Annotated in this window: 65 protein-coding genes, 1 tRNA gene and 1 riboswitch (2 of these 67 running past the window's edge); of the genes, 39 read left to right on the top strand and 27 right to left on the bottom strand. The window is 63.0% G+C overall.

Going from position 1 to position 52,307, the window contains the following annotated elements; translation table 11 throughout:
• The 4 genes from M2281_RS06490 to sppA form a co-directional block, all read right to left on the bottom strand.
• A protein-coding gene (locus M2281_RS06490; protein ID WP_280820259.1) for an ornithine cyclodeaminase family protein crosses the window boundary here: on the bottom strand, nucleotides 1-479 show its beginning. The gene continues 487 nt to the left of window position 1, outside the view; only the first 479 of its 966 coding nucleotides appear in the window; its start codon is at nucleotides 477-479; its stop codon lies off the left edge, out of view.
• 33 nt (nucleotides 480-512) lie between these two features.
• Nucleotides 513-839: a LapA family protein gene (locus tag M2281_RS06485; RefSeq protein ID WP_280820258.1), complete on the bottom strand. Its 327-nt coding sequence runs from the start codon at nucleotides 837-839 to the stop codon at nucleotides 513-515.
• A gap of 55 nt (nucleotides 840-894) precedes the next feature.
• On the bottom strand, nucleotides 895-1,179 hold the full coding sequence (locus M2281_RS06480) for an integration host factor subunit beta (protein ID WP_280820257.1): 285 nt from the start codon (nucleotides 1,177-1,179) through the stop codon (nucleotides 895-897).
• Between the two features lie 79 nt (nucleotides 1,180-1,258).
• Complete coding sequence (sppA, locus tag M2281_RS06475; protein WP_280820256.1) at nucleotides 1,259-2,212, bottom strand: signal peptide peptidase SppA; 954 nt, start codon at nucleotides 2,210-2,212, stop codon at nucleotides 1,259-1,261.
• A 426-nt stretch (nucleotides 2,213-2,638) separates the two neighbouring features.
• Here sppA and lptC point away from each other — a divergent pair, with 426 nt between their 5' ends.
• From lptC to ptsN, 6 genes are all read left to right on the top strand, one after another.
• Nucleotides 2,639-3,361 (top strand): LPS export ABC transporter periplasmic protein LptC, encoded by a 723-nt coding sequence (gene lptC, locus M2281_RS06470; protein WP_280820255.1) that lies wholly within the window; start codon nucleotides 2,639-2,641, stop codon nucleotides 3,359-3,361.
• Entirely contained in the window at nucleotides 3,348-3,959 is a 612-nt protein-coding gene (locus tag M2281_RS06465) for an LptA/OstA family protein (protein WP_280820254.1), read from the top strand. The genes lptC and M2281_RS06465 overlap by 14 nt, the downstream gene beginning before the upstream one ends.
• A gap of 4 nt (nucleotides 3,960-3,963) precedes the next feature.
• Nucleotides 3,964-4,779 carry an LPS export ABC transporter ATP-binding protein gene (gene lptB, locus M2281_RS06460; RefSeq protein ID WP_280820253.1) on the top strand — a complete coding sequence of 272 codons (816 nt, stop codon included), beginning with the start codon at nucleotides 3,964-3,966 and terminating at the stop codon, nucleotides 4,777-4,779.
• A 172-nt stretch (nucleotides 4,780-4,951) separates the two neighbouring features.
• A complete protein-coding gene (gene rpoN, locus M2281_RS06455; protein ID WP_280820252.1) occupies nucleotides 4,952-6,475 on the top strand; it encodes an RNA polymerase factor sigma-54 in 1,524 nt (507 codons plus the stop codon).
• A gap of 246 nt (nucleotides 6,476-6,721) precedes the next feature.
• Complete coding sequence (hpf, locus tag M2281_RS06450; protein WP_280820251.1) at nucleotides 6,722-7,309, top strand: ribosome hibernation-promoting factor, HPF/YfiA family; 588 nt, start codon at nucleotides 6,722-6,724, stop codon at nucleotides 7,307-7,309.
• Nucleotides 7,310-7,375: 66 nt separating this feature from the next.
• Nucleotides 7,376-7,840: a PTS IIA-like nitrogen regulatory protein PtsN gene (gene ptsN, locus M2281_RS06445; protein ID WP_280820250.1), complete on the top strand. Its 465-nt coding sequence runs from the start codon at nucleotides 7,376-7,378 to the stop codon at nucleotides 7,838-7,840.
• A gap of 100 nt (nucleotides 7,841-7,940) precedes the next feature.
• Here ptsN and M2281_RS06440 read toward each other — a convergent pair whose 3' ends face one another.
• Nucleotides 7,941-8,210, bottom strand: coding sequence for a DUF1150 family protein (locus tag M2281_RS06440; protein WP_280820249.1), 270 nt, complete (start codon nucleotides 8,208-8,210; stop codon nucleotides 7,941-7,943).
• 70 nt (nucleotides 8,211-8,280) lie between these two features.
• Nucleotides 8,281-8,706: an Hsp20 family protein gene (locus M2281_RS06435; RefSeq protein WP_280820248.1), complete on the bottom strand. Its 426-nt coding sequence runs from the start codon at nucleotides 8,704-8,706 to the stop codon at nucleotides 8,281-8,283.
• A 134-nt stretch (nucleotides 8,707-8,840) separates the two neighbouring features.
• Here M2281_RS06435 and M2281_RS06430 point away from each other — a divergent pair, with 134 nt between their 5' ends.
• Complete coding sequence (locus M2281_RS06430) at nucleotides 8,841-9,782, top strand: nucleoside hydrolase (RefSeq protein ID WP_280820247.1); 942 nt, start codon at nucleotides 8,841-8,843, stop codon at nucleotides 9,780-9,782.
• 294 nt (nucleotides 9,783-10,076) lie between these two features.
• Here the strand turns inward: M2281_RS06430 and M2281_RS06425 are convergent, their stop codons facing one another.
• The 6 genes from M2281_RS06425 to M2281_RS06400 all read right to left on the bottom strand — a co-directional run bounded on the left by M2281_RS06425 (nucleotide 10,077) and on the right by M2281_RS06400 (nucleotide 15,000).
• A complete protein-coding gene (locus M2281_RS06425) occupies nucleotides 10,077-10,688 on the bottom strand; it encodes a LysE family translocator (RefSeq protein ID WP_280820246.1) in 612 nt (203 codons plus the stop codon).
• Nucleotides 10,689-10,763: 75 nt separating this feature from the next.
• Nucleotides 10,764-11,186 (bottom strand): hypothetical protein, encoded by a 423-nt coding sequence (locus tag M2281_RS06420; RefSeq protein WP_280820245.1) that lies wholly within the window; start codon nucleotides 11,184-11,186, stop codon nucleotides 10,764-10,766.
• A gap of 22 nt (nucleotides 11,187-11,208) precedes the next feature.
• Complete coding sequence (locus M2281_RS06415) at nucleotides 11,209-11,595, bottom strand: hypothetical protein (RefSeq protein ID WP_280820244.1); 387 nt, start codon at nucleotides 11,593-11,595, stop codon at nucleotides 11,209-11,211.
• Nucleotides 11,596-11,645: 50 nt separating this feature from the next.
• Nucleotides 11,646-13,100 carry an amidase gene (locus M2281_RS06410; protein WP_280820243.1) on the bottom strand — a complete coding sequence of 485 codons (1,455 nt, stop codon included), beginning with the start codon at nucleotides 13,098-13,100 and terminating at the stop codon, nucleotides 11,646-11,648.
• A gap of 5 nt (nucleotides 13,101-13,105) precedes the next feature.
• Nucleotides 13,106-14,017 carry a ribokinase gene (locus tag M2281_RS06405; protein ID WP_280820242.1) on the bottom strand — a complete coding sequence of 304 codons (912 nt, stop codon included), beginning with the start codon at nucleotides 14,015-14,017 and terminating at the stop codon, nucleotides 13,106-13,108.
• 104 nt (nucleotides 14,018-14,121) lie between these two features.
• Nucleotides 14,122-15,000, bottom strand: a complete 879-nt coding sequence (locus M2281_RS06400) for a methylated-DNA--[protein]-cysteine S-methyltransferase (protein ID WP_280820241.1) — start codon at nucleotides 14,998-15,000, stop codon at nucleotides 14,122-14,124.
• A 113-nt stretch (nucleotides 15,001-15,113) separates the two neighbouring features.
• Here M2281_RS06400 and M2281_RS06395 point away from each other — a divergent pair, with 113 nt between their 5' ends.
• Nucleotides 15,114-15,932 (top strand): class I SAM-dependent methyltransferase, encoded by an 819-nt coding sequence (locus tag M2281_RS06395; RefSeq protein WP_280820240.1) that lies wholly within the window; start codon nucleotides 15,114-15,116, stop codon nucleotides 15,930-15,932.
• On the opposite strand, the gene M2281_RS06390 is transcribed toward M2281_RS06395, so the two are convergent.
• Nucleotides 15,933-16,427, bottom strand: a complete 495-nt coding sequence (locus tag M2281_RS06390) for a DUF2244 domain-containing protein (RefSeq protein WP_280820239.1) — start codon at nucleotides 16,425-16,427, stop codon at nucleotides 15,933-15,935.
• A gap of 22 nt (nucleotides 16,428-16,449) precedes the next feature.
• Between M2281_RS06390 and nth the strand changes: the two genes are divergently transcribed.
• Nucleotides 16,450-17,235 carry an endonuclease III gene (gene nth / locus M2281_RS06385; protein ID WP_280820238.1) on the top strand — a complete coding sequence of 262 codons (786 nt, stop codon included), beginning with the start codon at nucleotides 16,450-16,452 and terminating at the stop codon, nucleotides 17,233-17,235.
• A 6-nt stretch (nucleotides 17,236-17,241) separates the two neighbouring features.
• Here nth and M2281_RS06380 read toward each other — a convergent pair whose 3' ends face one another.
• Entirely contained in the window at nucleotides 17,242-17,700 is a 459-nt protein-coding gene (locus tag M2281_RS06380) for a DUF2214 family protein (protein WP_280820237.1), read from the bottom strand.
• A gap of 332 nt (nucleotides 17,701-18,032) precedes the next feature.
• On the opposite strand from M2281_RS06380, the gene M2281_RS06375 reads away from it, so the two are divergent.
• Nucleotides 18,033-18,566, top strand: a complete 534-nt coding sequence (locus tag M2281_RS06375; RefSeq protein ID WP_280820236.1) for a GNAT family N-acetyltransferase — start codon at nucleotides 18,033-18,035, stop codon at nucleotides 18,564-18,566.
• Here the strand turns inward: M2281_RS06375 and M2281_RS06370 are convergent.
• On the bottom strand, nucleotides 18,547-19,950 hold the full coding sequence (locus tag M2281_RS06370) for a UDP-glucose dehydrogenase family protein (protein ID WP_280820235.1): 1,404 nt from the start codon (nucleotides 19,948-19,950) through the stop codon (nucleotides 18,547-18,549). The two genes, M2281_RS06375 and M2281_RS06370, sit on opposite strands and share 20 nt — an antisense overlap.
• A gap of 536 nt (nucleotides 19,951-20,486) precedes the next feature.
• Between M2281_RS06370 and rnk the strand changes: the two genes are divergently transcribed.
• Nucleotides 20,487-20,903 carry a nucleoside diphosphate kinase regulator gene (gene rnk / locus M2281_RS06365; RefSeq protein WP_280820234.1) on the top strand — a complete coding sequence of 139 codons (417 nt, stop codon included), beginning with the start codon at nucleotides 20,487-20,489 and terminating at the stop codon, nucleotides 20,901-20,903.
• A gap of 173 nt (nucleotides 20,904-21,076) precedes the next feature.
• Nucleotides 21,077-21,634 (top strand): GreA/GreB family elongation factor, encoded by a 558-nt coding sequence (locus M2281_RS06360; protein WP_280820233.1) that lies wholly within the window; start codon nucleotides 21,077-21,079, stop codon nucleotides 21,632-21,634.
• A gap of 43 nt (nucleotides 21,635-21,677) precedes the next feature.
• Here the strand turns inward: M2281_RS06360 and M2281_RS06355 are convergent, their stop codons facing one another.
• The 3 genes from M2281_RS06355 to M2281_RS06345 form a co-directional block, all read right to left on the bottom strand.
• On the bottom strand, nucleotides 21,678-22,073 hold the full coding sequence (locus M2281_RS06355; protein WP_280820232.1) for a hypothetical protein: 396 nt from the start codon (nucleotides 22,071-22,073) through the stop codon (nucleotides 21,678-21,680).
• A gap of 116 nt (nucleotides 22,074-22,189) precedes the next feature.
• The gene (locus M2281_RS06350; RefSeq protein WP_280820231.1) at nucleotides 22,190-22,501 is read right to left on the bottom strand and encodes a hypothetical protein; all 312 of its coding nucleotides are present in this window, start codon (nucleotides 22,499-22,501) and stop codon (nucleotides 22,190-22,192) included.
• 99 nt (nucleotides 22,502-22,600) lie between these two features.
• Nucleotides 22,601-22,765, bottom strand: a complete 165-nt coding sequence (locus tag M2281_RS06345; protein ID WP_280820230.1) for a hypothetical protein — start codon at nucleotides 22,763-22,765, stop codon at nucleotides 22,601-22,603.
• A 207-nt stretch (nucleotides 22,766-22,972) separates the two neighbouring features.
• Here M2281_RS06345 and M2281_RS06340 point away from each other — a divergent pair, with 207 nt between their 5' ends.
• The 4 genes from M2281_RS06340 (at nucleotide 22,973) to M2281_RS06325 (ending at nucleotide 26,215) form a co-directional block, all read left to right on the top strand.
• Complete coding sequence (locus tag M2281_RS06340) at nucleotides 22,973-23,926, top strand: ring-cleaving dioxygenase (RefSeq protein ID WP_280820229.1); 954 nt, start codon at nucleotides 22,973-22,975, stop codon at nucleotides 23,924-23,926.
• Nucleotides 23,927-23,983: 57 nt separating this feature from the next.
• Nucleotides 23,984-24,547 carry an NADPH-dependent FMN reductase gene (locus tag M2281_RS06335; RefSeq protein ID WP_280820228.1) on the top strand — a complete coding sequence of 188 codons (564 nt, stop codon included), beginning with the start codon at nucleotides 23,984-23,986 and terminating at the stop codon, nucleotides 24,545-24,547.
• Nucleotides 24,548-24,785: 238 nt separating this feature from the next.
• On the top strand, nucleotides 24,786-25,133 hold the full coding sequence (locus M2281_RS06330) for an MAPEG family protein (RefSeq protein WP_280820227.1): 348 nt from the start codon (nucleotides 24,786-24,788) through the stop codon (nucleotides 25,131-25,133).
• 173 nt (nucleotides 25,134-25,306) lie between these two features.
• On the top strand, nucleotides 25,307-26,215 hold the full coding sequence (locus M2281_RS06325) for an alpha/beta fold hydrolase (protein WP_280820226.1): 909 nt from the start codon (nucleotides 25,307-25,309) through the stop codon (nucleotides 26,213-26,215).
• A 154-nt stretch (nucleotides 26,216-26,369) separates the two neighbouring features.
• On the opposite strand, the gene M2281_RS06320 is transcribed toward M2281_RS06325, so the two are convergent.
• From M2281_RS06320 to M2281_RS06310, 3 genes are all read right to left on the bottom strand, one after another.
• A complete protein-coding gene (locus M2281_RS06320) occupies nucleotides 26,370-26,669 on the bottom strand; it encodes a hypothetical protein (protein ID WP_280820225.1) in 300 nt (99 codons plus the stop codon).
• A gap of 292 nt (nucleotides 26,670-26,961) precedes the next feature.
• Complete coding sequence (locus M2281_RS06315; RefSeq protein WP_280820224.1) at nucleotides 26,962-28,188, bottom strand: aromatic ring-hydroxylating oxygenase subunit alpha; 1,227 nt, start codon at nucleotides 28,186-28,188, stop codon at nucleotides 26,962-26,964.
• 138 nt (nucleotides 28,189-28,326) lie between these two features.
• Nucleotides 28,327-28,599, bottom strand: a complete 273-nt coding sequence (locus tag M2281_RS06310) for a hypothetical protein (protein WP_280820223.1) — start codon at nucleotides 28,597-28,599, stop codon at nucleotides 28,327-28,329.
• A gap of 151 nt (nucleotides 28,600-28,750) precedes the next feature.
• Nucleotides 28,751-28,949: riboswitch (cobalamin riboswitch) on the bottom strand.
• 451 nt (nucleotides 28,950-29,400) lie between these two features.
• Here M2281_RS06310 and M2281_RS06305 point away from each other — a divergent pair.
• The 5 genes from M2281_RS06305 to M2281_RS06285 all read left to right on the top strand — a co-directional run bounded on the left by M2281_RS06305 (nucleotide 29,401) and on the right by M2281_RS06285 (nucleotide 33,651).
• Nucleotides 29,401-29,700, top strand: coding sequence for a hypothetical protein (locus tag M2281_RS06305; RefSeq protein ID WP_280820222.1), 300 nt, complete (start codon nucleotides 29,401-29,403; stop codon nucleotides 29,698-29,700).
• Between the two features lie 77 nt (nucleotides 29,701-29,777).
• Nucleotides 29,778-29,957, top strand: coding sequence for a hypothetical protein (locus M2281_RS06300; RefSeq protein WP_280820221.1), 180 nt, complete (start codon nucleotides 29,778-29,780; stop codon nucleotides 29,955-29,957).
• A 687-nt stretch (nucleotides 29,958-30,644) separates the two neighbouring features.
• Nucleotides 30,645-31,928, top strand: coding sequence for a porin (locus M2281_RS06295; protein WP_280820220.1), 1,284 nt, complete (start codon nucleotides 30,645-30,647; stop codon nucleotides 31,926-31,928).
• A gap of 203 nt (nucleotides 31,929-32,131) precedes the next feature.
• Nucleotides 32,132-32,719: a TetR/AcrR family transcriptional regulator gene (locus M2281_RS06290; protein WP_280820219.1), complete on the top strand. Its 588-nt coding sequence runs from the start codon at nucleotides 32,132-32,134 to the stop codon at nucleotides 32,717-32,719.
• Nucleotides 32,716-33,651: a DMT family transporter gene (locus M2281_RS06285; protein ID WP_280820218.1), complete on the top strand. Its 936-nt coding sequence runs from the start codon at nucleotides 32,716-32,718 to the stop codon at nucleotides 33,649-33,651. Before M2281_RS06290 ends, M2281_RS06285 begins: the two co-directional genes overlap by 4 nt.
• Nucleotides 33,652-33,799: 148 nt before the next feature.
• On the opposite strand, the gene M2281_RS06280 is transcribed toward M2281_RS06285, so the two are convergent.
• Nucleotides 33,800-33,979, bottom strand: coding sequence for a hypothetical protein (locus M2281_RS06280; RefSeq protein WP_280820217.1), 180 nt, complete (start codon nucleotides 33,977-33,979; stop codon nucleotides 33,800-33,802).
• Here M2281_RS06280 and M2281_RS06275 point away from each other — a divergent pair.
• The 3 genes from M2281_RS06275 (at nucleotide 33,965) to M2281_RS06265 (ending at nucleotide 35,934) form a co-directional block, all read left to right on the top strand.
• Nucleotides 33,965-34,414: a hypothetical protein gene (locus M2281_RS06275; RefSeq protein WP_280820216.1), complete on the top strand. Its 450-nt coding sequence runs from the start codon at nucleotides 33,965-33,967 to the stop codon at nucleotides 34,412-34,414. The genes M2281_RS06280 and M2281_RS06275 overlap by 15 nt on opposite strands.
• 422 nt (nucleotides 34,415-34,836) lie before the next feature.
• Nucleotides 34,837-35,037 carry a hypothetical protein gene (locus tag M2281_RS06270; protein WP_280820215.1) on the top strand — a complete coding sequence of 67 codons (201 nt, stop codon included), beginning with the start codon at nucleotides 34,837-34,839 and terminating at the stop codon, nucleotides 35,035-35,037.
• 363 nt (nucleotides 35,038-35,400) lie between these two features.
• On the top strand, nucleotides 35,401-35,934 hold the full coding sequence (locus M2281_RS06265; protein WP_425537707.1) for a hypothetical protein: 534 nt from the start codon (nucleotides 35,401-35,403) through the stop codon (nucleotides 35,932-35,934).
• A 196-nt stretch (nucleotides 35,935-36,130) separates the two neighbouring features.
• On the opposite strand, the gene M2281_RS06260 is transcribed toward M2281_RS06265, so the two are convergent.
• The 3 genes from M2281_RS06260 to M2281_RS06250 all read right to left on the bottom strand — a co-directional run bounded on the left by M2281_RS06260 (nucleotide 36,131) and on the right by M2281_RS06250 (nucleotide 37,116).
• A complete protein-coding gene (locus M2281_RS06260; protein ID WP_280820213.1) occupies nucleotides 36,131-36,400 on the bottom strand; it encodes a hypothetical protein in 270 nt (89 codons plus the stop codon).
• A gap of 392 nt (nucleotides 36,401-36,792) precedes the next feature.
• Nucleotides 36,793-36,945, bottom strand: coding sequence for a carbonic anhydrase (locus M2281_RS06255; RefSeq protein ID WP_280820212.1), 153 nt, complete (start codon nucleotides 36,943-36,945; stop codon nucleotides 36,793-36,795).
• A gap of 81 nt (nucleotides 36,946-37,026) precedes the next feature.
• Nucleotides 37,027-37,116, bottom strand: a tRNA-Ser gene (locus tag M2281_RS06250).
• A gap of 273 nt (nucleotides 37,117-37,389) precedes the next feature.
• On the opposite strand from M2281_RS06250, the gene M2281_RS06245 reads away from it, so the two are divergent.
• The 5 genes from M2281_RS06245 to M2281_RS06225 all read left to right on the top strand — a co-directional run bounded on the left by M2281_RS06245 (nucleotide 37,390) and on the right by M2281_RS06225 (nucleotide 41,385).
• A complete protein-coding gene (locus M2281_RS06245) occupies nucleotides 37,390-37,659 on the top strand; it encodes a hypothetical protein (protein ID WP_280821137.1) in 270 nt (89 codons plus the stop codon).
• Nucleotides 37,660-37,730: 71 nt separating this feature from the next.
• Nucleotides 37,731-38,402: a peptide-methionine (S)-S-oxide reductase MsrA gene (gene msrA, locus M2281_RS06240; protein ID WP_280820211.1), complete on the top strand. Its 672-nt coding sequence runs from the start codon at nucleotides 37,731-37,733 to the stop codon at nucleotides 38,400-38,402.
• A gap of 228 nt (nucleotides 38,403-38,630) precedes the next feature.
• Complete coding sequence (locus M2281_RS06235) at nucleotides 38,631-39,620, top strand: BMP family lipoprotein (protein ID WP_280820210.1); 990 nt, start codon at nucleotides 38,631-38,633, stop codon at nucleotides 39,618-39,620.
• Between the two features lie 114 nt (nucleotides 39,621-39,734).
• Complete coding sequence (locus M2281_RS06230) at nucleotides 39,735-40,949, top strand: MFS transporter (RefSeq protein ID WP_280820209.1); 1,215 nt, start codon at nucleotides 39,735-39,737, stop codon at nucleotides 40,947-40,949.
• Nucleotides 40,924-41,385: a GNAT family N-acetyltransferase gene (locus M2281_RS06225; protein ID WP_280820208.1), complete on the top strand. Its 462-nt coding sequence runs from the start codon at nucleotides 40,924-40,926 to the stop codon at nucleotides 41,383-41,385. Before M2281_RS06230 ends, M2281_RS06225 begins: the two co-directional genes overlap by 26 nt.
• A 10-nt stretch (nucleotides 41,386-41,395) precedes the next feature.
• Here the strand turns inward: M2281_RS06225 and gcvA are convergent, their stop codons facing one another.
• Nucleotides 41,396-42,355, bottom strand: a complete 960-nt coding sequence (gcvA, locus tag M2281_RS06220; protein WP_280820207.1) for a transcriptional regulator GcvA — start codon at nucleotides 42,353-42,355, stop codon at nucleotides 41,396-41,398.
• Nucleotides 42,356-42,562: 207 nt separating this feature from the next.
• Here gcvA and speB point away from each other — a divergent pair, with 207 nt between their 5' ends.
• The 7 genes from speB (at nucleotide 42,563) to M2281_RS06185 (ending at nucleotide 49,003) form a co-directional block, all read left to right on the top strand.
• On the top strand, nucleotides 42,563-43,615 hold the full coding sequence (speB, locus tag M2281_RS06215) for an agmatinase (protein WP_280820206.1): 1,053 nt from the start codon (nucleotides 42,563-42,565) through the stop codon (nucleotides 43,613-43,615).
• A 124-nt stretch (nucleotides 43,616-43,739) separates the two neighbouring features.
• Complete coding sequence (locus tag M2281_RS06210) at nucleotides 43,740-44,828, top strand: ABC transporter substrate-binding protein (protein WP_280820205.1); 1,089 nt, start codon at nucleotides 43,740-43,742, stop codon at nucleotides 44,826-44,828.
• Nucleotides 44,829-45,091: 263 nt separating this feature from the next.
• Nucleotides 45,092-46,129 (top strand): ABC transporter ATP-binding protein, encoded by a 1,038-nt coding sequence (locus M2281_RS06205; protein WP_280820204.1) that lies wholly within the window; start codon nucleotides 45,092-45,094, stop codon nucleotides 46,127-46,129.
• Complete coding sequence (locus tag M2281_RS06200) at nucleotides 46,126-46,980, top strand: ABC transporter permease (RefSeq protein WP_280820203.1); 855 nt, start codon at nucleotides 46,126-46,128, stop codon at nucleotides 46,978-46,980. Before M2281_RS06205 ends, M2281_RS06200 begins: the two co-directional genes overlap by 4 nt.
• Nucleotides 46,977-47,780 carry an ABC transporter permease gene (locus M2281_RS06195; RefSeq protein WP_425537676.1) on the top strand — a complete coding sequence of 268 codons (804 nt, stop codon included), beginning with the start codon at nucleotides 46,977-46,979 and terminating at the stop codon, nucleotides 47,778-47,780. The genes M2281_RS06200 and M2281_RS06195 overlap by 4 nt, the downstream gene beginning before the upstream one ends.
• Nucleotides 47,777-48,553, top strand: a complete 777-nt coding sequence (locus M2281_RS06190; protein WP_280820202.1) for a carbon-nitrogen hydrolase family protein — start codon at nucleotides 47,777-47,779, stop codon at nucleotides 48,551-48,553. The genes M2281_RS06195 and M2281_RS06190 overlap by 4 nt, the downstream gene beginning before the upstream one ends.
• 246 nt (nucleotides 48,554-48,799) lie before the next feature.
• A complete protein-coding gene (locus M2281_RS06185; protein ID WP_280820201.1) occupies nucleotides 48,800-49,003 on the top strand; it encodes a hypothetical protein in 204 nt (67 codons plus the stop codon).
• Nucleotides 49,004-49,161: 158 nt separating this feature from the next.
• On the opposite strand, the gene M2281_RS06180 is transcribed toward M2281_RS06185, so the two are convergent.
• Nucleotides 49,162-49,371: a SlyX family protein gene (locus M2281_RS06180; protein WP_280820200.1), complete on the bottom strand. Its 210-nt coding sequence runs from the start codon at nucleotides 49,369-49,371 to the stop codon at nucleotides 49,162-49,164.
• A gap of 219 nt (nucleotides 49,372-49,590) precedes the next feature.
• Between M2281_RS06180 and M2281_RS06175 the strand changes: the two genes are divergently transcribed.
• The 3 genes in view from M2281_RS06175 to M2281_RS06165 are tightly spaced (each overlapping or abutting the next) and all read left to right on the top strand, a layout consistent with a single transcriptional unit that may run on beyond the window.
• Entirely contained in the window at nucleotides 49,591-51,123 is a 1,533-nt protein-coding gene (locus tag M2281_RS06175; protein WP_280820199.1) for an ABC transporter ATP-binding protein, read from the top strand.
• Complete coding sequence (locus tag M2281_RS06170; RefSeq protein WP_280820198.1) at nucleotides 51,120-52,259, top strand: ABC transporter permease; 1,140 nt, start codon at nucleotides 51,120-51,122, stop codon at nucleotides 52,257-52,259. Before M2281_RS06175 ends, M2281_RS06170 begins: the two co-directional genes overlap by 4 nt.
• A protein-coding gene (locus M2281_RS06165; RefSeq protein WP_280820197.1) for an ABC transporter permease crosses the window boundary here: on the top strand, nucleotides 52,259-52,307 show its start. 923 nt of this gene lie beyond the right edge of the window; 49 of the gene's 972 nt are visible here — the first part of the coding sequence; its start codon is at nucleotides 52,259-52,261; its stop codon lies beyond the right edge, outside the window. Before M2281_RS06170 ends, M2281_RS06165 begins: the two co-directional genes overlap by 1 nt.

Genomic DNA, 52,307 nt, shown 5'->3' with positions numbered 1-52,307 from the left:
TTTTTGATCGGCCGCACCGCGGCGTGTGCCCGCGCCAGGAACGGCGCCAGCGCGCCCGCACCAACGACCAGGAGCTGCGAAGCATCCTCGCGGGCCAAATAGCTGGCGGCGAGCGCCGAAGCACAGGCCGTACGCCACTGGGTCAGGCGCTGGCCGTCGATCAGCGCCTGCGGCTCGCCTGTCGTGCCGTCGAGCAACAGATAGAGGCCCATCACCGCCGGCTTGCCGATGGCGTTGTTGTCGGGCGAAACCGTCACGATCTTCACGCCGATATGGCCCCTGCCACTTGCTCCGCCGGCGTTGAAATCGGTCCAGGCCGGCATCAGGAGCAGGGTGGACGCGGCACCCGTCGGTCGCTCGACCGTGTGATGGTGGCGCACCGGCTGGATGGCGCCGTCGTGAAATGCCTTGCGCAGCGTCTCGACAAGGCCGGGAAAGCTCAGGGCCTGATCAACCTCGGCCGCCGAAATCATCTGCATGCTGCACCTTGTCGGGGAAAGTGGGATGTCCGCTCAGGGCTTGCCGGCGGGAAGGTTGCTCTTGCTGCCGGCCGGGCGGGACGAGCCTTCGCTCAGGATCTGCAGTTCCTGTCCGCGCACCCGCGCCAGCTTGCGGTAGTAGCCCTGCCTGAACCAGGTGACGATGCCGCCGACAATCACGCCCAGCGCCAGCGCCACGAACAGCAGGACGAACAGCGGCAGCTCGATCGTCAGCGCCGGATTGCCGGGATTGAACGGATCGAGCGTGAAGGCCGCCGGCGCGCGGTTCGCGACCGCGAGCGCAATCAGGATGACGGCGAGCGGCACGAGGACCACGATGAGCAGGATGCGGTTGAGCATGTTCATTTCCAATGCGGATCGGCGCGGCAGCAAGCCACGCCGGTCTGGCAATATTTTACTCGGCGGAGTTCAGCCTCTCGCGAAGTTCCTTGCCGGTCTTGAAGAAGGGCACCCACTTTTCCTCGACCTCGACCGAATCGCCGGTGCGCGGGTTGCGACCTGTCCGTGCGGGGCGGTTCTTCACCGAGAAGGCGCCGAAGCCGCGAAGCTCCACGCGATTGCCTTCGGCCAGCGCATCGGTGATTTCGTCGAAGATCGCGTTGACGATGTTTTCCACGTCCCTGAGGAAAAGGTGCGGATTGCGAGAGGCAATGATCTGAACGAGTTCGGATTTGATCATGGGCGCGGTCCCCGCCAAATGGTTTGTTGAAAGAGTATGCGGATGATTTTATTCGGTTTTAAGTCGATATGCCGGGCTTTCAAGGGTGCCAGAGCGACACGAGACCGTCAAGGAACAAGCGCTCGGCGCCGAACTTGCGGATGATGTCGTCGCTGTAGTCGGGCAAACCCAGCGCCTTGCCGATAATGCTGCCCGCCGAGCTGTCGAAGTACGAGCTGACGCCTCTGCCGCGCGGTTTCCACTCGATGACCCTGAGCTTTTCGTCGACGCCCTTCGAGCCAAGCCAGGCAATGGCTTCCTTCTCGCCGCCCACTTCGTCGATCAGCTTCTTTTCCAGCGCCTGGCGCCCGGTGAAGATGGAGCCGTCGGCCAGCGCCACAACTTCCGTATGGGTCAACGGTCGCCGGCTTTCGACCAGGCCGATGAACCAGTCGTAGCTGTCGAGGATCATCGAACGGATCATGGCGCGCGCCGCGTCCGAGGTCGGCTTGAACGGCGAAGGTTCCGCCTTGAGCGGCGAGGACTTGATCTCCTCAAGCTTGATGCCGAGCTTGTCCATCAGGCCGCTGACGTCAGGATACTGCACCAAAACGCCGATCGAGCCGACGATCGAGGTTTTGCGCGCGACGACGTGGTCGGACGCTATGGCGATCATGTAGCCGGCAGAGGCGGCCAGGGTGCCGACTTCGGCAACCACAGGCTTTTCCGCCGCGACCTGCCGCACGGCGTCGAATATGGCTTCGCCGCCCACGGTGGTGCCGCCGGGCGAGTCGATCGACAGGATCACGCCCTTGACCGCCGGGGATTTGCGGATCCGTTCCAGGCGCTGGAGCAGATCCTCGTCTTCGGTGATCATGCCTGTGATCGAAACCTTGGCGATATGGTTGGAGCCGATGCCCACTTCGTCGCCGAAGAACCAGTTGGCCGCGGCGGCGATGCCGATGGCGGCAATCAGTATGGCCAGGACGCGCCAGAAGGTTAGTTTGCGCCGCAGACGGCGGCGGTCGATCATGTCGTCTGCTCTCGTTACCATTCTGGCCTCACGGTCCTGGAATTGCCGGTTCTAGAGACTGTCACGGGTTTTCTCTAGTCCAACGCATGGGCAAGGGCTACCGCTTTCATGCCGCCGTGTTGCCATGGGAGACAGGCCGGTTGGCCGAAAGGGCTGACTTTTACTGAAAAGTAACCATATTGGCGTGTAAGTCGAGGGTACCGGGTACATTCCCGTACGGGACAGATCGTCGCCGTCTGCGCGACGAATTGCATTGCGGGACTTGTATTCGTCTTGGTTTGACCAACATCTCGGGTGGCAGCAAGCCCGGTCTTCGGGTGCTGCCAACGGCAAATTTAAGACTGACGCCACAATTTCGTGGCTTTCAATAGTTTGATGCTTCCCGCGCGGAGGTGGGATCTATTCGCAAGATCCGGCACTTGAGGCCGGCAGATAGAAGGCAACAAGTTGGCGCGACCGACCGAAACGACCAGCGACGACACTGCGTTTGCGTCTGCAAGCGCGGCGATTGCAACGAGTGCGCGCGAGCGTTCGGCGTTCGAGCGCGCGCAGCGGCACTCGACCCGCGTCCGTCTGCTCAAGGGTGCGCTGCCAGTGCTCGCCGTGCTGATGGCGGTGGCCTTCGTCGTCTATTCCTATGTCGTCACGCCGGCCGCTGTGGCGCTGACCACGGACGGCTCGGCCTATTCCGACGGCAAGCTGGTCATGGCCAATCCCAAGCTCGAAGGGTTCACCAAGGACAGCCGCCCCTACCAGATGAAGGCGTCGCGTGCCATCCAGGATCCGAAGAACGAAGCCATCGTTCAGCTCGAGGGCATTGCCGCCAAGCTGCCGATCAGTGCCGACAATTGGGCGGTGATCGACACGTCGCAGGGCGTCTACAACCGCGAGAGCAACACGCTGGACATCCCCGCCGAAATCGTCATCACTACGGCCGACGGCTCGGTGGCCAAGCTGAAGTCCGCCTTCCTGGATATTGCCAAAGGCGGCATGAAGACCGACGATCCGATCGATATTCAGGCAAAAGGGACCAAGATTACCTCGGATTCGATGTCGATCCTTGAAAATGGTAAGGTTTTGGTATTCGAGAAGCGAGTACGGATGAACATTGATCCTACTCGGCTGAAGGCCGAACAGAATGCGAGCGGAGGGCAGAATGTGGTTCAGTAAGACGCGGCTGCCGCTTGGTGCGGCCTTGGGCGTGGCGCTCGTCGCCGCTGCGTCCGTGCAGGCGAATGCGCAGGACAAGGCGTCGGCGGACAAGAGCCTGCAGGGCCGCCTGCAGGGGCTGAGCCTGTCGGGCAAGGACCCGATCCAGATCGAGAGCGACAAGCTTGAGGTTCGTGAGTCGGACAATGTCGCTATCTTCAGCGGCAACGTCACCGTCGTGCAGGGCCCGACCATGCTCAAGGCGGGCAAGATGACGGTCTACTACGTCAAGGGCGGCGGCGGATCGGCTGCAACCGGTTCGGCCAACATCGACCGCCTCGAGGTGGACGACAAGGTCTACGTCAAGTCGAACACGCAGGTCGCCACGGGCGATCGCGGCACCTTCGACATGAAGACGGAAATGCTGGTCCTGACCGGCAAGGAAGTTGTCCTTTCGGAAGGCAACAATGTGCTGGTCGGCTGCAAGCTGACCGTTGAGATGAAGTCCGGCCAGGCCCAGGTCGATGGCTGCAAGAAGGGTGAATCCGGAAATGGCCGCGTGATGATGTCGATCACGCCTGGCTCGGCTCCGGGAGCGGCTGGCCAGAAACAGCAGTAATTTAATGCAACAGCGTGCCTCGTTAATTTCGCGCCTGTCCGGGCGCCTGCGACCGACTACGGCGGCTCCTGCCGTGCGCAAGGACGGCGCAAGCCTCAAGGGCACGCTGATCGCAAAAGGACTGACCAAGGCCTACAAGGGCCGCACCGTGGTCAACGGCGTGTCGCTCGGCGTGCGCGCCGGCGAGGCCGTCGGGCTTCTGGGCCCGAACGGCGCCGGCAAGACCACCTGCTTCTACATGGTCACCGGGCTGGTGCCGGTGGACAAGGGCACGATCGAGATCGACGGCTTCGACGTCTCCTCCATGCCGATGTACAGGCGTGCCCGCCTGGGCGTCGGCTACCTGCCGCAGGAAGCGTCGATCTTCCGTGGGCTGAGCGTGGAAAACAACATTCGCGCCGTGCTGGAGGTGGTCGAAAAAAGCCGCAAGGAGCGCGAGCGCACGCTCGATTCCCTGCTTGACGAGTTCCATATCGCGCATCTGCGCAAGTCGCCGGCAATCGCGCTGTCCGGCGGTGAGCGGCGGCGACTGGAAATCGCCCGCGCGCTGGCCAGCCGTCCCAACTACATGCTGCTCGACGAGCCCTTTGCCGGCGTCGATCCGATCGCCGTGTCGGACATCCAGCAGCTCGTCCGCCACCTCACCAAGCGTGGCATCGGCGTCCTCATCACCGACCACAATGTGCGCGAGACGCTGGGGCTGATCGACCGCGCCTATATCATCCATGCGGGCGAGATCCTGAAGCACGGCTCGGCCGCCGATATCGTCGCCGACCAGGACGTGCGCCGTCTCTATCTTGGCGAAGGCTTTACGCTTTAGTTCCGCTAACCGCGGATTTCCCCGGATATCTCTCTTTCGATCTCCGCCATGGGGCAGATTCTGCTGGCCTTTTCCTTGACAAGCAAAAGCCGGGCCAGTTTGAATGTGCCTATGATTTCGGTCCTCGGAGAGCTTCTCCGCGGCCCACGAGTGGGATGTAGAGTTCATCGTCATGGCGCTTGCGGCCAAGTTGCAGCTTCGGCAGTCGCAGTCCCTCGTGATGACGCCGCAGCTCATGCAGTCGATCAAGCTGCTGCAGATGACGCATGTCGAACTGGAGCGCTTCGTTGACGAGGAGATCGAGCGCAATCCGCTTCTCGACCGGACCGAGCAGCATGACGAGGTCGCCTCAGAGGCGCCGGCAAAGGCCGACGGGCAGTCCGAGATGGCCGACGACTGGGGCGGCTCGGACACGATCCTGAGCGCCGAATCCATCTCCGAAAAGCTCGACACTTCGCTGGAAAACGTGTTTCCCGACGATCCGGGTACCATGGAGCAGCTGGGGCCGGACCTGGCTGCCCAGTGGAAGTCGTCGTCCGGCTCGGGGGCGGGGCCGTCCGGCAGTGGTGACTTCGACATGGAGGACGTCTTCGCAGCAGCCGTGACGCTGCGCGACCATGCAGGCGAGCAGATTGCGTTTGCCTTCGCCGATGCCGGCGACCGCCTGATCGCCCATGACCTGACCGATGCGCTCGACGAGATCGGTTATATGCGCGGCGACATAGCCGAAATCGCCGAACGGCTCGGCGTTGGCGAGGCTGCCGTTCTCGATGTGCTGAAAATCTGCCAAACCTTTGAGCCAGCTGGCATTTTCGCGCGCGACCTTGCCGAATGCCTGGCGCTCCAGCTCATACATCGCGATCGCTACGACCCGGCCATGCAGGCCCTTGTCAGCAATCTCGAATTGCTGGCGCGCCGCGATTTTCAAACGCTCAAGAAGCTCTGCGGCGTCGACGAAGAGGACCTGGTGGACATGCTGGCCGAGATTCGCCGGCTCGACCCGCGTCCCGGGCTGGCTTTTTCGAGCGGCAGTGCCGACACCATCGTCCCCGACGTGGAAGTGCGGCCGGCCAGCGACGGCAGCTGGACGGTCGAGCTCAATCCGGAGGCGTTGCCGCGGGTTTTGGTCGACAACATCTATTTCGCGCAGGTCTCCGCGCTGACGAAAGACCAGGCGGAGAAGGATTTCCTGGCCGAATGCCTGCAGAATGCCAACTGGCTGACCCGCAGCCTCGACCAGCGCGCCAAGACCATCCTCAAGGTCGCCTCCGAGATCGTGCGCCAGCAGGACGCGTTCCTGATGCACGGCGTGCGGCATCTGCGGCCGCTCAATTTGCGCACGGTGGCGGAAGCCATCGGTATGCATGAGTCGACTGTCAGCCGCGTCACGGCCAACAAATACATGCTCACGCCACGCGGTGTGTTCGAGCTGCGCTATTTCTTCACGACCGCGATCGCCTCGGCCGGCGAGGGCGATGCCCATTCGTCGGAAGCGGTGCGCGACCGCATCCGTGGGCTCATCGAAGAGGAGCAGCCGGCGGACGTCCTGTCCGACGATGCGATTGTGGATATCCTGCAGCGCGAAGGTATCGACATCGCGAGGCGTACGGTCGCCAAGTATCGGGAAAGCATGAACATTCCCTCGTCGGTGCAGAGGCGGCGCGAGAAGCGTGCTCTGGCCGCCGCCGGGCGGTAACGCACAGCACCAAATCGGGGCAATTTAGGCCTTGATTGACAACCGCCTGGGAAGTGACTAGAAGCCCGCCCGCAAGGGAAAGGGCGTGGCCCGGAAATAGATGACCCCGTCTGGAGACGGCTTGTGACTAAGCGGAAAGTTCAGGCTTAAATTCGGCGCGAGACCCGCCGTGAACCTTGTTTGCGCCGTCCATGGGTATAAACTCGGAAGCGATTTGAAGTCTGAACAAGGAAGGTCAGTTTTCAGATGACTCTACGCATATCGGGAAAGCACATGGACGTCGGCGATGCGTTCCGTATACGCATCGAGGAGCGGATCGGTGAAGCGATCGATAAGTATTTCGATGGCGGGTTTTCCGGACATGTAACGGTCGTGAAATCGACGTCGCGCTTCGCGGCCGACTGTATGATCCGCCTCGACACAGGCATGGCCCTTCAGGCCGCAGGCGAGGCGCAGGAGCCGGTCGCCGCCTTCGAGGCGGCGGCAGAACGTCTCGAAAAGCGCCTGCGCCGCTACAAGCGCCGCCTGAAGTCGCACAATCCAGGCTTCAACGGCGCGGCTGTCAGCATCGCCTATACGGTGATGGCGCCGCTGACCGACGAGGACGAAGAGGATGAACTGCCGGTAGACTACGCGCCGGCGATCGTCGCCGAAACCAGCATGGCGCTCAAGACCATGACGGTTGCCTCGGCGGTGATCGAACTCGATACCAAGGACACCCCGGTGTTCGTCTTTAGAAACGCCGGGAATGACCAGGTCAATATCGTCTACAGGAGGCCGGACGGAAATATCGGGTGGATCGACCCTTCGACGACAAAAATCGCGCAGGGATAAGAAACGTCTCCTGACCGAGGTACCGAATTGGGGTTCGGGCGATCGGGCAGAGAAAGGATATTGGGCATGGATCTGAGCGATCTGATCGAGGTGCAGGCAATCATGCCGGCCTTGAAGGCGAATTCCAAGAAGCAACTGCTGCAACTGCTCGCCGAAAGGGCCGCCTCGATCACAGGGCTGCCCGAGCGAGAAGTTTTCGACACCATCCTCCAGCGCGAGCGCCTGGGATCGACCGGCGTCGGCAACGGCATTGCCATTCCGCACGGCAAGCTGCCCGGCGTGAAAAGCATCACGGGCGTTTTCGCGCGGCTGGAAACGCCGGTGGAATTCGAGTCGCTGGACGACCAGCCCGTGGATCTGGTGTTCCTGCTTTTGGCCCCTGAGGGCGCCGGCGCGGATCACCTGAAGGCGCTGTCGCGCATTGCCCGCGTGCTGCGCGATCCCGACACCGTCGCCAAGATCCGCGGCACCCGCGATGCAGCGGCAATCCACGCGCTGCTTTCGGACACGCAGACCTCGCACGCGGCCTAAGCTTCAGATTTTAGGAAATTTCGGCGCCGGGCGGTCCTTGGACCGCCCTTCGTCTTTTACAGCGCCGTTCGCCCAATTGGACGAGGTTAGGAACCGCCGGTCAGTGGATGGCGACCGGGGTCAGGTGATTCTCAAAGGCGCCCGCAAGGGCAGTGTCGCGCGCATCGGAGAGCAGGATCGGCTGGCCATTGGCGGCAAACAGCGCCCAGACTTCCATGCCCGAAGCGATCTCGGTCAAGCTTGGGAACTTGCCCTTCAGTTCATCGCTGTCGATCTTGCGGAGATAGGCCACGGTGCCTTCGCCCAGATGGGCGAGTTCGGACTCGGTAAGAACCGGTTTCGGTTCGTGGTAAGTGGATGTCGTTGTCATAATGAGCCTCCTTCTTGCGGGGCGTCGTTAGGACCAAACCCGCGCTAGAGCTGCTTGATTCCGGTGACCTTCAGTCTTTCACCGAAATGTTGATTTTCCGTACGAAGCGTTCCGGCTCCGGTCGGTCGAGGTCGACGGACAGAAGTCCGTTCTTCAATTCGGCCCCGATGACCCGCATGCCGTCTGCCAGGACGAAGGTGCGCTGAAACTGCCGCGCGGCGATGCCGCGGTGCAGAAACTCGCGTTCGGTGTCTTCTGTCTGCTTGCCACGCACCACCAACTGGTTTTCCTCGGTGGTGACTTCCAGATTGTCCTCGCAGAAGCCGGCCACAGCCAGCGTAATGCGCAACGTCTCACCGTTTCCTTCGGACCGACGCAGCCGCTCGATGTTGTACGGCGGGTAACTGTCTCCCGACTTCGCCAAGCGCTCCAGCGTCTTTTCCATTGCATCGAACCCGAGCAGTAGCGGGCTCGAAAAGGGCGTCATGCGACTCATTTACGTGTCCTCGAAGAGCGACCTAAAAGGAAAAACCCTGTTGGCATTTTTCCCGTTGTTGCTGATATGGTCCGCGCCACGAACAAGTTCAAGCCTGCTTCGATCACGGGCGGATCACATAAGGGAAAGCGTAAATGGCAGCCACGCAGAAGATAATCATCGATACCGATCCGGGCCAGGACGATGCCGTCGCCATCCTTCTGGCGCTGGCGAGCCCTGAGCTGGAAGTGCTTGGCCTCACTGCGGTTGCCGGCAACGTTCCCCTGCATCTGACCGAGAAGAACGCGCGCAAGATCTGCGAGTTGGCCGGCAAGCCGGACACCAAGGTCTTCGCCGGCGCCATCCGCCCGATGGTGCGCCCGCTGGTCACCGCCGAGCATGTGCACGGCAAGACCGGCCTCGACGGTCCGGACCTGCCGGAGCCGACCATGAAGCTGCAGGAGCAGTATGCGGTCGACTTCATCGTCGAGACGCTGATGAAGGAGGAGCCCGGCACCGTCACGCTCTGCCCGCTCGGGCCGCTCACCAATATTGCGCTGGCGCTGGTGCGCGAGCCGCAGATCGCCAAGCGCATCAAGCAGATCGTGCTGATGGGCGGCGGCTTCTTCGAGGGCGGCAACATCACCCCCACCTCCGAATTCAACATCTATGTCGATCCGCACGCGGCCGATGTGGTGTTCCGCTCGGGCGTGCCGATCGTCATGATGCCGCTCGACGTCACCCACAAGGCGCTGACCACTGCCAAGCGCATCGAGGCCTTCCGCAAGATGGGCACCAAGGTGGGCGACGCCACCGCCGAACTGCTCGACTTCTTCGAGCGCTTCGACGAGGAAAAATACGGCACCGACGGCGGCCCGCTGCACGACCCGTGCGTCATCGCCTATCTGATCAAGCCCGAGCTGTTCAAGGGCCACCACTGCAATGTCGAGATCGAGCTCGGCTCGGAGCTCACTTTGGGCATGACCGTGATCGACTGGTGGGGCGTCACCTCGCGTGCGAAGAACGCCACCGTCATGCGCGACATCGACCATGACGGCTTCTTCGCCCTGTTGGCTGAAAGGCTGGCGCGGCTGTAGCGGCAGCTTGGCGCGGCGCTCTCTTCTCCCTTGAGGGAGGGCGATCGCACTTAGAATTCGACCCCCACTCCGGTTTGCTTCGCAAACCACCTCTCCCCCGTTCGACGGAGGAGAGGAATCGCCGTCCGCACGGCTGGCACCCTTCCTCTCCCCTTTTGAGGGGGAGAGGTGCCGAGCGAAGCGAGGCGGAGTGGGGGTAGGTCGCAGCAAAGGCGATTGCCCTGCCACCGGGAGCGCAAAGCGCCCGCGCGCTTCATCCCGCGCTCGAAGCGCCGTCTCGAAGGACGCACCTATTCATCGCCGCGAGAAGGCCAGCCACAGTCCGCCGCCGATGAGAAAGCCGCCGCTGAGGCGCGAGAGCAGGCGAATGCGGCGGGCCGAAAGCAGGCGCCCGGCGCGGCCGGCCAGCATGGCATAGGTCGAATCCGACATCGCCGCGAAAACCAGCGCGGTGGCGCCCATGATGACGATCTGCAGCGGGTAGTTGCTCTTCGGATCGAGGAACTGGGGGATGAAGGCGCCGAAGAAGATCAGCGTCTTGGGATTGCTGATGGCGACCAGAAAACCCTGCAGGAAAAAGCCGCCGCGCGGCGGCACCGGCGCGGCGCCCTCGGCCAGTCGGCCGCCGGCGCGCAGCATCTGCCAGCCCATCCAGATGAGATATGCAGCCCCCAGCAGCCGCAGCCATTCGAACCAGTGGCCGGCCGATTCGATCATGGAAGTGAGGCCGATGCCGACGATGCCGATCATGACGGCAATGCCTACTTGCGTGCCCGCGACATTGAGCAGCCCGGCGCGGGTGCCGTGGCGCATGCTGGAGGCGATGATCAGTGTGACGGTCGGCCCGGGCACCAGGATGATGATGATGCAGGCAAGGACATAGGCGGCATAGATTTCCAGCGACATGGTCGTGATCCCTTTCAGCACAAGATCAATGCATTCCGTAAGGGAACTGTCCAGAGGCCGGTTTTGGCTACTCGCCTAGAACTGTTGGTTGAAAGGCACGACGCAATTGGGCGCTACGCAATCGGGTGGAACCACATGGTAGGTAATCGTGCCGTTGGCGCGCGTCCGCTTTTCGACCTCGACTGCCGATCCGACCGGATGCGGACGCGATATCTGATCTGAGACGACCACGGTGTCGTTGCCGCCCAGGGAGACGATATACTGATAGCTGGTCGCCGCAGTCGGCTCGCCGTAGGATTTTTGCGGGATTCTGGCGATGGAGACTACGCTCCCCTGCAAGCGTTCGGATTGCACGACAGGGCTATCGAAGCGAAGCACCAGGAACAGCACCATGCAGACACTGACAGCCAGCACGGCAGCACCGATGGTCCATTCCCTGGCATGAGCACGCAAGAGCGCAATCCGAAACTGGAGGCGATTTCGCAGGCTGGTCGTCACGACTTGCCCTCCGAGCGTTCGGTCAAGGCGCTGCGCAGTCGGGTGTCTCGCAGCCGGGCGGGACGAGATGGTAGGTCACGACGCCATTCTTACGCGTCCGGCGCTCGACTTTGATGACTGACCCGACTTCGCGAAGCTGACGGTCTTCGATCGTGACAAGCTGACCGCTATCACTGAGCTTCACCATGTAGTGAGAGGGGGAAAACCCTTTCAGCGGAACCTCGTAGATCGATACTACGACTGCTTGCAGCCTTTCATACTTTACGACTGTGCTGTCGTAGCGAAAGCCTGCCACAAGCATTGCGCTTACAATGCCGACAGCTAAGGCAACGCCGACGGCATATTCGTCGACGAGCCTGCGCCAGAGCTCAAGCCGAAACGCAAGGCGGTTCCGAAAACTGATAGGCACGGCCTGTCCCCCGCCGCTTCATCGAAGCCGGCCGCGGGGGCGTTATGCCGTCATGCCCCCGCTGGCCATGGCAGGACAGTTTCATAAGCCGCAGCCGCCTGCAATACGGCGAGGTCGCCGCGCGGGCGGCCGATGAGCTGCATGCCCATGGGCCGGCCTTGCGGGTCGAACCCCACCGGCACATTGACGGCCGGGCAGCCGGCCAGCGAGGCATAGGCCGAGACTTCCATCCAGCGGTGGTAGCTGTCCATTGCGCGGCCGGCGACTTCCTTCGGCCAGTGTGTGCTGACCGCGAAGGGGAACACTTGCGCGGTGGGCAGCGCCACCAGGTCGAAGCGCTCGAACAGGTTCAGCAGCGTCCGGTACCATTTCGAGCGGACGGTCGAGGCGGCGTGCACCTGCACGGCCGTGAGACGCATGGCGCCTTCGACTTCCCACACCGCTTCCGGCTTCAGCAGGCCGCGCCGGGCCGGGTCGTCGAAATGCGCCTTGAGTTCGCAGCCGCTGGTGGCCTGGCGCAGCGTGATGAAGGCGCGCCATAGTGCATCGAAGTCGAAATCGGGCACGACAGGTTCGGCGGCAAAGCCGACTTCGCCAAAGCGCCGCAAGCCTGCCTCGCAGAGCTCCAAAATGCCGGCTTCGACCGGCAGATGGCCGCCGAGATTGCCAAACCAGGCGACGCGGCCGCCCTTGGGCGAGGCGGCGAGCGCGTCGAGATAGGAGGCTTCGCCACTATGCGAGAGCGGCGCGCGCGCATCATGGCCGGCCTGCACGTCGAGCAGCAGCGCCATGTCGCGCACGTTGCGGGCCATCGGGCCCTCGAGGCCGATCTGCGAGTGGAAAACTTCGTTCATCGGCCCGCCCGGCACCAGTCCCTGCGAAGGGCGCAGGCCGAAGACATTGTTGAAGGCGGCGGGGTTGCGCAGCGAGCCGCCAAAATCGCTGCCGTCGGCCACCGGCACCATGTCGAGCGCCAGCGCAACGGCCGCGCCGCCGCTCGATCCGCCGGCTGTGAGGGCGGGGTCGAAGGCATTCAGCGTCGCGCCAAAAACGTTGTTGTAGGTGTTCGAGCCGAGGCCGAATTCTGGCGTGTTGGTCTTACCGACGAAGATGGCGCCGGCCGCGCGCATGCGCTCGACGAAGAAATCGTCCTCGTCGGGCACGAAATCGGCGTAGATCGGCGAGCCGAAGGTGGTCTTCAGGCCCTTGGTCAGCGCGAGGTCTTTTATCGCGATGGGCAGGCCGTAGAGCGGGCCGGGCGTGGCGCCCTTCGCCAGCGCGCTGTCCGCGGCATCGGCGTCAGCGAGGATGTCGCCGCGGTCGCGTAGCGACACGATCGCGTTCACCTTGGGGTTCACGGCCTCGATGCGGTCGAGGAAGGCGCTCGCCACCTCCCGCACCGAAAGCTGCCGCGCCTTGATCTTTTCCGCCAACTCCACCGCCGACATGCGGCAGATGTCGCCTGCCGGCGGCAGGTCATGCTTCCAAACAGGACGGATGGTCATGCTGGTCAGCCCACCAGCTGGCCATCAAGTGCTGCATCCACCTCGCTGGCAAGCGGGATCGCCGGCTGCGCTCCGGGCTTGAGGCAGGCGAGCGAGCCGGCAACGGCTGCGCGCCGCAGCGCGTCGCCCAGCGGCAGGCGCTGAGCCAGGCCGGCGGCCAGATAGCCGCAGAATGTGTCGCCGGCGCCGACCGTGTCGACGGGCGTGATCTTGAGCGCGGGCACGCTAAGAAAAGCCTCGGGCGTCGCCGCAAGCACGCCGTCGCCGCCGAGCGTGACGATGACGGTGCGGCCGGTCTTTTCGGCAAAAGCCTTCATGCGGGCGGGGCGGTCAGCACCCGAAAGCGCCAGTGCCTCGCAATAGAGGTCGAATTCGGTCTCGTTGGCGACGACGTAGTTCGCCTTGCCGAGGAAGGTGGCGGCTTCCTTGCGGAAGGGCGCGGTGTTGAGGATGGCGATGGCGCCGGCGGCTGCGGTGGCATCGAGTGCTGCTTCGACGGTCTCAAGCGGGATCTCGTGCTGCAGGAGCACGATGTCGCCCTTTTCGAGCGCGGCTTTTTCAAGATCGGCCGACAGCACGGTGGCATTGGCGCCGGGCACCACGGCGATCATGTTCTCGCCGTCGTCGCCCACCAGGATCAGCGCGGTGCCGGTGGGTGCCTCGGCCTCGGCCGCGCCGGAAAGATCGACCTTGCCGTCCTTGAGAAGCGCCAGCGCCTCGCCGGCAAAAGCATCCTTGCCCACCGCCCCGATCATGCGCACCGAAGCGCCGGCGCGCGCGGCGGCCAGCGCCTGATTGGCGCCCTTGCCGCCCGGCGCCGTCTTGAAGCCGCTGCCCGGCACGGTCTCGCCCGGAGCGGGGAGCCGGTCGACGCTGGCAATCAGGTCGAGATTGATGGAGCCGATGACGGTGATCAAGGATAGCCTCCTGGAGAATTGCGCCGGGAAGCTATCCTGCTGAAGCAGACAAGGAAATACCGAATCGGACGCAATCGACAGCCCGATCCGGCATCGCAGCGACACTAGGACGTAAGCTGCCCGACCTCCCAGCCGAGGATGGCGCGCTTGCGCGTCAGGCCCCAGTGGTAGCCGGTCAGCGCGCCGGACTTGCCGACGACCCGGTGGCAGGGCACCACGAAGGAAATCGGATTGGCGCCGACCGCCGCGCCCACTGCGCGGCTGGCCGAGGGCGAACCGATCTTGGCGGCGACGTCCGCATAAGTGCAGGCCCGGCCCATGGGAATCCGGAGCAGCGCGTCCCAGACGCGGATCTGGAAGTCGGTGCCGATCATGACGATGCGCAGCGGATCGTCCGGGCGCCAGCGGGCCGGGTCGAAGATGCGCGCCGCATAGGGCGCGGTGGCCGCCATGTCCTCGACATAGGCCGCGTTCGGCCAGCGGCCGGACATGTCCTCGAAGGCCTCGCGCTCATGGCCGGCGTCGTTGAAGGACAGGCCGGCAAGGCCCCGGTCGGTGACCATGATCAGCGCCACGCCAAAGGGCGAGATGTGATAGCCGTAACGGATGGTCAGGCCTTCGCCACGGCTCTTGTAGGCGCCCGGCGACATCGCCTCGTGGGTGACGAACAGGTCGTGCAGCCGCCCGGGGCCGGACATGCCGACCTCATAGGCCGTGTCGAGCAGCGGCATGCCCTGGTCGAGCAGATGGCGCGCGTGGTTGAGCGTGACGGCCTGCAGGAATCCCTTGGGGGACAGGCCCGCCCAGCGGGTGAACAGCTTCTGCAGCCCGGTCGGGGTCTCGCCCACTTGCGCGGCAAGCGTCTCCAGCGAGGGCTGGTCGCGATAGTTGAGGCTGATCTTTTCGATGACGTGGCGAACGATCTCGTAATCGCCGCCCTGGGGCGTGATTTCCTCACGCAATATCGCGGTTCGTGCGTTCATGGCTTCGACTCCTTGAACGCGATTATCCATCTGTGATCCCGGCATGACCACCCGAAACTTGCCTTATGGGGTTTCGACCCCAGATAGCATAGCCCATGCCACCGGGAAGCAACATGGTACGTGAAAAGGTATCCCTGACCAGGGAGCGGGAAACCCTGCTCATCACCCTTTATGGCAAAGCCCTCGAAAGCAGGCGTCCGAACTCCATCCTGGCGGATCACTTCGCCGAGGAGGCGGCCGCCAGGATCGACTACGATTTTTCGAAGCTGAAGGTCGATGGCGTCATGGGGGTGGGCTTTGCCGCCCGCGCCAGGACGCTGGACGACTGGGTGCGGGCGTTCCTGGCAGACCATCCGGACGCGATCGTTCTGGATCTGGGCTGCGGCCTCGACACGCGGGTGTTCCGCATCGACCCGTCTCCCAGGGTCGAGTGGCTCGACGTCGATTTTCCCGAAGTGGTCGAGCTGCGCCGCCGGATTTATCCGCTGCGTGAAAACTATCGGCTGATCGCCACATCGGTCACCGAGCCGGACTGGCTGGCGCGCGTGCCGCGGGGCAGGCCCGCAATCGTGGTGGCTGAAGGGCTGACGCCCTATCTGGCGGCCAAGGACGGCCCGCTTCTGCTTTCGCGCCTGGTGTCGCACCTTAGCTGCGGCGGCGAGGTGATCTGCGACCTCTACAGCGATCTCGGCCTCAAGCTCGTGCGCCAGAACCCGGCCATTCGCGTCACCGGGGCGGAGGTCCATTGGGCCGTCAACGACCCACACGACCTCGAACGGGCCGTGCCGGGGCTGAAACTCGTCGAGGAGGCTTCGGCCTACCGCCCGGAGCACTTTTCCCACATGGACTGGTCCAACCGGTGGATCGCGCTCGCGTGGAATATCGTTCCGCCGCTGCGCAAGATCGGCAGGCTGGTCAGGTTCCGATTCTGATTAGCGCTTCTTGGCGGTCGCCAGCGCGAGCGTAAACGCCTTGGCAAAGCTTTCGCGGTCGTCCGGATTGAGGAAGCTGCCGATCGGCACGCTCTTTTCACGCGAGACCACGGCCATATCGGTGATGCCGATCTCGGCGTGGCGCTTGACCGAAAACCGCGCCCAGAACGGGTTGAAGTGGTGTTGCTCCGATCGGCCGGATGCCGCCACCTTGAGGATGTCGAGGCTGGTGCGCGAGACGATCACCTCCTCGCTGACGCGGGCGGCGCGATAGTTCAGCCGGAAGGCGATGTAGAGCCCGAGCACATCGAGGCCGAAGAAACCGAACACCGGCCAGGCGCCATGGGCGATGAAGAAGATGCCGGTGACGATCCAGCCGAAGGTCATGGCTCCCATCAGGACGAGGAAACCGGTGCGGCCGAGCGATCGGTAAGGCTTCAGGAGCGCGTGGAAAAACGGCTCGTCGGCAGCATAGGCGGCGTTTGTATCGCTCATGGCGGCAGTTTATAGGAAAGCGATGAGCATCCCCAAAGCAAAAGATCGAGAGAGTTCGAAAAAGCCGCCGGCAAAGGGCAGCGGCGCCACGCGGGCAAAGCCCCGCGCGCGCCGGCCAAAGACGCTCTACACGCCGGCGGAGATTCACGAGATTTTCCGGCGCTTTTCAGTGCAGCGCCCCGAGCCGAAGGGCGAGCTGGAGCACGTCAACGCCTTCACACTTTTGGTTGCAGTGGTGCTGTCGGCCCAGGCCACCGACGCCGGCGTCAACAAGGCGACGCGGCCGCTTTTCGCGGTCGCCGACACGCCCGAAAAGATGCTCGCGCTCGGCGAGGAGAAGCTCGGCCAATATATCCGCACCATCGGCCTGTGGCGGGCCAAGGCCAAGAATGTGATTGCGCTTTGCGAGGCCCTGATCCGCGATCACGGCGGCCAGGTGCCGGACAATCGCGACGAACTGGTGAAGCTGCCAGGCGTCGGCCGCAAGACCGCCAATGTGGTGCTGAACATGGCCTTCGGCCAGCACACCATGGCGGTGGACACCCACATCTTGCGCATCGGCAACCGCATCGGCCTCGCGCCCGGCAAGACGCCGGAGCAGGTGGAAGCCGAGCTCGTCCGCATCATTCCCGAAGAATATATGCGCCATGCCCATCACTGGCTGATCCTGCACGGGCGATATGTGTGCAAGGCGCGCAAGCCCGAATGCTCGCGCTGTGTGATCGCCGATCTTTGCAAATACAAGGAAAAGACCACCAGCATTCCGGCGCCGCTGGTGCCGATCGAGCCGCTGGAAGCGGCCCAGTAGGGTACTTCAGAACTGACCGTAGCCGCGCGCCATCGCCGCTGCGAAGATCGGGATCAGCATGAAGAACATCATCTCGGCGCGCAGATAGCCGCGCACCGAGGCAAGCTCAGTCGCGGGCACGGCAAAGGCGGTGTCGGCGCCGGCCTGCCGCTTCCACGACAGGAAGCGCAGGGTGGGCGGGACCGACAAGAGACCCACGGCGGCAAAGGCCGCCATCTTGGCCCAGAAGGTCCAGCTGTGGACGTAGAAATCCCAGCCCTTGAGGCCATAAAACACCCTCACGATGCCGACGACGATGACGAACAGCGCGACAAGGCCGTAGGCGCGGTCGATGCCGGCAAGCCTGCCGATCGTCCGATGCGTCATCTCGTTGCGGATCAGCACGACCTCGGCAGCAAGGACCGCCGCGAGCGAAAAGACCAGTATGTGGTGGAAGATGGCGAGCAGCAGGTCGACGGTATCCATGGGTTTTCCTCTGGAGTCGGGCTGGGCAACTGTCCATGCATAGAAGTGCCGTGATTTCGGCTGTGGTCAAGCGCCCGGAAGGCGCTCCACTTGTGCTTTGGTGCGTCCTTCGAGGCTCGCCCTGCGGGCTCGCACCTCAGGATGAGGGAGATTTGCGCCGACGGTCCTCATCCTGAGGTGCGAGCGAAGCGAGCCTCGAAGGACGCACCGTGATAGCTCGAGGCGCAAAGCCTGCGGTTGTCGCTTCAACGATGGGTGGCTAGGATGAGCCTTGCGTAAACGTCGCAAGCATCCCTCCGACCAGCGTATTTTCCCGTAACATCAAGCAAATCATGATGAATTCCAAAAACTCCGACATTCCCGTCATCGAGACGGCGCGCACCATCCTCCGGCCGCATCGCCTCTCGGATTACGAAGCCTCCCTGGCCCTGTGGGCCGACATGGCCGTCACTCGCTTTATCGGCGGCCGGCCGTCGACGGGCGAGGAGGTCTGGGCGCGGCTGCTGCGCTATGCCGGGCTCTGGAAGATGCTGGGTTACGGCTACTGGGTCGTGGACGAGCGGGACACAGGCCGTTTCCTCGGCGAGGTCGGGTTCCAGGATGTGAAGCGCGATATCGAGCCCGACTTCGGCGGCGCACCGGAGGCCGGCTGGGTGATCGCGCCTGCGGCGCATGGCAAGGGCTTTGCCAGCGAGGTGGTGACGGCGATCCATGAGTGGGCCGACCGGAATTTCGGCGGAAAGCGCACCGTCTGCATCATCGACCCGGACAATCTGCCCTCGATCCGCCTTGCGGAAAAAAGCGGCTACCGGGAAGTGACGCGCACCACCTACAAGGGCTCGGCCGTCATCCTGTTCGAGCGCTGAGACGTAGGGCGCTTGCGTCGGGCGCCTTGGTTTCCGGGGCGGACGAGGTCTCAGTGCGCTCCGTCCGGCGCGGCTTTTCCGACGGGCGACCGATTGCTGTCAGCGTGAAGCCGTGATGCTCGGCCGCCGCGGGGTCGAAGGCATGGCGGAAATCGACCAGCACGCGACGGCGCATGCCGCGCCCGAGCCGGCCGAGATCGAGCGCCTTCAGGCTTTTCCAGTCGGTCATCAGCACGGCGGCATCGGCGCCGGCAGCGCACTCGTAGGGGTCGTCGAAGAAATCGACGTCGTCGAGCACGGCGCGGGCATTTTCAATGCCTTCCGGGTCGTGCGCGCGGATGCGGGCGCCGGCACGCTGCAGCGCCTCGATAAGCGGGATGGACGGCGCCTCGCGCATGTCGTCCGTCTCGGGCTTGAAGGTCAGGCCAAGGATCGCGACTGAGGCACCTTCGGCCAGGCCGTCGAGCGCGTCGATTACCTTCAGCGCCATGCGTCGCTTGCGCGCGTCGTTGACCGCGAGCGATTCCTGGACGATGCGCATCGGCACACCGTGATCCTGCGAGGTGCGCAATAGCGCCAGCGTGTCCTTGGGAAAGCACGAGCCGCCATAGCCCGGCCCGGCATTGAGGAAGCCCGCGCCGATGCGATGGTCGAGCCCCATGCCGAGCGCCACCTCGCGCACATCGGCGCCGACGCTTTCGCACAGGTCGGCCATCTCGTTGATGTACGAGATCTTCACGGCGAGGAAGGCGTTGGAGGCGTATTTGATCAGCTCGGCGGTGCGCCGGTCGGTCGCCAGAATGGGCACGTTCTGCTCGCGCAGCGGCGCGTAGAGCGCCTGCAAAACTTCCTTCGCGCGGCTGTCATTGGCGCCGATGACGACGCGGTCCGGCCGCTGGAAATCGCCGATCGCGCTGCCCTCGCGCAGGAACTCGGGATTGGAAGCGACGGCGAAGCTGGCGTCCGGCCGCGCGCGGGCCATCAGGCGCTCGATCTCGTCGCCGGTGCCGACCGGAACGGTCGATTTGGTGACTACGACGGTGAAGCGGTCGATCAGGCCCGCCACCTCGCGCGCTGCGGCATAGACGAAGGCAAGGTCGGCCTCGCCGTCGCGCAGGCGGGGTGGTGTGCCCACGGCGAGCAGCACGATATCGGCGCCGGCAACGGCGACCGAAAGATCGGTGGTGAAGGATAGGCGCTTCTGCGCCACCGCTTCGTCGACCAGCCGGTCGAGGCCGGGCTCGTAGATCGGAAGTTCGCCGCGGTGCAGGGCCGCGATCTTTCTGGCGTCCTTGTCCGCGCCGACGACTTCGTGTCCCCAGCCGGCGAAGCAGGCTGCCGAAACCAGACCGACATAACCAGTGCCGATAACTGCAACTTTCACGGGCCTGATCCTCTTTGGGCGAAGCGCGACGCCTTTGGATGCAGGGCGCCGATTCGCTGATGATCCTGCGGCCTTCCTAAACCCTCACCTTGACACTCGTATTACAGGCTTTTTGCTGGCTCAGGACGGCGCGCCGGGCGAAACGGGAGCCGGCAAGCGTGCTTCGACATGGGCGGGAATCTCACGCAGCGGCATGGCGTCGCGATCTTGCCGAAAAGCGCGGAGTTCCGGGCTTTCCAACTGACCTCGGCAGGCTTCGCTTGACTTTGTCGTCAAGTTTCGGAACACTCGCATCATGACTACCGCCGCAGAAATTCGAACCGTTTTTTACCTTCGGGTGTGCCCCATCGCGGGATTGTAACCCCCGGCTCGGCTGCCATGCGCCCCCGAGCCGTGGGGCGGATACGGCATTTTTCGCAAGCATTCAGTCTGCGAATTCGGCGCTTTCAACAACAGCAATGACTACTGCCAGCTAGGCAGCCGCACGCCGCAGCCCATGACCGGGTTCCGTCGCGGTCACAACATTTGGGTGCATTATGCAGGAAAAGATCAAGCACAAGCGCAAGCCGGTCATCAAGATCGGCGCGACGGACCACGCAAAGCTGCTTTCCTTCGCCGAGGCGATGGAAAGCCGCAATCCGGAAATGGCCGAGGAACTGATGCTCGAGCTCGAACGCGCCAAGGTGGTGGCGGATGGCTCGCTGCCGGCCGACGTGGTCCAGATGGGTTCGATCGTCACCTACAAGCCGGACACCGGCGAGACCAGAACCGTGACGCTGGTGTTCCCGGGCGATGCGGATATCGCACAGGGCAAGATCTCCATCCTGACCCCGATCGGCACCGCGCTGATCGGCCTCGGCACCGGACAGGCGATCGCCTGGACCGCGCGCGACGGCCGCACCCATGAGCTCGAGATCGTCGAAGTGCGCCAGCCGGCTCCCGCCGGGGCCTGACGGCATGATCGTCCGTCCCGTTCGGCATTACCCGATCTTCCGCGCAGGCAATCTCGTCGCAGGAGCGTGACCCCTGCGCCGGACACGCGTCCGGCTCAGGGGAACTCTTCCGCGATCAAGAGAAACGCTTGTGGCCGTCAACCGCCAGGATGCGGTGCGGCCGGAGATTTGCCATGTCGAACACGGATGTCTGTCAGCTGACGACGAAGGACTACACCATTCTCGAAGTGATGCAGGAGCGCTGCCTGGGCCGGGACGATCCGATCCGGGAGCTCCTGCGTCGCAAGCTCGACGGCGCGACCGTCGTCTTCCGCGACGACATTCCGCCCACCGTGGTCACGCTCAGCAGCCGCGTGTCGTACCGCATCGACGACGGACCGGCCGAGACCCGCATCGTCGCCCATGACGAGATGCGCGGAATGGTCGGCTCGGTGCTGTCGATCACCAATCCGCGCGGACTGGCGCTGCTCGGCCTTGCGGAGGGCCAGTCGATCACCATTCGCCGCATCGACGGCGAGGAGGAGACGCTGACCGTGCAGGAGGTGGTCTATCAGCCGGAGGCGTCGCGGCGCGAAGCCGACACGCTGCAGCGCGGCGGCGTGCCGCCCAAGCCGCGCGGGCCGATCCTGCGCCTGGTCCACCGGTCCGACGATGTTCCGCTGCGCCCGAAGCGGGAGCTTCTGTCGCCATTCGACGGCGGGCCGGACGATCCGGGGCCGTCGGCGGCGTGAAAGGGTGACGGCCCGGCGCTAGCGGCTTGGCTGCAGCACTTATTCACTGCTTGTCGCAGGTGGTGGCGGAAAAGTTTCCGCTCGCCTCGCGCATGATGATGTCGAAGGACGCCGCCGCGTCGCTGTTGGCGGTGACCTGGGTGAGGTCGATCGAGTTGCCGCCCGAGGTGAAGCCGCCGAGCGGGCCGAGCCAGGTGAGGTCGCCCTCGGGACTGAGTTCGTATTTCTGGGGCGGCGGCGGCGGTCCGAATCGATACGGGCCGCGATAGCTGTCGCCCTCGATGATGATGTCGCCGAGATGGATGAACTGACCGAGGGTGTAGACCTCGCAGTGGTAGACGCCGTCGACCAGGCGGCCCTGGGGCGGGTCGGCCAGCGCGGCGCCGGTGGCGGCTGAAAGCAGGAGGCCGGAAAGACAGGCGGCTTTGAAAGTCGTCATCGTCATGCCTCTGCCAATGTCTGGGCCTGCCATGCAATCGGGCGCGCGGAACCCCGCGCGACTCTCGCGAGCAAAGCACTCCCGAAGACGCTCGGCAAGGGCTGCCGTCCGTGCGCCTACATCTGGTCGTTGTAGGGTTCCTTGGTCTGCGCCACCATTCTGGCAAGCTCCGAAAAGCTCGGAAGATCGCCGGTCGAGAGGCTGCCGCCATTGGCAAGCTGCAGGAGGCGGATTGGGAAACAGACGGCGTCGCGGTTGGCAGGCGACATGTCGTCGATGATGTGGTCGTCGGCGGTGGCGTTGGCCTCGGCGCGGCGCAATGCCTTGTCGATCTCCTCGACGCTGAGGATGCCCTTCTTGACCAGCACGTCGTTGATCGAGGCGATGGCGAGGTAAAGGCCCTCGAGCTGCAGGTTGGCGGTGTTCATCGGTCCCTCCGGAAGGCGGTTGCGATCCGGTTTAACGCGTAGCGCGGCGGTATGATCCCGCCGGGATAGCTGGTCGAATTGCCGGAAATATCGCTGACTTTATTGCGGGGAGGTGGGGAGCCCCGCCGTGCGGCAGTTCAGCGTCGACCATTTCGCGCAAGGAGCCGCAGTGGATTCGATCTGCGCGGACAGCCTCGCGAGCTCCGCAAAGCCGATCGCGAAGCCCGAAATCAGCACGGACAGTACAACCAGGCGCAAGGTCATCGTCCCCTCCTTGCAGGCCACCCCCATGGCACGAGCGAGAAGATAGAGTGCTTCGCGCCGGCTGGAAAGGTGTCCGTTTGGTGGACAATCGACCTTTGCGTGTCCACACTTCGAGCACGGACTGTCTCTCGCCGTCCATCTGGCCGGCCAGGGCGATAAGCGCCATCTTGTGCCCAACACCCCGCAAAAAACGGGCAGGAGACGCACATGACACTTGAACTGACCGGCATCCACCATTTGACGGCGATCACCGCCAATGCCGCACAGAACCTGAAATTCTACACCAAGACGCTCGGCCTTCGCCTGGTGAAGAAGACCGTGAACCAGGACGACACCAGCGCCTACCACCTCTTCTATGCCGACGGGCAGGCAACGCCCGGAACCGACATCACCTTCTTCGACTGGCCGGTTGGCCAGGAGCGGCGCGGCACCCACAGCATTGCTCGCACCGGGCTGCGTGTTTCGGGCGAGGGCAGCCTTGCCTGGTGGCGCGAGCATCTCAAGGCCGAAGGCGTTGCGGCCGGCGAGATCGCCGAGATCGGCGGCTACCGTTCGCTCGACTTCGAGGATTTCGAAGGCCAGCGGCTGCGGCTCGTCGATGATGGCGGCAGGGGCGAGGTGCATCCCTGGGCCGGCAGCACCATTCCGGCCGAGCACCAGGTCCGCGGCCTTGGGCCGATCACACTCAGCGTTCCGGACCTCAGGCCGACCGAACTCGTGCTGACCAAGGTGATGAACATGCGCCAGGTGCGCGATCATGCTTCGCCCGACGGCAACGGCCATGTCCATGTCTTCGCAATGGGCGAGGGCGGGCCGGCGGCCGAACTGCACGTTGCCGTGCAGCCGGGGCTTCCGATTGCCATGCAAGGCGCGGGCGCGGTGCATCACGTCGCCTTCCGCACTCCGGACATCGAGCATATGCACGAATGGACGGAGAGGCTGGAGAGCTTCCGCTTGCCGTCCAGCGGCGAGGTGGAGCGCTACTATTTCCGCTCGCTCTATTTCCGCGAGCCCAACGGCATCCTGTTCGAGATCGCGACGGACGGACCCGGCTTCACGGCCGACGAGCCGCTGGATAAGCTCGGTGAAAGGCTGTCGCTGCCGCCCTTCCTCGAGCCCAAGCGCAGCTCGATCGAAGCCCGTTTGAAGCCGCTTGCCTGAAGACCTTGGCGCGGGGCGCTGATCCGCCTCGCGCCGCCATTCGCATGGAGTATTTAAATGACGAAACTGGTTGGCATATCCGGAAGCCTGCGCCGCGGCTCTTACAACACGGCGCTTTTGCGCGCGGCCGTGCCCATGGCGCCGTCGGGCGTCGAATTCGTTGCCGCGACGATCCATGGCATTCCGCTTTTTGACGCCGATGTCGAGGCAAGCGAAGGCATCCCTCCGGCGGTTGTCCAGCTCAAGGAACTGGTTGCGACGGCTGACGGCGTGATCCTCTTCACGCCCGAATACAACAATTCGCTGCCCGGCGTTTTCAAGAACGCAATCGACTGGCTGAGCCGTCCGTCGAGCGACATCAAGCGCGTATTCGGCGGCCGTCCCTTCGCGGTCCTGGGCGCTTCGCCCGGCGGTTTTGGCACCGTTCTGAGCCAGAATGCCTGGCTTTCGGTGCTGCGCACCCTGGGCACCGAGCCCTGGTTCGGCGGACGCTTGCTCGTTGCCCGCGCTGCCACCGTGTTCGATGAAAACGGCAATCTCACCGACGAGAAGGTGGCCCAGCAATTGCAGGAATTCATCCGCGGCTTTGCGGAATTTGCCGCTGCCCACCGCCGCGCCTGAGGGGGCGTCACGTCGGCGAAAGCCGTCGCTCGACGATGGCAATTCGTGTATGGTTTGGAAACCGGCAGCGGCGCTAGTCCTGCCGGTTTTCCCGTTCCGGATCGTGGGGGATGATCCATGGACAAGGTAAGCCTGCAAAACCCGCTGTTTGCGACCTATGTCATTGCCGCCGCGCTGATGATCCTTAAGGCCGTCAGCATGTCCTGGCTCACCGTCGTGCGCATGACGCAGGAGAAGGGTGGCTACCGCTCGCCGGAAAGATCTGCGGAAGACTGCGCTCAATCCCAACCCGGACCCGCAACAGCTCGAACCCAACGAACGGGTCGAGCGCATCCGCCGCATCCAGCTCAACGATCTGGAGAACCTGCCGTTCTTTCTGGTCGCGGGCCTGCTGTTCGTCCTGACCGACCCGCCGCTGTGGCTCGCGCAGTGGCTGCTCTATGGCTATGTGGTCTCGCGCCTGCTGCATTTCGCGGCCTATCTCACCGCGCAAACCCATGACATGCGCGCCACGCTCTGGACCGTGGGCTCGCTGATCCTGATCTTCATGGCCCTTTGGGCGCTGGTGGCAGCACTTCACGCCTGACAGGGACGCCTCCCAACAAGCGCAATCGTGCAACTGTCGCCGGTCTCGTCCGGTGATTGTGTCATGGCATCTGAGGTTCTGGAACATTTTGAACCCGACGGGGTTAGGGGGACTAGTTCTTCAAAGATTTTGTCAGAGATTTTGCGGGATCTCGCCACAACAGGAGGTCAGCCATGCGCATCTTCGGCTTGCTCGCGTTGGGTGCCTTGCTCGCAGCCATCCCGGCCCGGGCCGAGGTTCAACCGTTCCCGCCCAGTTTCAAAACCGAAAAGATTCAGACCAACGGGGCGGAAATCTTCGTCCGCGTCGGTGGTTCCGGCCCGGCGGTGGTGCTGTTGCACGGTTACGGCGAGACCGGCGACATGTGGGCGCCGCTGGCTGCCAAATTGGCCGAAAACCATACCGTCATCGTTCCGGACCTGCGCGGCATGGGTCTGTCGTCCCATCCGGCGGGTGGCTATGACAAGAAAACGCAGGGTGGCGATGTTGCCGGTGTGCTTGATGCGTTGAAGGTCGGCAAGGTCGATCTGGTCACGCACGACATCGGCAACATGGTCGGCTACGCCTTCGCCGCGGAACACCCCGATCGTGTGACCGAATTTGTGCTGATGGATGCGCCGCTGCCGGGCGTCGGGCCCTGGGAGGAAGTCCTGAAGAACCCGCTTCTGTGGCATTTCCGTTTCGGCGGTCCGGATATGGAGCGGCTGGTTGCCGGCCGCGAGCGCATCTATCTGGATCGCTTCTGGAACGATTTCTCGGCCGACCCCAAGAACTTCGACGAAGCCTCGCGCGAGCACTATGCCAAGCTTTACGCCTTGCCGGGCGCCATGCATTCCGGTTTCGAACAGTTCAAGGCTTTTGACCAGGACGCGATCGACAACAAGGCGTTCCTCGCCAAGGGGCCGCTGCAGATGCCGGTTCTGGCGATCGGCGGCGAAAAGTCATTCGGCTCGACGATGGCCGTCGTCATGCGCTCTGCGGCAAGCAATGTGCAGGAAGCGGTCATCCCGAATTCGGGGCACTGGCTGATGGAGGAAAATCCGGCGGCCACGATCGATGCGGTAACGAAATTCCTGCAATGACACGTGTCTGCGTTGATCGCTCGGACAAGGCGTGATGCGACGGCCTCGGACCGGCTGTGCCGTGAGTGTCTGGGTGAACGCCCGGCCCCACGGGCGATAGGGGGGCAAAAAGCCGGCAGGCGGAGCCCAACCGCCGCCCGCCAGCCTCCGGGCGTCAGAAGCCGCCGATCGTGTCGCAGAAGTCCCTTTCGTGATCGTTCTGCGGGTCGGCGCATTCGCCCTTGATCTTGGTGTGCCGTTCCTCGGGGAGCATGTCCCACGCGGCCTTCATTTCTTCCTTCGAGCGCATCTTCGTCATTTCCCTGTCCGCAAACATCGGACCCACGACCTCGGAATTCTGGATATCCCGGCCGCTCGTGGCGGTCTGGTCGGCTTCGTTCGATGTCTGAGCATATGCGGCCCCCACCGCAAGACCGAAGGCAACTGAAGCGATCGAAAGCAACTTGAACGTCATGATAGCCTCTCCATTTGGGGTTCTGCCAAGAGATGACACTAGAAACGCCCTTTGAAGTAGGACGATGTCCGAAGAGGTCCAGAGGTTGTAGGCAATAAAACTTCTGATGGTGCCCGGGGTGGTTAACGTTTGCTGCGAACGTCAAGCGTTTGGCGTTTGTTGCGGTTCGGATCGACTATTTGCCGGCTGAGAAAGTGTCAGTCAGCTGCCGCCATTGAGAGTCCCAATCATACGAAAGCGGCCAGCGCCTCTTTTCGAACGCGCCGGCCGCCAATAACTTGCTCGCCCGGGATCAGGGGCGGCTGATCTCGTCGAGATACCAGTTGATGTAGCGCAGCTCGTTGTGCTCCATCGGCGCGATCGGGCCGGGCTCGAAGAAGCGCGAGGCGACACCGCGAGCGGTGTGCTCGATGATCTTCTTGTCCTCTTCCGTGGTCACCTTCCACAGCCAGGTCAGCTTGTCGAAGTCGTAGTCGCGGCCTTCTTCTGCGTCACCGCGCACCAGCCAGATCAGCTCCATCTCGCAGCTGTCGACCGTCTTGGGGATGAAGCGGTAGATCATGCCATGGTCGGCATAGCAGACCAGGAACGTCGTGCCGCCGAGATGGATGGAGGTGACGCCGCCGTCATAGGCGGTGAAGCGGCCCATCAGCGGGGCCACCGGCGAACCGTCCTGGCTTCCGGTCGAGACGCCGTCATAGAGGGCGTAGCGGAAGGTGTGGATCGCTTCCTGGCCGCCGGCCGAATTCTGCCAATGGTTGCCGCTGACGACCTCGACGCCCAGCGCGCAGGTGCGGGCTTCCATCGCCGCGTTCAGCTTCTCGATCATCTCCAGCGGCTGTTCCAGCGCGTGCGTCTGCGAATATTCCGGATGCGCCGGGCCGCAATGGTAACACTCGACATAGTTCTCGACCGCGAGCTTCCAGTTGGAGTCGATGGCATAGGTCTCGCGATGCGCGACCTTGGCCTCGCCCCAGCCATACTGGCCGCAGCTGGCGCGCAGCGCTTGCTCGATCGGATCGAAGTCGAGCGGCTTTTCGGCGAATGAGATGAAGACCAGCCCCGAGGCGACGCGCACATGGATCTTCTTCAGCCCATGCGCCGAGCGGTCAAAGTCCTTCGGCATCAGCCGCGCGGCGCGCAAGCTGCCGTCATTGGAATAGGTCCAGGCGTGATAGGGGCAGACGAAGAATTTTGCATTGCCTTTGGGCTTGGTGCAGACCTCGGCGCCGCGATGGCGGCAGACATTGAGCATGGCATGGATGGTGCCGTCCGCGCCGCGCGACAGGATGATCGCCTCGTTCCCGATCTTGAAGAGCTCGAAGTCGCCCGGATTGGGGATCACGCTTTCATGCGCCAGGCAGTGCCAGTGGCGATGGAAAACGCGCTCCATGTCGCGCTCGAAGATGGCCGGGTCGCTGTAGAAAGCCCGCGCAAGGCCATGGCCGGGGCGGTGGGCCGCCACGAGCGCGTCGATCGGGTCGTTGTGGGAAAGGTGCTGGATGGGATTTATGCCCATGACGGTATCCTGTCTGGCTCAGGGTTGCAGCGATTTGGAAGTGGGCTCGACGGCGTTGATGGCCGTCGAGATGGATGAAGCGACGCAAGGCGCGCCGGCAAATGAGGTGTTGAGATCGTCGCTGCCATCGCGCGCGCCTCAAAACCGGGGAAGGGGCCGAGGCTCGGTCGCACCGGCCATGGTGGCCAGCAGCGCGCGCAGGCATTGCGCCGCCGGATGCAGCGGCGTGCGCCTGTCGATCAGTGCCATCTGCTTGCGGGCGGCGGCCTCAAGATCGGCGCCCGCCGGCACCGACATGAGCCAGTCGACGAATATTTCTTCCGGCGGTGGCAGTGGCGAGACGGCGGCGATCGTTTCGGGGTCGATCGGGCGGCTGGATTCCCTGCAAGGCTGATGACCGTCGGCGATCATGACTTTCCCCTTTCCGTCGGAATGGGGTGAACGCCGATTTCCATGGTCGTCCTCGCCTCGCACAAGGACCGAACTGGTGGGGATGGAGGATTGCGAGCGGGCAACCTTTGCCCTGAACGCTCAGCCTCTTGATCGCCCACCGCGATCAGTCGGTTCGCAATCGTCCAAGGCTGGTTTCCGGGCTCTGGAGCCGGCCCTGCCGGGCCGTCACGGACGCCTTCCCGGGCAATCTTGCCCAGTGGCTTTTCGCCGTGACTTTGCTCCACCACCGTTGCGGGGGCAGCGCCGGTTTCTCACCGGCTTCCCAATTCTCCGCTCTAAAGAGCGGCACCCTGAACAAGCGCGATCACATCACAGAAGCGGCTCGCGCGTGATTGGGAAAGCGACGCCGGCCCGGCGCAAAAAGGATAGTGCTTGGCGATACAGGACGGCTGTTCTTATGTCGTTGACTTCAACTCAGGGTTATTCGATCTGCCGTTCGCACCGGCAATGAATGGCGCGGGAAATGCCCGCTGCGCCCCTGAATCAGGGCCCTCGCGGCAATGCAGACCATTTTGGCTGCGGTTTTAGGAGCTTGTTAATGCTGCCTAAAATCCGGTCTGGAAAGGCCGTGATGCAACTTTTGGGTGCACTGTGTTCCTGGTGGCTTGGGAGAAATCTCAAGTCAGGGGCCCGGTTGATCTGTCACCCCCAAAGAACAATCGGGCCCCACTCAATGTAAGCGAAATTCGCAAGCGCTGATTGCTCAAATCTTTCGAAACATGAGCTTCGACCAATCTTGGTACGTCCAGGTGTGCCGTCATGAGCGCATTCACGGAATTGGAGTTGCTGATTTCTGACGTCCCGCGCCCCACTCATGATGCGCGGATCAGAGCCCGGCAGCTGGTCGACGAAGCGATCCGCGATGCGATCCAGACGGAGTTTTTGCGGCTGGTGGTCGAGACATTCGTGCTGGACTACTACGCGCTGTCGCGCCTTTCCGAGTTCGACAATCCGGTCGAAGTGGTGCGCTTGCGGCAAACCACGATGAAGAGCCTCTTGCGACTTATGCAGCTGTGTCAGGCAGGCGATGGCGCTGATGGCGATGCGACACGCACATAGACCTTGCCTGCCGGTCGAAACGAGCCAATACTTCTATCCATTGCGGGGGTGTGTCGTTGTGCATTTTGGAGGGCACAATGGGGTACAAGGTGTTCATGCGCCTCGCAATCACGCTGCCGCGCGAAGAAGGCTTTTCGCTGCAGCAGCACGTGGACGACGTCGTCCATAGCCTTCGCAACGTCCTGTTGGGCGAGGAGATCGTCGTCGAAGACGTGGGAGAGTTCCCTGAAGGCCAGGGAGAAGACCCGCCTCGGTAGTCTCTGCCTTCGAATAGGCAAGGCTCGAACGCGGCGGCATGGGCGGCGCGGCCGTCACCATTTGTGGCAGCGCGAGTATCACTTCGACCTAGCTCCAGGAGCCGGAAGGCAGCCCCCCGGCCGGCTCCTTAGCATCGTTGACCACTTTGTACTTAAGGCGAGGAAGTAAGTCTGCGAGGTGCCGTGCCGCTTTCGGCTTCGCGTCGACGCCCGATGAAGGGTCGGCCAGCCTACTGCCGCGGGTTCACAAGATACTTCGCCCGGTAATGCTGGTTGATCATCGCGGGGGGCGGCAATGCATTGAGTGGCGGAAGTACCATCAACTGCCTTGATAGACTCGGGTATCTACTGCCTCGGTTGCAGCTTCGCCTTTTGGTATTCCGCGAATATCGATTCGCTGCCTTGAGAGAGTGAGCAACGCCGCGCTTTTGACTTCAAAAGTTAATGACTTGTTTCCGTGGCATGCCAAATCGTGGCATTTCCGCCACAGCAGTCTGGTTTAGCGTACCATGGAGCCTAGCCGGCGTTCGATCTCGATTGAATGCCGCCGCGCCCTGAGTAATGTCACTGTCGAGGAAGGGGCGAGCGATCGTGTCTTTTTCGAAATTGGGGATGGGGCAGGGAAACAGCTGTCCTTCAGCAAATATACCCAGACCCTTTATTTAACTTTTGACTGGAGGTCAGAAAATGAACATCAAGAGCCTGCTTCTCGGCTCCGCTGCGGCACTGGTCGCAGTTTCCGGTGCCCGTGCGGCCGACGCTGTCGTCGTCGCCGAGCCCGAGCCGGTCGAATACGTCCGCATCTGCGACGTCTACGGCGCTGGTTTCTACTACATCCCCGGCACCGAGACCTGCCTGAAGGTCGGCGGTTACATCCGCTTCGAAATGGGCGTCGGCAAGGGCCCCTATGGCGGCCGTCTCGACCTGCTCGATCGTGAAGACTTCATCAAGAACCACGAAGGCGACAACGACAAAGACAAGGTAGTCGACTTCCGGACCCGCGACAGCTACCGCCTGCGCGCCCGCGCTGCCCTGCAGATGGACGCCCGCACCGAGACCGAACTCGGCACCCTGCGCGGCTACATGCACATCAACTTCGACTGGAACAACCCGCGGCATGATCTGTTCCGCCAGGTCAAGAACGAGGACTTCGACGATACGCTCCCGGAAAGCCTGGATAATCCGCGATTCCTGGCGCAGAACATCGGCGGCGCGCTGGCTTCGACCGCCGATCTCGGCATCAACCACGCCTTCATCGAACTGGGTGGCTTCCGCGTCGGTAAGACCGACTCGCTGTTCTCGACGATGACCGGCTATGCCGGCGGCGTCATCGCCGACGACCTGATCCCCTACGGCAACTTCGACACGCACCAGGTTGCCTACACCTACACCGGTGCCAATGGCTTCTCGGCTGCGGTCTCTCTCGAAGAGGGCAACGACGGCGCCTACGGCTTTGACGGTGGGTCTATCAACGAGACGCTCGACTCCTATGCCCCGCACGTGATCGCCGGTGCTGCCTGGACCCAGGGTTGGGGTGGCATTTCGGGTGTTGTCGGTTACGACGCGGTCTACCAGGAGTGGGGCGGCAAGGTTCGCGTCGACTGGAACGCCACCGACGCACTGTCGCTCTGGGCGATGGTCGGTGGTGGTTCGCTGCGCGATCGGAACAAGTTCGGCTTTGATCCGAGCACCAACACGCCTGTGACCCGCAACTGGGTCAAGCCGTGGGGCGGCAAGTGGGCCGTCTGGGGCGGCGGCACCTACAAGTTCAACCCCAAGGCCTCTGCCAACCTGCAGGTCTCCTGGTCGCAGAACAAGGACGTCGCGGTGGCTGCCAACGTCGCCTACGAGCTGGTTCCGGGCTTCGTCATCACGCCGGAAGTCAACTATCTCTCGGCCCACGACGACATCACGAAGGTCAAGATCGAAAACCAGTGGGCTGGTATCCTTCGCTTCCAGCGTTCGTTCTAATCGGCTAACCAGTCGATTTGAGAAACCCGGCGGGCAACCGCCGGGTTTTTTCTTTTGCGGAAGCTCAAACGGCTTTTGAGGAAGGATGGCCTTCGCATGCTCTTGCCTGCCGATGCCGTAATTGCGGCAGAAGCTGTCGCACGGCATTCAGCATCGGGCGTCAATAATAGGTAGATCGGTCTACATATTCCTGGAGGCCGATCTTGACCGACAAAATCCCCGTTAAGCAGCGACTGCTCGATGCCGCAGCCGAGCTGTTCTATCGCGAAGGCGTGGGGGCGACCGGGATCGATGCGATCACCGCCCATGCGGGCGTCGCGAAGATGAGCCTTTACAACAATTTCGCATCCAAGGCCGATCTGGTGCATGCCTATATCGAAGGCCGGCATACGGAGTGGCACGAGCTTCTCGAGGAGCGCCTAAAAACGGCGGCAACGCCGAAAGAGCGCGTCCTGGCCGTGTTCGATTCCTACGTCGACCATGCGGCATGTGCCTATGAGTGGGGGTTTCGCGGCTGCGGACTGCTCAATGCGGCGGCCGAGCTTCCGAAAGGCGACCCCGGTCGTGCATCCGTCGCGGCGCAAAAGGACGAGGTGGAGGAACTGTTCAAGGAGCACCTCCGGGACATGCGGCCTGCCGATGCCGCGACAGATGACATCGCCGAGCATCTCTCGTTTGTTCTTGAAGGCGCCATGTCTCGCGCTGGTCTCGACGGGCACGACGGGCGGCTGAAAACCGCGCGCAGAATCGCGGTTTTGATGCTGGACGACCTCGAAAGCCAGCCCAGATGACCGAAGCCGTAGCTGCGTCTTACCGCCCAAAAAGCGGTGTTGCCGGGCTTGCCGTCCTCGTCCTGCTGGAAGCGGCCCTCGTGGCCTGCTGGAGCGCCGGCTTCATCGGCATACGTTTTGCCAGCGATCACGCGCCGATCTTCCTGATCCTCCTCTGGCGCAGCCTGGTTTCCGGGCTCGTGCTGCTGCCCTTTGCCCTGACCGTAGGCCCCAGGCTGCGGCGGAGGGACGTTGTCCCGCAGGTCTTGTTCGGCGCCCTGGCAATGTCCGCCTATCTGGGCGCATTCGCGCTTGCGATCTCCTATGGCGTGCCGACGGGCCTTGTCGCCCTCATTACCGACATGCTGCCCCTGATGGTCGCAGTGCTGTCCTGGCCGGTTCTCGGCCATGCGCTCACCGGACGCCAGTGGCTTGGTTCGTTCATAGGCTTGGCTGGTGTTTTGATTGCGTCCGGCTGGTCGCTCAACATCGGCGATGTGCCGCTTTGGGCGTATGGTTTGCCGGCTCTTGGAACGCTGTCGCTTGCCATGGCAACCCTGTTGCAGAAGCGCAGCCCGACGAATTTCATGCCCGTGCATCAAAGCCTGTGCATCCAGTGCCTGTCGGCTGCCGCGATCTTCTCGGTGTTCGCCTGGCATGAAGGCGGCGTGCTGCCGATCATTGAGCCGGGTTTCGTCGGCGGCATCCTGTGGCTCGTCTTCGTCGCCACGCTCGGCGCATGGAGCCTCTATTACCTGGCGCTGCGCAAGTCGTCGCCGGCGCGCGTCACGGCGGTGCTCTATCTCAGCCCGCCGGTCGTGATGATCTGGGCCTGGTTGATGTTCGGCGAGCCGCTGTCATGGGCGATGGCATGCGGCTTGGTCGTGTCCCTTGTCGGCATCGTTATCGTTGCGCGGTCGCAGAAGCCCGCAGCCGACATTGCCGCCGCTTGAGATCTGCTCGCCAACCGAGTGACCGGAAGTAGCGCCTGACCGGAAGACGCGCGCCTTAGCCGGCTTCAATGAGCGAACGGTTTGCCAAAACAATCAAGCATGACGCCGCGCAGGGCGGCGCCATAATCATGCGCTGCCGACCGGCGCTTTAGTCGTAGCAATTGCCGTAGTAGCCGCCATAGTAGGGATCACAGTACAGGTACCACCACGGCAGGCCTAGGCCATACCAGCCCCAGTCGTTCCAGCCGTCGCCATTATTGAAGCCATTATTGAAGAAGAAGTGGCGATGATGGAAGTGGACGGTATGGAAGCCATGGAAGCCACGCATGCCACGGAATCCGTGAAAGCCGGCCATGCCATGGAAGCCACGGAAGCCACGCATGCCATAGAAGCCACGATGGAAGCCATGGAACCCACCGCCAAAGCCGTGGAAGCCGCGGAAGCCACCCATGCCAGGGAAGCCGCCAAAGCCGCGGAAGCCACCGAAGCCATGGAAGCCGGGGAACCCACCGCCAAATCCGTGAAATCCGCCGCCGAAGCCGTGGAATCCACCACCGAAGCCGTGGAATCCGCCGCCGCCGAAGCCGTGGAAGCCGCCGCCAAAGCCATGGAAGCCTCCGCCGCCGCGGACGAATTGCAGGCCGCTGGTCGCGCTGTCCGAGGGCTTGAGCACAAGGACGGCCGGCTCAAACTTGCCTTGGCAAGCTTCCGCGATGCAGGAATGGTTCCAGATCTGGCCGTCTGCCAGGGGTTTTGCCGGTAGCGTTTTGGCAGCGTCGGTCGAGCCAACCGCCGGAGCATTGTCGGGGAGGGAACTGGAGATGCCCCCGGCAAAAGCGGACGCACCGGCGAGCGCTCCAATGCTCAGCAACCCCGAATATACGAGTGTTGAGAGATAGGGTCTCATTGTCTTCTCCAAGGATTTTGTCCGCGCGGCTCAAGGCCTGCATGGGCCTGTCAGAAGACCCTCAAGCGGACTCGTGACGGGAACGCATGGCGAACAAAAAAGTTCCATTCCCGGAACCAGGCGTTGCATCAGGGTTCGACCGAAGAGGTCAGTTACCGCTTGGTTTTTGGCCACCCCACCCTATGTCCCGAACCGGCTGGCGTCTGGCGGAACTCGACCATCGGCAGCGGCGTTACCGCCAATCGGCCCAAGTTGCTGCGTCGACCTGGAGGTCTGCCATGGCTGTACACACAGAGCAATTCCACCCATTGATCAACAAGCTCGCCGGGCTGGTCGCGATCATTGTCGGCTTCCTCATACTGGCTTCCGGCTACCGATACGGATCAGCTGGCACCATTATCATTGGAACCGCCATCATCGTTGCAGGCTTGGCTTTCCTGGTGCTCAAGATCGTGCGGCGCAATCAAGGCCCGCTGTAAGGGCAAGCCGCAGAAGCCTTGCTCCGGGGGCGCAGCAACCATTCATCCTGTTGGATATTGATCCGTCGAGCCGACGAGCGATCCCGTCGAGGCGACCGGAAAACCCTTCTCGCATGTTGCGATTGGCCTCCACGGCCAAGGACTAAGCCGAAATTAACCGGCTGCTGCTAGAATTGGTCGCGGGGGAACGCAGGCCAAGACTGTATTCATCCAGTTTCCGCGCGTTGTGTCGATGCTCCTTTGAGTCGATCGATGCCGACCGTCTTGAGCGTGGCGACGTGACGGCAATTGGGGAGGGATTAATTGGAACAACAGATCGTCACGGCGCACGATTTATTCCCCCATATCCGCATTGTTCTAGGCATGGTCATAGGTCTTGGCGTTGCGCGCCTCCTGTCAGGCATAGCGCGCATCATCCAGCATCCGAAGCAATATCCGCTCTATCCGGTCCACCTGGCCTGGGCCGCATCGGTGCTTCTGATGCTTGCGCATTTCTGGTGGTGGGAATTCGGCCTTTTCCGCGTCGACCAATGGACCTTCGGTAAGTATCTGTTCCTGATTGGCTATGCGGTCGCCTTGTTCCTGTTATGCGCGCTGCTGTTTCCGGAAAGCCTGCTCGATTATCGCAGCTACGAGCAATATTTCTATGAGCGGCGCGCCTGGTTCTTCGGCGTTTTGGCAGCAATTTATGTGATTGATATTGGTGACACGCTTCTCAAAGGCGATGCTCACCTGGCCAGCTTCGGCATAGAATATCTTATTCGCACCCCGCTCATCATCTTGCTGTGCATCGTGGCGATGTTCGTCAACAATCGCCGCTTCCACGTCAGTTTCGTTGGCGGCAAGCTGCTCTATCAGTTTTGGTGGATCACGCGGTTCTTCGACACGATCGTGTGACAACTAATGGGCGCAGCGCGACCCCACCCTGGGTCGGTTGCGGGCCAACGCCGGCCAGCGCTGGCGAGAGGGCAATTGGACAAATCGATCCCAATTCACCATGGCCCCTACCTGCTATTGACCGAATCCGCACAAGGGGGGGGCACCCATCCGGCATGATAGCAAAAGTTCGGCTCGGGCTTAGGTGCGGGAGTGACTACTCGCCCCGGAGTTTTGCAGCCGCGCTTTTCGTCACAAGCTTAGCAAAATCGTTGTCCAGGTCGCTCTCGTAAATGTGCGCCAATTCTAGAGCCTGTTCGCCATACAACTCGATGATCGTGTCGGCCAGTTCATCTGCACGCTGCTTTAGTGCATCTATGTTCGTAGAATTTGGCGCAAGATTGGTGTATTTGAAGTCCTTATCGGTAAGTATTCGTTTCAAGGTTTTATCCATCGTGCAGTTATCATGTTTTTCATCGTTCGACATTGCAGAAGCCTTGAAGCACCATTGAACCCCGCAAGATAGCGCCAGAAAATTTTACCGCGACCAAGATTGACCAAGAAATTCTCATTTCGAAGATCGATTTTTGTATTCATACTCAATTTGTCGAGAAGTGAAATGGGAAATGTTTGCATATGAAAGTAAAGTATAGATCAAATCGTCTCGAGAGGGGGCATGGATGGGGCAGCGTTTTGTGGAGCCTGACACACTTAGATACACGGAACAAAAGCTGAGAGAGTTAAGGGACATCAAAATTCGGCCAGGGACAGAAATGCTGGCCTACCTGCTTGAGATGGCTCTGATTGAGGTCACAATGGCCATCACGCGAGAGGAAAGCACTGATGTCGACCAGGACTGACCAAATTCTTAGTCACCAACTAGCGGTCGGGACCGGCGGCGTCGACGGCCGGCTGGAAGGGCGCGTAAAGGGCACTGATTTGGCCAGGCACGGCCTTGCCTTCGATGGTTGCCTTGACCGCACCGCAACTGCCGTGCCCCAGCACCATGAGGACTTTTACGGCGCGTGACATACATTCTGCCTTGGGTGCGCTGTTGGGGGTAGCGCCCTTGAAAGCCATTCAATTACGCAATGAAATCAAGCATCAGATTTCTGGCGGAGAGAGGGGGATTCGAACCCCCGATACGGTTCCCCGTATACACACTTTCCAGGCGTGCGCCTTCAACCACTCGGCCACCTCTCCGCAGGCGATGCGTCGTGTAACGAAGCACCGCCGGCGCTCATCTAGTCGATCCTGCGACGAATGCCAAGCCTTCCGGGCACATGTTTTTGGCTGGCGCAATAAATGCGCGCTCAAGCCTGCTCATTGGGGGCAGATCGGCGGAAAATTATATAGGGCGATTGCGCTCGGTCGCAACGCGCCATATCTCTTTGGGCGAACCTGAGCCCAGAGGATTTGAATTTGCGCTTCCTGTTCAGGCTTGCCGCAACGGTCGCGCTGGCCGTCGCCGTCATCATGGCGGTGGTGGATGCCACGCGCACGGTCGCAGCCTCGCATCTGGTCATGACCCCGTTCTCCACCAGCTGGGCCTCGGTGTCGCCCCACACGCTGGAACGCTTCGAACAGTTCATCCAGACCAAGGCCAGCCCCATGGTGTGGGACCCGGTGGTGGTCACCATCCTCAATCAGCCGGGCTTTGCGGTCTTTGCCGTGCTGGCCTTCCTGCTTTACGCGATCGGCCACAAGCCGCGCTCGCGCAGCCGGCGGGCGATAGCCGGGCAATGACGGGTTGCCCTGGCGCTAGCGCAATGACGAACCGGGCGTGACGACTGGCACGCCGAGAAAGGAAGAAAACCATGTTTTTCCTGAGCGATATCCTGAACAAGAAGCTGAAGCTGCCGACGGAAGCCGAGGCGCTGCCCGGCCGAAACAAGCCCATCCCGACGGCGACCAAGCATTATGTGTCGAACCGTCCGCTGAAGGGGCCTTATCCGGAAGGGCTGGAGATGGCCATGTTCGGCTTGGGCTGCTTCTGGGGTGCCGAGCGCCTGTTCTGGCAGATGAAGGGCGTGTGGGTGACGGCGGTGGGCTATGCTGGCGGCATCACTCCCAACCCAACCTATCAGGAAACCTGCACGGGACTGACCGGCCACGCCGAAGTCGTGCTGGTGGTGTTCGATCCCAAAATCGTTTCCTATGGCGAACTCTTGAAGACGTTCTGGGAGAGCCACGACCCTACCCAGGGCATGCGCCAGGGCAATGACGTCGGCACCACCTATCGCTCGGCGATCTACACTTTTGGCGACCAGCAGTACCAGGAGGCCGTCGCCTCTCGCGAAGCCTATGAAAAGTCGCTGCGCGGCGCCGGCCGCGACAAGATCACCACCGAGATCCTGCCTACGCCCGAATTCTACTTCGCCGAGGAAGACCACCAGCAATATCTGGCTAAGAATCCCGACGGCTATTGCGGGCTGAAGGGCACGGGCGTGAGCTGCCCAATTCCGCAGGCGATTTCGGCGCAAAGCTGATCGCTCCGCAGCACTGACGACCATGTGAAAACGCCGCGCCGGGGTCTCCCGGCGCATTGGCTGGGGGAATCGCTGCAAGCGTTTTCCAATTGGTCAAGATTCCGCGTGAATTTTGTTTTTTGCCGTGCAACAGTGGCGCGCAAGCGGGAGGTCCTCTCCTGCCAAGCGTCGTCGGCTGAGCACGGCAGTCAGGCGCGTAAAGGATAAACCTCACAGGGTGTGGATCAAATGAAGCGCATTGTTCTTGGCCTCCTGGCCGCCACCGCACTGGCCTTCCCGGCACTCGCCGCGGATGTCAAGCCGGCTATCATCTATGATCTCGGCGGCAAGTTCGACAAATCCTTCAACGAGGCTGCCTTCCACGGCGCCGAGAAGTTCAAGTCCGAGACCGGCATTGCTTATCGTGATTTCGAAATCCAGAACGACGCCCAGCGTGAGCAGGCGCTGCGCAAATTCGCCGAGGACGGCAACAACCCGATCGTGATGGCCGGCTTCTCCTGGGCCGCGACGCTCGAGAAGGTTGCGCCGGATTTCCCGGATACCAAGTTCACCATCATCGACATGGTGGTCGACAAGCCGAACGTCCGTTCGGTGGTCTTCAAGGACAATGAAGGCTCCTACATCGTCGGCATGCTGGCGGCCATGGCCTCCAAGTCCAAGAAGGTCGGCTTCATCGGCGGCATGGACATCCCGCTGATCCGCAAGTTCGGCTGCGGCTATGTCGGCGGCGCCAAGGCAGCCGGCGCGACCGAAGTGTTCTACAACATGACCGGCGACACCCCGGCAGCCTGGAACGACCCGACGAAGGGCGGCGAAATTGCCAAGTCGCAGATCTCGCAGGGCGCGGACGTGGTCTATGCCGCGGCCGGCGGCACCGGCGTAGGCGTGCTGCAGGCAGCCGCTGACGCGGGCAAGCTCGGCATCGGCGTCGACTCCAACCAGAACGGCCTGCAGCCGGGCAAGATCCTGACCTCGATGATGAAGCGCGTGGACGTTGCCGTCTACAACGCCTTCATGGACACCAAGGACGACAAGTTCACGCCTGGCTTCAACAATCTCGGCCTCAAGGAAGGCGGCGTCGACTACGCCATGGACGAGAACAACAAGGACCTCGTGACCGAAGAGATGAAGGCGGCCGTCGAAAAGGCCAAGGCCGACATCGCCGCCGGCAAGATCGAAGTCCACGACTACATGTCGGACAACGCCTGCCCCTACTGATCGGTAGGCAATCGGGAAAGAACCGCCGGCCCAACGCCGGCGGTTTTTCTTTGTGCGTGGCCTATCGCCGCCACATGAAAAAGCTGGTTCGGTTTCGCCGCGAGGGGAGGGCGCATGAACGACAGTAGGACACGTCTGGCCGCTATTGCCATGCTGTTGCTGGCAGGCGTGTTTGCAGGCACGCAGCTGGGCAAGATTGCGCCGCTCGTCGACTGGTACAGAAGCGAAGCCGGCTTTTCGCTGGTGCTGATCGGCTGGCTCACCTCCATGATCAACCTCTTCGTGGCGCTGGTCGCGCTGCCGACCGGCTGGGCCATCGAGCGCGCCGGCATGCGCCGTTCCTTCGTCGCCTCGGCAGCGGTGCTGGCGGCCGGCGGCCTCGCGCTCGCCTTCCTGCATGACCCGTGGGCCATCCTCGCCGCGCGCCTGGTGGAAGGCGTCGGCTATCTGGTGCTCGTCATCGTCATTCCGGCGCTGCTCAATTCCATCGCCCTGCCGGCCTGGCGGGCGCCGGCGCTGGCAATCTGGGGCGGTTTTGTCCCGGTGGGGTTTGCGATTGCCGATTTTCTGGCGCGCGGCATGCTGCCCGTCGCCGAGCCGAAGTACTTCTTGCTGGCTGCAGTGCTCGCCTTTGCGTTTTTCGGGCTGCTGGCAGCAATCCTGCTCGGTATGGTCGGCGATGCGGATGCGAGCGCGCCCAAGGCCGAGCAGCTGGAAGGCGGTTTGGCGGGGCAGATCAGCTTTCCGGTCGTGCTCGTGGCGCTGTCGTTTGGCTTCTACGTCGTCCTGTCGGTCAGTTTCTTTGCCTTCATGCCCGCCTTCGTGGCGCTGCCGGAAGCGAACATTGCGCTGTCTGCCGGCCTGATCGCGCTGATCGTGCCGATCGGCAATGTGCTGACCGGCGTGCTCGTGAAGGGCCGCGACGGTCGCTTCGTGCTCATGCTGGCCGGGATAGGTTTTGCCGCCAGCGTTGCTGCGGCGGTGCCGACCTTTGCCGGCTCAGTCCCGGCTCTGGCGACCTTTGCGGCGGTGGCCATCGCGATTGCCGGCGGCTTCGTCGCCTCGGCGCTGTTTGCCGCCATTCCCGCAATCGTGCCGCCGGGAAAATCGGCCTCCATCGCCATTGGCCTCGTCTGCCAGGCAGGTGGCATCGGCGCCGTCATCGGCCCGCCGCTGGCAGGCTATGTCATCGAGGCCTATGGCTGGTCGGGCTATGGCACCTTCCTGGCGATCATCGCCGCAGTCGGCGGGCTCTGCCTGCTGCCGCTGGCGCGCACGCGCCTGCAAGAAGCGGAGACGGCCTATGCCGGTCAGGATACGGCCGGCTGAGCCGTCCGCGGCGGAAATCGCCGCGCTGGCCAAGCTCCGCCACGACGCCTTTTTCGTCGGCAGTGATCGCTCGCTGGAGCAGGATCGCAGCGAGCTTGAAAGCTTCGTCCGCAACCAGGGCTATGAAATCGCGCTCGTTGCGGAGGATGGTGGTCGGCTGGCCGGCACCTGCCTGTTCGTGCGCGAGGAGATCGACCCGCTGCACGATGTTTCGCCCTGGCTTGCCGGGCTCGTGGTCGCGCCCGAGTTTCGCGGGCAGGGGATCGGCAGGTCGCTGGTTCAGGCGGTCGAGGCCCATGCCCGCACAGTCGGTTGCGAACGACTGCATCTTTACACTTCGAGTGCGGAGGGGCTTTACGCCTCGCTCGGGTGGCAGGTGGTTGAACGCATTGGCGACGGCGACGAGCCGTCCGTCCTGATGGCGAAGGATCTCTAGCGGCTCGCCGCTATCCCGTCGGCGCCTTTTGGGTGCGGCGTTTGCGGATGCTGATCTGGCCGGCCACGGCGGTTTCGGCGCGCGCGTCCGCCTCGTCGCGTTCCGCATAGAGCCAGTCGATGAACACCTGCGCCACCGGCGCCGAGCGCACTTCGGTGCGACAGGCGACGTAGAAGGCGTCGGTTGCCGGTACCGACAGGTTGAACGGGGTGACCAGCTGACCCTTGGCCAGCAGGCCGCTGGCGGTGACGGAATCGCCCAGCGCAACGCCATGGCCGTGCAGCGCTGCCTCAGTCGAAAGCCGCGCGTCGCTGAACCGGTGCTGCTGCCCGCGCGTGAGGTCCAGCGCGTCGGCGGCCGCCAGCCAGGTGTTCCACTCGCGACCGTCGTCACCATGCAGCATGACGTGGTCGGCAAGGTCGCGGATGGCGCGGATCGGCCGGTTGTTGATCAAGGTCGGGCTGACGACCGGGAACAGCTCGAGGTCGGACCATTTGCGCAGCCAGCAGTCGGTCCAGCCGCCTGTCCCATAAAGGATGCAGATGTCGATGTCCGGAGAGCGGATGTCCTGCGGGTCGTTCGAGGCGGTGAGCCGCAGGCTGATGTCGGGAAAGCGCGCCGTGAAGCTCGACAGGCGCGGGATCAGCCAGAGCGACAGAAGTGCTGGCACGCAACTGACCGAGAGCCGGCCGGAGCTGGTCGGCCGCGTCATGCGCGCGGTGGCCGCCGCAATGCCGTCAAAGGCGCTCGAAACCGCCGGCAGCAGCTCGGCGCCCTGCGGGGTCAGCTTCAGCCGCCGGCCGCTGCGCTCGAACAACCTGACCTTCAGCGACTCCTCCAGCGCCCGCAGCTGGTGGCTGATGGCGCCATGGGTGACGTTGAGCTCGCTTGCGGCCTTGCTGAGCGAGCCGAGCCGGGCCGCCGCCTCGAAGGCGCGCAGCGGGTTCAGGGGTGGCAATCGCTTGCTCATTCGGGTACGGCTTCTGGTATAAACCTGTGAGAAATTCTAACAGATGAACCTGTAACAATATCAATTGATTTTTCAACGCGGCCACCGCAACAATCCGAGCGGAGCGAGAAGACGCGTCCTGCGGCTTTCGGGGAGGAAGAACAGGGTTTTGGACCTGCGAGATCTTCCTTTGTCCATTTCGGCCAGGACGCAAAAGGAGGTTTCAGTATGGGTTTTGACCGTAGCAAGCTCGATGCGCTGCGCAGCAAATATGGCGAGGGCCATGGCGGCGACATCTTCGATCCGCGCTTCCGGAAAGTAGCCGACAAGATCTTTACCAAGGGCGGCACGCGCCGCGCGCCCTATGCCGGCATGCCGACGCTTTTGAGCGCGCCGCATCTGCCGGTCGATTTCGCCAATCCGGATTTCGAGGACCTGCAGGTCGCGCTGATCGGCATGCCGATGGACCTCGGCGTCACCAACCGTCCGGGCTCGCGCTTCGGCCCGCGCGCCCTGCGCTCCATCGAGCGCATCGGACCCTACAATCACGTCCTGGATTGCGCGCCCACCTTCGACCTGCGCGTGGCCGATGTCGGCGACGTGCCTTTCGCCAGCCGCTACCGGCTTGAGCAGAGCCATGAAGACATCGAGGCCACGATCGCCAAGATTGTCGGCGCCGGCGTCATTCCGTTGTCGGTCGGCGGCGATCACTCGATCACCCACCCGATCCTCAAGGCGATCGGCAAGGACCGCCCGGTCGGCCTGATCCACATCGACGCCCATTGCGACACCGGCGGCCTGTTCGACCAGACCAAGTTCCACCATGGCGGCCCGATGCGCAACGCCGTGCTGGACGGCGTGCTCGACCCGTCCCGCACGATCCAGATCGGCATTCGCGGCTCGTCCGAATATCTGTGGGAGTTCTCCTACGAATCCGGCATGACCGTCATCCACGCCGAGGAAATGTCTGCCATGGGCATGCCGGCGATCATCGAGAAGGCACGGCAGATCGTAGGCGACGGCCCGACCTATCTGTCCTTCGACATCGACAGCATCGACCCGGCCTTCGCGCCCGGCACCGGCACGCCGGAAGTCGGCGGCTTCACCACGCGTGAGGCGCTGGAACTGCTGCGCGGCCTCAAGGGCCTCAACTTCGTCGGCGGCGACGTGGTCGAGGTGGCGCCGCAGTATGACGGCACCACCAACACGGCCCATGCCGGCGCGCAGATGCTGTTCGAGATCCTGAGCCTGATGGTGTTCAGCCCGGCGGTGAAGCGCTGAGGCTTCAAGCCTTGTCCCGATTGCGTCGGGGCAAGGCGTCCGGTGTGGCGCAAGCCGCCGGAACAGGACATAAATAAGCCAAAATGAACATGCCGGCGAAACCGGCGAGAAAGAGGAGAACGAGATGAGCGAATTTCTGAAGGGCGGCATCAGCCGTCGCACCATGCTCAAGGCGGGCGTTGCCACCGCCGGCCTGCTTGCCATGCCTGCCGTCCTGCGCGCGCAGGAGAAGTCGCTGAAGGTCGGCGTCTATGGCGGCTATTTCAAGAAGTCATTCGACAACCACATCTTCCCCGAATTCACCAAGTCCACCGGCATTGCCGTCGAGTCCATCGCCGAGCCGACGGGCGAGGCGTGGCTGGTGCAGCTCGAGCAGGCCGCAAGGGCCGGCCAGGCTCCGGCCGACGTTTCGATGATGTCGCAGGTTGCCACCCTCAAGGGCCAGGCGACCGAGCTGTGGACGCCGATCGACATCTCCAAGATCAAGCACGGTGGCGACCTGCTCGACCGCTTCGTCAACAAGTACCCGGACGGCCGCATCGCCGGCATTGGTGCTGTGGCCTGGTTCATCACGCTGGTCACCAACACCAATGTCTTCAAGGAGGCTCCGACCTCCTGGGAGGCGCTGTGGGATCCGGCAAACAAGGACAAGCTCGGCCTTCTGGCGCTGGTATCCAACTCCTTCCTGCTGGAAGTGACGGCCAAGACCTTCATGGGCGGCACCAACGCGCTCGACACCGAGGAAGGCTTGCTCAAGGCGTTCGCCAAGCTCGCCGAGGTCAAGCCGAACGTTCGCCTGTGGTATCGCGACGAGGCGCAGTTCGAGCAGGCGCTGAAGTCGGGCGAAATCCCGATGGGCCAGTACTACCACGACGTCACCGGCCTTGCCGCTGCCGACGGCCAGCCCGTGCGCTCGACCTTCCCGAAGGAAGGCGGCATTCAGGACTCGGGCAACTGGGTCATCTCGCGCGCTTCCAAGAAGGCTGAAGAGGCCCATGTCTTCATCGACTATATGAGCCAGCCTTCGATCCAGGGCCTTATGTCGCGCAAGGTCGGCACCGCGCCGACGCTGAAGAAGGACGTGCTGGATCTGAAGCCGGAAGAGTTCGCGGCCGTGTCGTCGGATATCGAGCCGATCATCCCGCGCTACGACCTCTATACGACCAAGTCCGATTGGCTCAATGAGAAGTGGACCGAGCTGATCGTCGGCTGATAGTCGACTTACAGCATTTCATCCTGGCCCTTCCTCGCCTGGCGGGGGAGGGCCTTACACCCGCCAAATCGCGGCCAGCCTCAAAGAAACGGCTGGAAAATCTGCCCGAGGCTCTGAGCCTCGTCGATAAGCCGCTCAGCCGGCGCCGCAGAATTGGCCCCAAGCTTTCGAACCCTGTTCGCCGAGAATGACTTTTCTATCCCTGCCGGGCGTGGAAAAGTGGCGGCAGGCGTATAGCAAGCCGAAACAGAAGTGGGAGACACATGTCCGGCCTGTCATTGAATGACGTCACCAAGCAGTTCGGCGATTTCAAAGCCGTGGACCGCGTTGCGCTCAACGTGCCGCATGGCAATTTCGTGTGCCTGCTGGGCCCGTCTGGCTGTGGCAAGACCACGCTGCTGCGCATGATCGCCGGCCTTGAGGAGCCGAGCAGCGGCTCGATCGCCATCGATGACGACGACATCACCAAGGTGCCGACCCACAAGCGCAATCTCGGCATGGTGTTCCAGTCGCTGGCGCTGTTCCCGCATCTGTCGGTGGGCGAGAACATCGCCTATCCGCTGCGTATCCGCGGCCGTTCCAAGGACGAGCAGGCCAGGCGCGTCGATGAACTGCTGAAGCTCATTCATCTGCAAGGTTTTGCCAACCGCGCGGTGTCGCAACTGTCCGGCGGCCAGCGCCAGCGCGTGGCCATTGCCCGGGCGCTGGCGCTTTCGCCGCGCCTGTTCCTGCTCGACGAGCCGCTTTCGGCGCTGGATGCCAAGCTGCGCGAGGCCATGCAGGTCGAGCTGCGCCAGCTACAGCAGAAGCTCGGCATCACCACCATCGTCGTCACCCACGACCAGCGCGAAGCCATGACCATGGCCGACCTCGTTGTGGTCATGGGCGAAGGCCGCATCCGGCAGGCCGCCGCGCCGGTGGAAATCTACCGCAAGCCGGCCGACGCCTTCGTGGCCGACTTCATCGGCATGACCAATCTGTTGCCCGTTGAGGCCGATGGCGCTGGCCGTGCGGTGGTGCTCGGTACGGCCATTCCGGACCTTGCCCTCTCGTCAGGTGTGAAGAAGGCCCAGATTTCCGTCCGTCCCGAAGACGTACGGCTGACCGCACCCGGCAATGGGGCGATCTCCGGCACGGTCACCTTCGTGCGCGATCTCGGCGGCACCATCGAAACCTTCGTCGAAGCCGGCGGCAAGACCATCGTTGCGGTCGCCACGCCGCGCGAGCGGCCGAATGTGGTGGCCGGCTCGCCGGTCGGCGTCGTCCTGCCGGCCGAAAGCTGCGTGGTGCTCGAAAAATGAGACACGAAGCGCCCAGATCCCTGGCCGACTACGGGCCGCTGCTCTACCCGGCGGTGATGCTGGTCATATTCTTCGTGGTGCCGTTTTCCACCATGATCGCGGTGAGCTTCTTCAAGCGCGATCCGGCCGGCTTCTACAAGACCGATTTTGTCTTCGACAATTACGCGCGCTTCCTGTCGACATTCTTCGGCTCGGTGCTCGGCTTCTCGCTGATGCTGGCCGTGCTCGTCGCCATCTGCTGCGTCGCGATCGCCTTCCCATTCACCTACCTGCTCACCAAGTGCTCGCGCAAAGTGCAGACGATGTGGCTGGTCTGCCTGCTCTCGGTGCTGTCGCTATCGGAAGTCATCATCGGCTTCAGCTGGTCGACGCTGTTTTCGCGCACCGCAGGCATCACCAACCTTCTGGTCGCCATCGGCCTGATGTCGGAGCCGCAGGCGCTGCTGCCGGGCTTCGGCGCGGTGCTGACGGGCATGGTCTATCAGGCGCTGCCCTATACGATCCTGGTGCTCTATCCCGCCCTGGTACGGCTTGACCCGACGCTGCTCGAGGCCGCCCGCACGCTGGGCGCTTCGCCGGTGCGCGCCTTCTTCAACGTGGTGACGCCGGCGCTGCGCAACACGCTGGTTGCAACGCTGATCATGGTCTTCGTCTTCGCGCTCGGCTCCTACCTGTTGCCGCAGATCCTCGGCCGGCCGCAGCACTGGACGCTTTCGGTGCTGATTACCGACCAGGCGATCTACCAGTCCAACATGCCCTTCGCCGCGGCGATGGCGGTGTTTTTGGTGCTGATCTCGCTGGCGCTGGTGGGGCTAACCCTGCTCGCCGGCCGGAAGGAGAATGCGGCATGATGCAGAACTGGCTTCGCAGGCTCTATTTCTCGGTCGTGGCGATCTTCGTCGCAGCACCCCTGGTCGTCGTGCTCGGCGTCTCGGTCAACCAGAAGCAGGACCTGACCTTCCCGCCGAAGGGCTTTTCGCTGGCCTGGTATTCGCAGATCTTCACCGACCCCGAATGGCGCAGCGCGTTGATCGCCTCCCTGCTGCTGGCATTGTCGTCGGCGGCGATCGCGGTTTCCGTGGCGCTGCCGCTGTCCTGGTTCCTGTGGCGGCGCAAGGCGCCATGGGCGCGCATCTTCCAGCTGCTTGGCGTGGCGCCCTTCATCCTGCCGCCGGTCATCACCGCGCTCGGCTTCCTGACCTTCTGGGCCACCACCGGTTTCTACGGAGCGCCCTGGACGGCGGCGATCAGCCACGCGATCTTCTTCGTCACCCTGCCGCTGGTGACGCTCTCGCTGGGCTTTGCCTCGATCGACAACTCGCTGGTCGAGGCGGCGTCCACCATGGGTGCCGACGACCGCACGGTGGCGCGAACCGTGGTGCTGCCGCTGATCCTGCCCTATCTGGTGTCGGGCTATGCGTTCGCTTTCGTGCTGTCGCTGAATGAGTACATCATCGCCTACATGACCATCGGCTTCACCATGGAGACCTTGCCGATCAAGATCTTCAACGCCCTGCGCTACGGCTACACGCCGACCATGGCGGCGGTGTCGGTGTTCTTCGTGGCGGTGGCGGGTCTGGTCTTCGGGCTGATCGCGAAGTTCGGCGATATCAGAAAACTGCTCGGCGCCATGGGTTCGGAGGTCAGGTGATGAAGCTCGCAGCACTCCAGATGCAGTCGGTCGCCGGCGATGTGGCGGCCAATCTCGCAACGATCAGGCAGGCCGCGCTGGAAGCGGCCGCAGCCGGCGCAACGCTGCTGATCACGCCGGAACTGGCGCTGACCGGCTATGGCGCCGGTGAGGCGATCCGCAAGCTGGCCGAACCGGCGGACGGCGAGCAGGCCGACCGGCTGGCCGCGATTTCGGACGAGACCGGTATTGGCATCGTCGCCGGCTTTGCCGAGCGCCATGGCGAGGCGATCTACAACAGCGCGCTCTATGTCGACGGGCTCGGCGCGCGCACGGTCTACCGCAAGTCGCATCTCTATGGTCCCTATGAGCGCGGCCTGTTCGTGCCAGAAAGCCCCAAGGCGCAGGTCATCAACCACCGTGGCACCACGGTGGGCCTGCTGATCTGCTATGATGTGGAGTTCCCCGAAAACGTCCGCCGCCTCGCGCAGGCGGGCGCTGAAGTGATCGCCGTGCCGACGGCGCTGCCGAAGAGCGACCATGACGAGCTCATCGCCCGCAAGATGATCCCGGTCCGCGCCTTCGAGAACCAGGTCTTCGTCGCCTATGTGAACCATTGCGGCGCCGATGCCCTGTTCTCCTATGCGGGGCTCTCGGTCATCGCTGCCCCCGACGGATCGCTGATCGCAGAGGCCGGAGCGGCCGGCGACAAATTGTTGATCGCAAAAATCGACACCGGCGATTACGCCGAATCGGCAGCCGCAAATTCCTATCTCGCCGATCTCAGGAGCTAAGACCGCGCGGCCTTATTTCTCGCCGCGAGGTGGTCTTTAAACGCCCGGATTAAAAACATATTTTAGTCGCGAGGCGGGTGAGCCTCGCTTCGAAACCCACGTTTTCGAGGCGGTTCGGGGTGGCATTTCGACGGCAGATCAACTGGCCGTGAACGCCGATTTTTTCGCTCCCTTGTCACGGCAGTGCCATTGCCCTGTCATGCTTCATACCTATCTTCGTCGTGCCTGAAACGACAGGAGGCAGATATGGCGGATTGGAACGAAGCGACGCTCGAGGATCTCCTGAGTGATCCGATCATTCTGAAGGTCATGGCGCGCGATGGTGTCCGTGCCGACGAGGTTCGATATCTCGTGGAGCAGGCCACCAACAGGACCTTGGAAAAGCAGGCCGCCCTACTTTCCCAAGCACATGTCAACGCAGCTGCGGGCTGCTACGCTTGCGGACGATAACGCAGAACTAACCCCCTTTTGCGGGAGGCCGCGCGAATGCGTGGCCTCCCTGCGGGGCTCCGGATGGAGCCCGTCGAAAACTCCCGGCGCCTCAGCGCCAAAAGCTCCCAGACAATCAGATCAATATTAGCCGCGCCGGCTTAAGCTCGCACGGCGTGTCACCAGTGCGGCGGTTTGGTCGCTTCGTGGCCGGGGGACGTCTGTTCCTCCAGTACCAGGAAGCGGTCGGTCAGCGCATCAAGCTTGCGTTGCAGCCGGTCGATCACCTTCCACTGTTCCGCGATCTGGCCGGACAGTTCCTCGATAGTCTTTTCCTGCTCCGCCGCCCTGATCTCGAGCGCCGTCAGCCGTTCGTCGGGGGCAGTCATGTTGGAATCCTTTGTCGAAGCGAGAATCGGTGCGGGATACTTGCCACAAATTCTCGACAATCTGTCGATATCGCGCCCGTTGTCGTCCGGGAAAATTGACAAGAGCCGGGCGATTTGTCGAGAGTGAACCGTGGCCTCGAGCCGAATTGGCAGAGGTCAAGCGCCATGCTAGCTTTTGACCAAATGATAAAAAATAAATAATGAGAGGTGGACCGTCGCATGGCGGAAGCTGCAATCGAGCTGATCGGCATCAATAAGAGTTTTGGTGCCGTTCGCGCCAATCGCGATATCAATCTTGAGATCGCTCCGGGAACAATCCACGGCATCATCGGCGAAAACGGGGCCGGCAAATCGACCCTGATGTCGATCCTGTACGGCTTCTACCAGGCCGACAGCGGCGAGATCCGCGTGGGCGGCAAGCCTACGGCGATCCGTTCGTCCAACGACGCCATCGCGGTCGGCATCGGCATGGTGCACCAGCACTTCATGCTGGTCGAGAACTTCACCGTGCTCGAAAACGTCATGCTCGGCGCCGAGGGCGAGGCGCTGCTCACCAACTCCATTTCCAAGGCGCGCTCGGAGCTGCGCCGGCTGGAGCGCGAATACGGCCTGGAGGTCGATCCCGATGCGATCATCGAGGAACTGCCGGTGGGCCTCCAGCAGCGCGTGGAAATCCTCAAGGCGCTCTATCGCGGCGCCGAAATCCTAATCCTCGACGAGCCCACCGGCGTGCTGACGCCGGCCGAGGCCGATCACCTGTTCCGCATCCTCCAGCAGCTCAAGGAGCAGGGCAAGACGGTGGTGCTGATCACGCACAAGCTGCGCGAGATCATGGCCATCACCGACACCGTTTCGGTCATGCGCCAGGGCACGATGGTCGCCACCCGCAAGACCGCCGAAACCACGGTCGAGGAGCTGGCCGAGCTGATGGTCGGCCGCCGCGTCCTGTTGCGCGTCGAAAAGGGCGAGGCCAAGCCGGGCGCGGTAAAGCTGTCGGTGAAGAACCTGACGGTGAAGGACTCGCGCGGCGTCACCATGGTCGACAACGTCTCCATCGACGTGCGCGCCGGCGAGATCGTCGGCATCGCCGGCGTCGCGGGCAACGGCCAGTCGGAGCTGATCGAGGCTATCGCCGGCACGCGCCGCGCGGTCTCGGGCACAGTCACGCTCGACGGACAGCCGATCGACGTCACCGGCATTGTCGATCCGGGCGAGCTGCGCGACCGGGGCCTGGCCCATGTGCCGGAAGACCGCCACCATGTCGGCCTGGTGCTGGCCTTCGAGGAGAACGAGAACTCGATCCTCGGCTATCACGATCAGCCGAAATATCTGAACGGCCCGTTCCTGAACATCGAAGCGATCCGCAACGATGCACGGGACAAGATCCAGAAATACGACATCCGCCCCAACGACTGCCGCCTCAAGACCGCCAATTTCTCCGGCGGCAACCAGCAGAAGATCGTGCTGGCGCGCGAGATCGAGCAGGACCCGGGCGTCCTCATCGTCGGCCAGCCGACGCGCGGCGTCGATGTCGGCGCCATCGAATTCATCCACAAGCGCCTCATCGCCATGCGCGACCAGGGCAAGGCCGTACTGCTGATCTCGGTCGAGCTTGACGAGATCCGCTCGCTCTCCGACCGCATCCTGGTGATGTTCGCCGGCCGTGTCGTCGGCGAGCGCGGGCCTGACGCAACCGAGGGCGAACTTGGCCTGCTGATGGCCGGCGTCGAACGCAAGGAGGCCGCAGAGTGAGCACGCCCTACGCAAAACTGCCCCGCTGGGCGGACTACGGTCTGATCCCGATGATCAATCTTGCCGTGGCGTTCGTCGTCGCCGGCTTCGTCGTCATGCTGGTGGGCGAAAACCCGCTGCGCGCGGCCGAGATTCTGGTGCAGGGCGCCTTCGGCAACGGCCAGAACATCGCCTACACGCTGTTCTACGCCACCAACTTCATCTTCACCGGCCTTGCGGTTGCCGTGGCCTTCCATTGCGGCCTGTTCAACATCGGCGGCGAGGGGCAGGCCTATATCGCCGGCCTCGGTGTCGCGCTGGTGTGCCTGGCCTGCGACAGCGTGCTGCCCTGGTGGGCGACCTTCCCGCTGGCGATCCTCGCCGCGGCCGCGGTGGGTGCGCTGTGGGCGCTGGTCCCGGCCTATCTCCTGGCCAAGCGCGGCTCGCACATCGTCATCACCACCATCATGTTCAACTTCATCGCCGCCAGCGCGATGGTCTATCTCCTGGTGGACGTGCTGAAGCCCGCAAGCTCGATGGCGCCGCAGACCCGCGACTTCCTGCCCGGCGCGCAGCTGCCCAAGCTCGGCTGGCTGCTCGAAATGTTCGGCATGACCGTACGCTCGGCGCCGCTCAACATCTCGTTCCTGCTGGCGCTCGTCATGGCCTTCCTGGTCTGGGTGCTGATCTGGCGCACCAAGCTCGGCTACGAGATGCGCACCTACGGCTTCAGCCCCAAGGCGGCGCGCTATGCCGGCATTTCCGAAACGCGCATCATCATCATCACCATGATGATCTCGGGCGCGCTGGCCGGCATGATGGCGCTGAACCCGATCATGGGCGACCAGCACCGCGTGCAGCTTGATTTCGTCACCGGCGCGGGCTTCGTCGGCATCGCGGTGGCGCTGATGGGGCGCTCACATCCGGCCGGCATCGTGCCGGCGGCCATCCTGTTCGGCGTGCTCTACCAGGGCGGTGCCGAGCTCGCCTTCGACATGCCTGCCATCTCGCGCGACATGATCGTCATCATCCAGGGCCTGGTCATCCTGTTTGCCGGCGCGCTGGAGCATATGTTCCGCCCAACGATCCAGACGCTGTTCGCCAGCGTCAGCCCGCGTTCGGTCGGCGTTACCGTGGTCAAGGGGGAGGGCGCCTGATGGAGCTCGTCGACGTTCTCGTTCAGCTCATCGGCGCCACGATCCGCG

The organism is Pseudaminobacter soli (ex Li et al. 2025) (assembly GCF_029892515.1).
Taxonomy (GTDB): domain Bacteria; phylum Pseudomonadota; class Alphaproteobacteria; order Rhizobiales; family Rhizobiaceae; genus Pseudaminobacter; species Pseudaminobacter soli_A.
The sequence above is the reverse complement of the archived record's forward strand: the minus strand, read 5'-3'. Positions and strand labels throughout refer to the sequence as shown.

Excerpts from the sequence above, each read along its gene's own strand:
- M2281_RS06485 (WP_280820258.1), bottom strand. The coding sequence starts at position 839 with ATGCTCAACCGCATCCTGCTCATCGTGGTCCTCGTGCCGCTCGCCGTC.
- rpoN (WP_280820252.1), top strand. The coding sequence starts at position 4,952 with ATGGCGCTTGCGGCCAAGTTGCAGCTTCGGCAGTCGCAGTCCCTCGTG.
- M2281_RS06295 (WP_280820220.1), top strand. The coding sequence starts at position 30,645 with ATGAACATCAAGAGCCTGCTTCTCGGCTCCGCTGCGGCACTGGTCGCA.
- M2281_RS06320 (WP_280820225.1), bottom strand. The coding sequence starts at position 26,669 with ATGACGTTCAAGTTGCTTTCGATCGCTTCAGTTGCCTTCGGTCTTGCG.
- M2281_RS06360 (WP_280820233.1), top strand. The coding sequence starts at position 21,077 with ATGTCGAACACGGATGTCTGTCAGCTGACGACGAAGGACTACACCATT.
- M2281_RS06395 (WP_280820240.1), top strand. The coding sequence starts at position 15,114 with ATGGTACGTGAAAAGGTATCCCTGACCAGGGAGCGGGAAACCCTGCTC.
- M2281_RS06305 (WP_280820222.1), top strand. The coding sequence starts at position 29,401 with ATGAGCGCATTCACGGAATTGGAGTTGCTGATTTCTGACGTCCCGCGC.
- M2281_RS06205 (WP_280820204.1), top strand. The coding sequence starts at position 45,092 with ATGTCCGGCCTGTCATTGAATGACGTCACCAAGCAGTTCGGCGATTTC.
- M2281_RS06225 (WP_280820208.1), top strand. The coding sequence starts at position 40,924 with ATGCCGGTCAGGATACGGCCGGCTGAGCCGTCCGCGGCGGAAATCGCC.
- M2281_RS06400 (WP_280820241.1), bottom strand. The coding sequence starts at position 15,000 with ATGAACGCACGAACCGCGATATTGCGTGAGGAAATCACGCCCCAGGGC.
- gcvA (WP_280820207.1), bottom strand. The coding sequence starts at position 42,355 with ATGAGCAAGCGATTGCCACCCCTGAACCCGCTGCGCGCCTTCGAGGCG.
- ptsN (WP_280820250.1), top strand. The coding sequence starts at position 7,376 with ATGGATCTGAGCGATCTGATCGAGGTGCAGGCAATCATGCCGGCCTTG.
- M2281_RS06260 (WP_280820213.1), bottom strand. The coding sequence starts at position 36,400 with ATGTCGAACGATGAAAAACATGATAACTGCACGATGGATAAAACCTTG.
- M2281_RS06345 (WP_280820230.1), bottom strand. The coding sequence starts at position 22,765 with ATGACCTTGCGCCTGGTTGTACTGTCCGTGCTGATTTCGGGCTTCGCG.
- M2281_RS06230 (WP_280820209.1), top strand. The coding sequence starts at position 39,735 with ATGAACGACAGTAGGACACGTCTGGCCGCTATTGCCATGCTGTTGCTG.
- M2281_RS06480 (WP_280820257.1), bottom strand. The coding sequence starts at position 1,179 with ATGATCAAATCCGAACTCGTTCAGATCATTGCCTCTCGCAATCCGCAC.
- M2281_RS06425 (WP_280820246.1), bottom strand. The coding sequence starts at position 10,688 with ATGTCGCTGGAAATCTATGCCGCCTATGTCCTTGCCTGCATCATCATC.
- lptB (WP_280820253.1), top strand. The coding sequence starts at position 3,964 with ATGCAACAGCGTGCCTCGTTAATTTCGCGCCTGTCCGGGCGCCTGCGA.
- nth (WP_280820238.1), top strand. The coding sequence starts at position 16,450 with ATGAGCATCCCCAAAGCAAAAGATCGAGAGAGTTCGAAAAAGCCGCCG.
- M2281_RS06335 (WP_280820228.1), top strand. The coding sequence starts at position 23,984 with ATGACGAAACTGGTTGGCATATCCGGAAGCCTGCGCCGCGGCTCTTAC.
- M2281_RS06285 (WP_280820218.1), top strand. The coding sequence starts at position 32,716 with ATGACCGAAGCCGTAGCTGCGTCTTACCGCCCAAAAAGCGGTGTTGCC.
- M2281_RS06270 (WP_280820215.1), top strand. The coding sequence starts at position 34,837 with ATGGCTGTACACACAGAGCAATTCCACCCATTGATCAACAAGCTCGCC.
- M2281_RS06300 (WP_280820221.1), top strand. The coding sequence starts at position 29,778 with ATGGGGTACAAGGTGTTCATGCGCCTCGCAATCACGCTGCCGCGCGAA.
- M2281_RS06175 (WP_280820199.1), top strand. The coding sequence starts at position 49,591 with ATGGCGGAAGCTGCAATCGAGCTGATCGGCATCAATAAGAGTTTTGGT.
- M2281_RS06235 (WP_280820210.1), top strand. The coding sequence starts at position 38,631 with ATGAAGCGCATTGTTCTTGGCCTCCTGGCCGCCACCGCACTGGCCTTC.
- M2281_RS06265 (WP_425537707.1), top strand. The coding sequence starts at position 35,401 with ATGGTCATAGGTCTTGGCGTTGCGCGCCTCCTGTCAGGCATAGCGCGC.
- M2281_RS06210 (WP_280820205.1), top strand. The coding sequence starts at position 43,740 with ATGAGCGAATTTCTGAAGGGCGGCATCAGCCGTCGCACCATGCTCAAG.
- M2281_RS06315 (WP_280820224.1), bottom strand. The coding sequence starts at position 28,188 with ATGGGCATAAATCCCATCCAGCACCTTTCCCACAACGACCCGATCGAC.
- M2281_RS06275 (WP_280820216.1), top strand. The coding sequence starts at position 33,965 with ATGGAAGCCACGCATGCCACGGAATCCGTGAAAGCCGGCCATGCCATG.
- rnk (WP_280820234.1), top strand. The coding sequence starts at position 20,487 with ATGCAGGAAAAGATCAAGCACAAGCGCAAGCCGGTCATCAAGATCGGC.
- M2281_RS06390 (WP_280820239.1), bottom strand. The coding sequence starts at position 16,427 with ATGAGCGATACAAACGCCGCCTATGCTGCCGACGAGCCGTTTTTCCAC.
- M2281_RS06375 (WP_280820236.1), top strand. The coding sequence starts at position 18,033 with ATGATGAATTCCAAAAACTCCGACATTCCCGTCATCGAGACGGCGCGC.
- M2281_RS06380 (WP_280820237.1), bottom strand. The coding sequence starts at position 17,700 with ATGGATACCGTCGACCTGCTGCTCGCCATCTTCCACCACATACTGGTC.
- M2281_RS06440 (WP_280820249.1), bottom strand. The coding sequence starts at position 8,210 with ATGACAACGACATCCACTTACCACGAACCGAAACCGGTTCTTACCGAG.
- M2281_RS06310 (WP_280820223.1), bottom strand. The coding sequence starts at position 28,599 with ATGATCGCCGACGGTCATCAGCCTTGCAGGGAATCCAGCCGCCCGATC.
- M2281_RS06350 (WP_280820231.1), bottom strand. The coding sequence starts at position 22,501 with ATGAACACCGCCAACCTGCAGCTCGAGGGCCTTTACCTCGCCATCGCC.
- M2281_RS06195 (WP_425537676.1), top strand. The coding sequence starts at position 46,977 with ATGATGCAGAACTGGCTTCGCAGGCTCTATTTCTCGGTCGTGGCGATC.
- M2281_RS06430 (WP_280820247.1), top strand. The coding sequence starts at position 8,841 with ATGGCAGCCACGCAGAAGATAATCATCGATACCGATCCGGGCCAGGAC.
- M2281_RS06465 (WP_280820254.1), top strand. The coding sequence starts at position 3,348 with ATGTGGTTCAGTAAGACGCGGCTGCCGCTTGGTGCGGCCTTGGGCGTG.
- M2281_RS06280 (WP_280820217.1), bottom strand. The coding sequence starts at position 33,979 with ATGCGTGGCTTCCATGGCTTCCATACCGTCCACTTCCATCATCGCCAC.
- M2281_RS06180 (WP_280820200.1), bottom strand. The coding sequence starts at position 49,371 with ATGACTGCCCCCGACGAACGGCTGACGGCGCTCGAGATCAGGGCGGCG.
- M2281_RS06255 (WP_280820212.1), bottom strand. The coding sequence starts at position 36,945 with ATGTCACGCGCCGTAAAAGTCCTCATGGTGCTGGGGCACGGCAGTTGC.
- M2281_RS06340 (WP_280820229.1), top strand. The coding sequence starts at position 22,973 with ATGACACTTGAACTGACCGGCATCCACCATTTGACGGCGATCACCGCC.
- sppA (WP_280820256.1), bottom strand. The coding sequence starts at position 2,212 with ATGGTAACGAGAGCAGACGACATGATCGACCGCCGCCGTCTGCGGCGC.
- speB (WP_280820206.1), top strand. The coding sequence starts at position 42,563 with ATGGGTTTTGACCGTAGCAAGCTCGATGCGCTGCGCAGCAAATATGGC.
- M2281_RS06200 (WP_280820203.1), top strand. The coding sequence starts at position 46,126 with ATGAGACACGAAGCGCCCAGATCCCTGGCCGACTACGGGCCGCTGCTC.
- M2281_RS06435 (WP_280820248.1), bottom strand. The coding sequence starts at position 8,706 with ATGAGTCGCATGACGCCCTTTTCGAGCCCGCTACTGCTCGGGTTCGAT.
- hpf (WP_280820251.1), top strand. The coding sequence starts at position 6,722 with ATGACTCTACGCATATCGGGAAAGCACATGGACGTCGGCGATGCGTTC.
- M2281_RS06355 (WP_280820232.1), bottom strand. The coding sequence starts at position 22,073 with ATGACGACTTTCAAAGCCGCCTGTCTTTCCGGCCTCCTGCTTTCAGCC.
- M2281_RS06325 (WP_280820226.1), top strand. The coding sequence starts at position 25,307 with ATGCGCATCTTCGGCTTGCTCGCGTTGGGTGCCTTGCTCGCAGCCATC.
- M2281_RS06185 (WP_280820201.1), top strand. The coding sequence starts at position 48,800 with ATGGCGGATTGGAACGAAGCGACGCTCGAGGATCTCCTGAGTGATCCG.
- M2281_RS06410 (WP_280820243.1), bottom strand. The coding sequence starts at position 13,100 with ATGACCATCCGTCCTGTTTGGAAGCATGACCTGCCGCCGGCAGGCGAC.
- msrA (WP_280820211.1), top strand. The coding sequence starts at position 37,731 with ATGTTTTTCCTGAGCGATATCCTGAACAAGAAGCTGAAGCTGCCGACG.
- M2281_RS06245 (WP_280821137.1), top strand. The coding sequence starts at position 37,390 with ATGGCGGTGGTGGATGCCACGCGCACGGTCGCAGCCTCGCATCTGGTC.